Genomic DNA, 57,671 nt, shown 5'->3' on the forward strand with positions numbered 1-57,671 from the left:
GCCGAGTTTCTCGGCCTCCAGCCTTCGCAGCGCAGCCAGCGCACGCACTAAGCCGAGTTTCTCGGCCTACAGCCTTCGTATCGCAGCCAGCGCACACTCTAAGCCGAGTTTCTCGGCCTCCAGCCTTTGTGGCGCACCCAGCGCACGCTCTATGCCAATATTTTTCGGAATTTCAGTAACGACACGTCCGAATGTCACAAAGTGTTCACGGTGCTCCCTCACCTTTGCGAACGAAGAATGTACGTTTAGAGCACTTTTTCGCCCAGAGAACTTTAAAAAATGGTTTAAAAAGGGGGAACAGCAGGATTTAGCAATTCTCTTCAAGAACCCGTCCCGCAGTTCCAATTAAGCTGCCAAAAGAAAAGAGGACCCTTGCGGGCCCTCTTTCTGACGGTGTGTTGGATTGGTCGAGTATCATTTCAAACTCTTATTAGCTTGAAGACGTTGGAGATCAACATTCCTCATCGGAGTTAATCAGCAAGCGCTTCATGAATCCTCATGAGCCCTTTATAAACAAGCTGCGCAGAAGCGCTCCCTTATTTACAGGCTCGAAATGTGTGTGTTACAGACCGTAGTCTTTAGCACAACCCCTCGCTTCTATGCTGAAGTGAATGAAAAGGAATACCTTGATTACCTTGCACCAGTTGGTCCAATGGAACCACACCTCTCTTCCACCGTCGAAATTTAGAATGCCCCTTTACGAAACTTTCATACATGATGGCTCAAAAATTATTTGGGCATCCGGATCCATTTGCGCTCGTGATTCGTGTTTTCGGGGAAACGCTCGCCTTTATGCAGCGTTACCTTCTTCGGATTCTCAATGCCCATGTGGAAGGAGTTGACGCCTGCCTCAATGTACGTGCCGTTGTTGGGAGCCCGGTCCCCTTGGTTAAACATCGTAAATTCGCCCATTGCTCAGCACCTCCAGATCAATGTGGGACGAGCCCAGCAGCATCGTCCATTGTTTAGTATGGATCGGATCATGGCAGCGCATGACTGACAGAATTCGGACGGGAGCATGCCTTGTCATTGCGGGAAGAATTTGATATAGTATAGAGATGCGAGCCTAGGGCTCGTTCCTTGCTCCGCTTAGGCGGGGCCGTTAGTCCAAAAGGAGGTGAAACAATATGCGCAAATATGAAGTGATGTACATCATTCGTCCAGACGTAGAGCAAGAGAACGTTCAAGCTCTCGTTGATAAGTTCAATGGCATCATCTCCAACGGTGGAGAGGTTACGAAAACAGACGTAATCGGCAAACGCCGTCTTGCGTATGAGATCAATAAGCTTCGTGATGGTTACTTTGTTCTGGTACACTTCAACGCTACAACTGAAGTTGTCAATGAGCTTGACCGTATCATGAAGATTACGGATGAAGTTATCCGTACGTTGATCGTCAGAGACGTAGCTTAGTTCCACAGGATTTTGTTCAATGGGGAGGTCATGACATGTTGAACCGTGTAATATTGATTGGCAGATTGACGAGAGACCCTGAGCTCCGTTACACGCCAGCCGGAGTAGCAGTGACGCAATTCACGCTAGCTGTTGACCGACCGTTCACGTCGGGTCAAGGAGAGCGCGAGGCGGATTTCATTCCGGTCGTGACGTGGCGCCAGCTTGCGGAGACCTGTGCCAATTACTTGCGTAAAGGCCGTCTGACGGCTGTAGAGGGACGCATTCAAGTGCGGAACTACGAGAACAATGAGGGCAAGCGTGTGTATGTAACGGAAGTTATTGCAGACAACGTCCGGTTCTTGGAGTCGAGCCGCGAAGGCGGAGCTCCGCGTGAGGAAAGCGGCGGCGGGTACAGCGGCGGTGGCGGCAATACGGGCGGCGGCTATGGCGGAGGAGGCAACAACTCTTCTTATAGCGGCGGGAATAGCGGCAACCGTTCGAATCAATCACGGAACGACAATGATCCGTTCAAGGATGACGGACGCCCGATTGACATTTCCGAAGATGATTTGCCATTCTAACTATTGACGATAAGGAGGATGTATCATGGGCTTCAAGCAAAGAGAAGGCGGCGATGAGCGTCCAGAACGCAAATTCGGCGGCCGTAAAGGCGGACGTAACAAACGTCGTAAAGTTTGTTACTTCACTGTAAACAAAATTTCTCACATTGACTATAAAGACACTGATTTGCTGAAAAAGTTTATTAGCGAGCGCGGCAAAATTTTGCCACGTCGTGTAACTGGCACAAGCGCGAAATACCAACGTTTGCTGACTGTTGCAATTAAACGTTCCCGTCAAATCGCATTGCTGCCATACACGACTGAATAGTCTGTAGATCAGCATAAAGAAAGGGCCCTCTTCGGAGGGCTCTTTTTGCTATGCGCAGCAGCAATAGAATTGGACAGATATAAAGAGCAAATTTCAATGAATGAAGTGAATTGAAAAGCGAAGCTTCGCGGAGTATGGACCAGAAATACGCTTATTAAACCGCTTACATCGCTGGCGAAAAAGATGAACCTTAAAATAACTCTATGTATAATAGTGAACGCCCACCATCGGCCCCGACCTTTCTGAGAGTGGAAGGTCACCCATTTATAGCATAGAGGAGGATTTTTTATTTTACTGTCAAAACTGAAAAACACGTGGTTCTTCAACATTCGAGGCGATGTGCTTGCGGGAATTACAGTAGCGCTGGCTTTGATACCGGAAGCGATCGCGTTCTCGATTATCGCAGGCGTTGACCCGATGGTAGGGCTGCATGCTTCTTTCTGCATCGCAGTCATCATCTCGCTTGTGGGAGGCCGCCCCGGCATGATCTCCGCCGCAACCGGAGCGATGGCGGTCCTTATGGTGACGCTGGTCGCTGATCATGGACTAGAGTATCTGTATGCCGCTACGATTCTTACGGGCATCCTGCAATTCATTATCGGGACGCTTAAGCTGGGGCGATTTATTACGTTTGTGCCGCATTCCGTCGTCACTGGCTTTGTGAACGCGCTGGCGATTCTGATCTTTATGACGCAGCTTGTCCAGTTCGAAGGCGCCACATGGGTTATGTATGCGCTGGTAGCAGGCACGCTGCTGATCATCTATGGGCTGCCCCGCATTACAAAGGCTGTACCATCAGCGCTGGTGGCCATTATTGTCATGACATGTGTCACCGTATTCGGCGGCATCCAGGTCAATACGGTAGGCGATATGGGCGAGATTACGCGCTCGCTGCCGCTCTTCCACGTGCCGGACATTCTGCTGAACTGGGATTCGCTTGCGATTATTTTCCCAGTCTCGATGACGTTGGCGATCGTCGGTCTCCTGGAGTCGCTTATGACAGCGACGATCCTGGATGAAGCCACGAACACGAAAAGCGATAAAAACAAGGAAGTGCGCGGACAAGGCATTGCCAATATCGCAACCGGCTTCTTCGGAGGCATGGCGGGCTGTGCGATGATCGGCCAGTCGGTTATAAATGTGAAGTCTGGCGGCAGGGGGCGGCTATCGACGCTGACCGCAGGCGTGGTGCTGCTGTTCCTCATTATGGTACTGGGCGATGTCGTTAAGGTTATTCCTATGGCAGCACTGGTAGGGGTTATGATCATGGTATCGATCGGCACCTTCGATTGGCGCTCCATTCTGAATGTGAAGAAAATACCGGTTGCTGATACGCTGGTTATGACGACAACCGTTGCTGTGGTTGTGAACACGCATGACCTTGCAAGAGGCGTTCTCGTTGGCGTGATCATGAGCGCGCTGATCTTCGGCTGGAGAATTGCAAGGATACAGGCTGTCTCTGAGCTGGAAGCGGGCGGGCGCAAGGTGTACCGCATTAGCGGGCAAATGTTCTTCGGAACGATGAGCCACTTCGCTGATCTGTTCGACCCGCAAGGCGACCCTGAGCGGATTGCGATTGACTTCTCAGGCTCTCATGTATGGGATCATTCGGCCGTCACAGCCATCTCCAAAGTGGTGAACAAGTATGAGCAGCTCGGCAAGAAGGCAGAGATCATAGGCTTAAATGAGGAAAGCCGCCGCTTGGTGGACAAGGTTGGGTTAACCGCCTCATCAGGCCATTAATGGAACATGCACCATAGAATAAAAGGCCCTGTAGCGATGGAACGCTGCAGGGCCTTTTTCGTTTGTTAGCCGATAAGGATATGATCCTCCGGATAACCGATTTTGGATGTTTGTTTCTTCTGCGACAGGGCAAAGGCGAGCGTGAGCGGCCCAAGCCGGCCGATGAACATCGTAATGGCGATAATCACTTTGCCGACAGGTGACAAGTCGGCTGTGAGTCCCATAGAAAGGCCGGTGGTGCTGAAGGCCGATGTCGCCTCGAATAGCACCTGCAGGAAGTGATCCTCAAGCATGTCCTCCGTAATGGTAAGCAGGAACGTCACGAAGAGGACGCATGTGAGCGAGCTGATGACGACGGCTAGCGCGCGCATGACGGTATCCTGGGAGATCTTGCGCTCGAACGCATGGATTTGTCCGCCGCCGCGGAACGTATTGAACGTTGCCAGCAGCAGGACGACAACGGTATTGATCTTGATACCGCCGCCGGTACCGCCGGAAGCGGCCCCGATGAACATCAGAATAATCAGCAGGAACTGGGACACGGACAGCATGCTGGCGATATCAACCGTATTGAATCCGGCGCTCCTCGGCGTGAAGCTTTGGAAGATGGAAGCCATAATCCGTTCACTGAGCGTCAGATCCCCGTAGGTGGCACTGTTCCAGCTCTCCAGCAGGAACAGAAGCAAGAAGCCCAGCAAGGATAGAATGGCCGTAGCCAGAATGACTATCTTGGAGTGGAGCGACAGCTTGCGCCAGGAGCGCTTGCGGATAATGTCCACAATGACGATATAGCCCAGGCCGCCTACGACGAACAGCGTAATAATAATGAAGTTCACGATCGGATCGCCGACATGCTGGCTCAATCCATCCGACCACAGAGCGAAGCCTGCATTGTTGAAGGCGGATATGGAATGGAACAGCGCGTAATAGGCGGCTCTGCCAAGTCCCATCTCGCTCTCCCAGCGCAACGTCAGGATCAGTGTAGCAATCGATTCGAATAAGAATACGATAAGAACCATGTACAGCGACAGCTTCACCAGCCCTTGCGCGGAGGTGGACTGTGTGGAATGTTGAATAATAAGCCGCTGCTTGAGTCCGATTTTTTTGCCGAGCAGAATCGCGACCATCACGCCCAAGGTCATAAATCCGATGCCGCCGATCTGGATCAGGAGCATGATGACAACTTGTCCGAACATCGAGAAGGCGGAGCCGGTATCGAGTACGACAAGGCCGTTCACGCAGACCGCGGATACAGCGGTGAACAGGGCATTCAAGAACCCGACGGAATCTCCCGAACTGGAGGAGAACGGCATGCTCAGCAGCACGGTGCCGATACAAATTAAGAAAAAGAACACAATTGTAATGAGCTGAGGCGGGCTGATATTGTTCTTCAGCCGAGTGATGGTCCGCTCGACCAGGCTGAGTTCACTGCGCCTCGTTCTAAGGGCGTCCATAATCGCTCTCCAACTCTCTGATATCATCATAGCTGCCTATAATAAGAAGGATATCTCCGGTATGGATCGCATCTTCGGCTTTCGGCGATACGTTAATGTTCTGACCCGTCTTGATCGCCATAATCGTGCAGCCGTAGCGCGCACGAATGTTCAGATCCTTCAGCGACAGGCCGTTCATGGCAGGAGGGGCCAATATCTCGGACAGATTATACTCCGGCGACAACTCGATGTAATCGATCAGGTTGTCGGAGCTGAGCTGATTGCCCAGCCGGATGCCCATGTCCCGCTCAGGATAGATCACATAATCCGCGCCGATCTTATTCAGTACGTTGCCGTGCATTTCGTTGCGGGCTTTGGCCGTTACCTTCGGCACCTTCAGATCCTTCAGCAGCAGCGTCGTCAGAATGCTGGCCTGCAGATCATCGCCGATGGCGACAATGGCATGCGTGAAGTTGCTTGCGCCAAGCTCGCGCAGCACGGACTCGTCCGTACAGTCGGCCTGCAGCGCATGGGTCGCAATGGAGGCCATCTCCTGCACGAGCTGCTCATTCTTATCGACCGCCAGCACTTCATGCCCGTTCTCAATCAGCGTGCGTGTCAGGCTGGAGCCGAAGCGTCCTAGGCCAATGACCAAAAATTGTTTCTTCATCATGAATCACATCCTGGCAATAGTGGGTTCAAGCCGGAGCATAATGCTGGTAATTTAGCTTGATGGATAACATGATAGGAGACAACATTCCTTTTGTCAAAGGCTATTTCGGCCTATTGACGAGGCGCTTTCTTTACAATTCGAATGTATTCGCGCGGATAGTAGGGCAAGTGGATGGCTTCTTGACTATGCCCTTCTTCATCCTGGTAGATTTGATAGCCGCCTTCCGGAATGGGAGCGCGCTTGGCATTAGACTCACGATCAGCTTGAAGCCGGCTGTGAGCAATTGCGCTTGCTCCGATTAACGACAGGGATACAAGGGTGCATATCATTATTTTGGACCTAATCACGGGATTTGACTCACTCCTTTTTCTTATGAGTAATCCCCTTAGGACCTCGCTTTCATTCGGCGTACAGGGCATTTTCTTTTGACAACCCGAGCGGCGGGGGCTATAATTGACATACATTTTGTGCGTATGCATTCATATTGTTTCAAGAGGTGGAGCCTGCCAACAGCGGGCTCTTTTTGCGTTTTTTTGGGGTTATACGCCCCAAATGATGCTGAAACTGGCCGGAATGGCTTGCTTTTCCATCTGATGGGCAATACTGTTGTTGAATTTGGTTATCAAAAATAGGAGGTCGCATCTTGGTTATTCTTCATCTCGCCATTATTTTGCCTTTTCTATTCGCGATTGCTGCGCCAATCCTGCACAAGCTGCTTCCTCGCGTTCATGTGGGCTGGCTGATGCTTCCCGTTCCGGCGGCATTGTTCGCGTATATGCTCAGCCTCATTCCGGTTATACGGGATAAGGGCTTCCAAGAGGGGACGATCGCCTGGATGCCGTCTCTAGGCGTGGACGTACATGTCTACGCAGACGGACTGGCGCTTCTATTCGCGCTCCTCATTACGGGTATCGGATCACTGGTGCTTCTGTATTCGATCTATTACCTCGACAAGAACAGGGAGAAGCTTGTTCGCTTCTATGTCAGCCTTATGCTGTTCATGGGAGCGATGCTGGGACTCGTGCTGTCGGATAATCTGATGGTGCTGTATGGATTCTGGGAATTGACGAGCATCTCGTCGTTCCTGCTCATTGCTTTCTGGCATGAACGGGAGAAGTCGCTGTACGGGGCGATGAAATCACTGGTCATTACGGTCTTCGGCGGTCTGGCGATGTTCTCGGGTTTCCTGCTGCTCTATGTGATGACAGGCACGTTCAGCATCAGGGAGCTGATCGCGGGTGTTCCTGCGATTGCGGGACATGATCTGTTTGTGCCCGCGATGCTGCTCATATTGCTTGGCGCATTCACGAAGTCGGCGCAGTTCCCGTTCCACATCTGGCTGCCGGATGCGATGGAAGCGCCAACACCCGTAAGCGCGTATCTTCATTCGGCGACAATGGTGAAGGCCGGCATCTATCTCGTTGCGCGCATGAGCCCGATTTTCGCAGGAGAGGCGCTGTGGCTATGGCTGGTATCTGGACTAGGCCTGCTGACGCTGGTCTATGGTTCATTCCGTGCGCTGAAGCAGATTGACTTGAAGTCGATGCTCGCCTTCTCGACGATCAGCCAATTAGGACTGGTCATGAGCTTGTTCGGACTTGGTTCGGCAGCAGCGCTGTATACGGGGACACCGCAAGCGGAATTTTTCAGTAAAGCGACGATGGCGGCCCTCTTTCATTTGCTGAACCACGCTATATTCAAGGGTACGCTGTTCATGGTAGTCGGCATTGTCGACCATGAGACGGGCACGCGGGATATTCGCAAGCTAGGCGGCTTAATGGCGGTTATGCCCATCACCTTCACCATAGCGATGATCGGCTCTTTCTCGATGGCGGGCATACCGCCGTTCAATGGCTTCCTTAGCAAAGAAATGTTCTTCACAGCCGTGCTGAACATTCGGAGCATGGACCTGTACGGCATGGACGCATGGGGAACGCTGTTCCCTGTGATCGCATGGGTGGCGAGCGTCTTTACGTTCATCTACAGCATGCTGCTGGTTTTCCGCACGTTCGGCGGGAAGGCCCAGTTCGACAAGTTGGAGAAAAAGCCCCATGAAGCGCCGCTTGGCTTGCTGCTCTCGCCGGTGGTGCTGGCTACGCTTGCGATCGTATTCGGGTTATTCCCGAACCTGGCTTCGTATTCCCTGATTGAGCCGGCTATGGCGGCGGTTCATCCGGGGCTGCTTGGTCCGGGAGAGCAATTCATGGTCTCGATCAGCCTATGGCACGGGTTCACGACGGAGCTGTTCATGACAGCCGGAGTTGTAGCGTTAGGCATTGTCTTGTTCCTGCTGCATAAGCGTTCTGCTGTGCTGAATCAGCCGTTATTCGTCAAGGCGACTTTGAACAAGAGCTATGACGGGGGCTTAAGCATGATGGACCGCGTGTCCCATGCCATCACGAGAGTATATATGACGGGTTCGATCCGCCATTATATGATCTATATCTTTGCATTCCTGATCTTGGCGCTGGGGCTTACCCTATTCGGGCAAAATGCCTTCAGCATCGATACAAGCGGCTTTGCAGAGATGAGCTTCTATGAAGGGGCGATTATGCTCGCGCTTGTCCTGGCGTCAATCGCCGTACTGTTCGTGAATTCGCGGCTGATGGCGATTATTTTGACAGGGGCGGTAGGGTATCTGGTCTCGCTGTTCTTCGTCATATTCCGGGCGCCGGATCTCGCGTTAACTCAGCTCAGCGTGGAGACGGTATCGGTCGCCTTGTTCCTGCTTTGCTTCTACCACTTGCCGAAGCTGAAGAAAGAGCTTGTATCGCTCCGTTTCAAGCTGGGAAATCTCATAATTGCGCTTGGCGTAGGCGCGACGATGACGCTGGTAGCGTTGAGCGCGAGCAGGACGAAGCCGTTCGAGTCCATCTCCCATTATTTCCTGGAAAATAGTTATAAGCTCGCAGGCGGCAAAAACGTAGTCAATGTCATTCTGGTAGACTTCCGGGGCTTTGATACGATGCTGGAGATTGTCGTCTTGGGCATTGCGTCCTTCGGCATCTATGCGCTTATTAAGGTGAAGCTGAAGGAAGATGGCCTAGAGAGTGCTCCAGGCCAGTCTCGTGCAGCATTGCCGCTTGAAGCATATAAGAGCAACGATGTGATCTTGAAGACTTTGGCGAAGCTGACGATCGTCATTATCCTAGGATTCTCTCTCTACATGTTCTACATGGGGCATAACCATCCGGGCGGAGGGTTCATTGGGGCGCTCATGGCTTCGGCGGCGCTGCTGCTTATGGGCATGTCCTTCGGGATGAAGAAGGTAGACCGGTTCATGCCTCTGAACTTTCAGAAGCTGACCGCGCTTGGCATTCTGATAGCTTTGCTGACTGGGATTGGCTCCTTCGTCTTCGATGCGCCGTTCCTCAGCCATGCCTTCGATTATTTCGATGTGCCGATTATAGGCGAGCTGGAGCTGGCAACGGCAACGTTATTCGATCTTGGCGTGTATCTGACCGTTATAGGGGTCGCGATGACGATTATTTTCACCATTGGGAGGGATCAATAGATGGAACTGTATATGTCCTTGACGATAGGAGTGCTGTTCACGGTCGGCGTCTATCTGATTCTGTCCAAAAGCTTGCTGCGCATCATTCTGGGCACATCCTTTCTGACGCATGGCGTGCATCTGCTGCTGCTGACGATGTCGCGCCTCAAGACGGGGGCGGCTCCGCTGCTTGGGGAGAAAGCGGATTCTTATGTGGACCCGCTGCCGCAGGCGCTTATTCTGACCTCCATTGTAATCAGCTTTGGCGTAACATCGTTCTTCATCGTGCTGGCTTACAAGGCCTATCGAAAGCTCGGCACAGACGATATGGAGCAGCTAAGGGGGGAGCAGCATGAATAATACGCTGGTTCTCCCGCTCATCATTCCGCTGCTGACGGCAGTCATCCTTGTCTTCCTGAAAGGGCGGATCGCCCTGCAGCGCTGGATTAGCGGGTTAAGCGGACTTGTGAATGTCGCAGTCGCTGCTTACATCCTCTATCAAGTGAAGACGGATGGGATTCAGACCTTATATATGAGCGGCTGGGTGCCGCCTTACGGCATTGTCTTTGTGGCGGATATGCTCGCAACTCTGCTTGTGCTCACGACAACGATTATCGGGCTGTTCTGCTTGCTGTATTCCTTCCGCAGCATCGGAGAGGAGCGAGAGCGGCATTACTATTATCCGCTATTCCAATTCCTTCTGGTGGGTGTAAGCGGCTCGTTCCTGACTGGCGATATCTTCAACTTGTTTGTCTGCTTCGAGGTCATGCTGATCTCTTCTTATGCGCTAATTGTGCATGGCGGCACGAAGCTTCAATTAAGAGAATCGCTGAAGTATATGCTGGTGAATATCCTGTCCTCGGCATTATTCGTAGCGGCAGTCGCTTATCTCTATGGGGTGACGGGGGCGCTGAACATGGCCGATCTGTCCGTTCGAGTCGCTGAAGCGGGGCAAGGCGGCATTCTGAACGTCATTGCGGTGCTGTTTATGATTGTGTTCGCGCTTAAGGCGGGGTTGCTCCTGTTCTTCTGGCTGCCGGGCTCTTACGGTGCTCCGCCCGCTGCGATACGCACGATCTTCGCGGCGTTGCTCACCAAAGTAGGTTTGTACGCGCTGCTGCGCACGTTCACCTTGATCTTCTATCATGATCCGTCCGTTACGCATAGCTGGATGGGCTGGATGGCGGGGGCGACGATGGTGCTGGGAGCGATCGGCGCAGTGGCATATCGGGATATTCCGCGCATTCTGAATTACAATGTGGTCATTAGCGTCGGCTTTATCGCCTTCGGGCTTGTCTCCGCCAATCAAGACGCGCTGGATGGCGCGGTGTTCTACCTGATCCATGACATGATCGGCAAAGCGCTCCTCTTCCTGCTGGGCGGCATGATTATCACGGCAGCGGGAACGAAGAAGCTGGATGAGATGGGCGGACTGATCAAGCGCCATCCGTATCTGGGCTGGATGTTCTTCGTGACGGCGCTGGCGATTGCCGGCATTCCGCCGCTAAGCGGCTTTGCGGGCAAGCTGATGATTATACGCGGCGGCTTCGCCGAGGAGCATTATGTGCTTGCAGCAGTGTCTGTCGCCTCCAGCTTCATCGTGCTGTACTCGTTGATCCGCATCTTCATGGCGGCGTTCTGGGGCAAGGAGAGACTGGCGGCAGCTGAGACCACGCCGGCAAGGGCTTCGGATTACCGGATGAAGCTGCTGTCCGGCGCAGGCCTCTTCATAATTGTCATAGCGATGGGGCTTGGCGCAGAGTGGGTATACGGCTTCGTAGCGGAAGCGGGCCAGACCTTGGTGCAGCCGGCAATCTATATCGACGCGGTGCTAAAGGAGTAGAGGATCATGATCATACTGAAGCGGGCATGGGCCGTCATTAAGCTGTTTGTTCTATTTAATAAAGAGCTGTTCGTCTCAAGCTATGCGGTATTGCTGCAAATTCTAAAGCCCAAGCTGTCGATCCGGCCTGGCATCTTCGCCATGAAGACGGAGCTAAAGTCGAATTGGGAAATAACGCTGCTCTCCTGCCTCATCTGCCTGACTCCAGGCACGCTAACGCTGGATGTATCGGGAGACGGAGAGACGCTGTATATTCATGCGATGGATATTGAGGATGCGGAGCAGCTCTCGCAACAAATCAAGAATACGTTCGAGAAAGCCATTATGGAGGTGACTCGCGCATGATGAACGGAATGCTGATTGCTGCTCTTATCTTGTTATCGCTGGCTATTCTCGGGGCGTTGTACCGGTTGCTCAAAGGGCCATCCATCCCGGACCGGATCGCAGCGCTCGACACGATAGGGATTCTGCTGCTGGCGACCATTGCTGTATTAGGCATGCTGCTGCGCACGACAGCCTACTTCGATATTATTCTGCTGCTCGGCATATTGACGTTCATCGGAACGACAGCATTCGCGAGATATATAGAGAGGGGTGTAGTCCTTGAACCTGGAGATGATCGGTGAGTGGCTGATTGGCATACTCATCGTGCTTGGAGCGGTCGTCTGCGTAATCAGCGTCTTCGGTCTCATCCGGCTGCCGGATGTGTATCTTCGCTCCCATGCCGCGACGAAAAGCGCAACAATGGGCGTGCTCTTCATCTTATTCGGCGGATTTCTGTACTTCTGGCTATTCGAGAACCATATCAGCATCAAGCTGCTGCTTGGCATCGTCTTCGTCTTCATTACGTCACCGGTAGCGGGACATCTGAACGGGCGGGCGGCTTATCGCTCCGGCGTGTCGCTGTGGAAGGGCAGCGTACAGGATGATCTGAAGGCAGAACGAAAGCGAGTGAAGGGGCAGGCCGGCGAGAAGAGCGGAAGCGTGTAGGGGATACCCCTATATATAGAAGAAAAAGAAGAGAAACCCGCCATCATGGCGGGTTTCTCTTCTTTTTGCAGGCTAATTATCGTCTGTATCTTGTCTTAGAACTTGCCGATCTGCTGCTCCGACCATTCGCCGATATACGGCAGCTTGAACTGCTTGCCCTGCAGCGCGAGCAGCATGAGCGCGATCCAGAGAATGAAGGTAAGCGGAGTCAGAATGAATGCCACTAGCAGGCCGATGATTGGAATCGCACCCAGGATTAGGTTGACGGCTACCAGGATGACAAAGACAGCTGTAGACTGCATGGCATGAAATTTGACGAATCGGCTCTGCTTCTCAATTACCAAGAAAATAATGCCAGTCACAAATCCGGCCAAGTAACAAAGCAATCCGGCTACTTTCGGGTCCAGTCCGGTCGACGACGGGTCTGGATTGACTTGAATGGGCTGCATGGAGATTTGTTCATCCCTTTCTGATCATCATCGTTATATACAATATATTCCTTGTGGACTAGCGATAGACCTCTCTACTATAGCAAAACTTTGGCAATATTGGAACGAATGAATTGTAACGGGTTTGTAACCTGCTTGAGCTTTGCTTCGTCTAAAATAAAAAGGGGTATATATGACTAAATCGACAAAAAGAGATATCGGAATGGAGAGAATGGTAGGATATGAAGAAATATAAACGGGCCTATATCATTAGTGCAGTTGCTCTCGTCATTTTATCGCTGGCCTATTTCAACCGCGGAGCGCTTGCCATGATGGGGTTTGACTGGTTCCTGCAGGGCGAGGTCGAGAAGCGGCTGGAGCACACCTACAAGCCGATCGAGGGCCGCGAGCCGAAGCCGGTCAATGTCGACAAGACGAAGCAGGATCCATTCGCCTTGCTGCTGATGGGTGTTGACCAGCGCGGCAAGGAAATTGGACGGTCGGATACGCTGATCTACACCGTTGTGCGTCCAAGCGACGGCAATATGCTGCTCGTGTCGATTCCGCGGGACATGTATGTGGAGATTGTCGGCAGGGACCGCGAGGACAAGATTAACCACGCATACGCCTTCGGCGGTCCGGGCATGTCGATGGACACGGTGGAGAAGTTCCTGGATGCGCCAGTCAACTATTATGCATCTATCAACTTTGAGGGCTTCCAGGCTGCGATTGACGCGCTTGGCGGCATTGCGCTTCCGATCGACAAGGATATCGTGAACAAGGATCCGTACCATGACAAATTCACGATCAAGGGCGGCCAAGACTTGTACAACGGCAAAGATGCGCTGAATTTCGTGCGTTACCGCGAGGATGCCGGCGGTGATATGAGCCGTACGGAGAGACATCAGCAGTTCCTTCATGCTATGATAGAGAAGGCGTCCGCAATGAAGCAATGGAGCAAGATTCCTGAGCTTCTGGACATCATGGGCGAGAACTTCAGCACGGATATGCAGCCGGGCAAGCTGATTGACATGGCTCAAAGCATGGTGCAATCCAAGAACGGCAATATGTACAGCCAGACGATTCTGGGCGAAGGCCACAGGCTGGAGGCCGGAGGCGCCTGGTACTACTTTGCGAATGAAGAGGATCTGGCCCAGGTCCAGCTGATGATCAAAAACTGGTTGAATCCCGACACGAAGGCGGGCAGCTTAATTCTTCCTCCGAAGTATCAAGACAGCAAGAAAGAGGTAGAGGTGCTCTCCAGTGCGTCGTCGGTGCACGAAACGGAGTGAATGGAAGGATGAATATTGCCTTTTTCCTGCTGCCCAAGCATGAGGTCGTATGTCTGCCGCATGACGCGACGCTCAGGCAGGCGCTGGAGCGCATGGAATATCACCGCTATTCTGCCGTTCCCATCATCAATGAAGATGGCGGATATATCGGCACGGTAACAGAGGGAGATCTGCTGTGGTTCATGAAGAACCGCCCGGATCTGACGTTCGACAGCTCCTACAAGGTGAAGCTGATTGACGTACCGCTGCGGATTAACAATAAGACGGTGAATATTGATGCCAATATGGACGATCTGATCTCGCTGGCCAAAGTACAGAACTTTGTGCCGGTAGTAGACGACCGCGATCATTTTATCGGTATTGTACGCAGAAGCGAAATTATTGATTATTGCCAGAAGGGACTGTCCCAACGGATCTGACGGATTCAGCGGGGGAGTCCCTTCCCTTTATTGCCGGAATACCCAGGTAACACTGGCTCAGGCAATGCGTGCGCAAACGGGCTTTTGTGCTATAATGAGGGATGAATGTCTCCTTGATACAAGAACTTAGAATTGGCTTAAGAGGTGAACGGATTGAAGACTGGGTTGAAACCCTTGCTGTGGAGCGGGGCGGCATTCCTGCTATTAGTGCTGCTGGCAGTGCCTTTGCTCAATTTGGCAGCTTTACTGTTTATGATGGTTCCTTATGTAGTGCTCTATACGACGCTGTCCAGAGGATCGTTCCTGCTGCATTTGCTGCCGGTATGGCTGCTGGCGGGCTTGATTGCCGGACCTGCCGTTCTTATCATCGGATTGTTCTTCCTCGTTCCGGCAGTTGTCATCGGGCATTTGTATAAGAGCGGAGCGCCTGCGTCCAAAGTCATACGGACGGGGACAATCGTCATTCTGGCTTTGCTCATGCTGGAGCTGATGCTCTTCCAAATGGTATTTGATATTTCGCTGTTGAACGAGATGAGCCACACGATACGCGCGACATTCGACTCCATGCAGGAGCAGAATCTCATGGCGCCGGGCTGGGACTCGGAATTTATCGATTTGCTGATCCAAAGGGTCATCCATATGATTCCGCTGACCTTTATTGTCCTCGCGTTTGTGTACACGGTATTCTCGCATTATGTATCGCGCAGAGCGGTGATTCGCGGCGGGCTGGACGTTCCGGCTTTCCCGCAGGCGAAGGACTGGCGTCTGCCGCGTATCATGGTTATTTATTATCTGATTGCCTATGTGATCGATCTCTTCATCAAGCCGGGCGATGATTCGTTCCTCGCGGTGGCTCTGATGAATCTGGTGCCGCTGCTCGGGTACGTATTCGCTATTCAAGCGATCGGCTTCTTCTTCTTTATCGCTCATGAGAGAAAGTGGAACAAAGCCGTTCCGATCTTAATCGCCATACCAGTGCTGCTTTTGCCGCCGCTCAGCTTGATTGGCGTCCTGGATACCGCCTTTCCGATCCGGAAGTCGTTTACCAAACAACAATAGCACGGGAGCGAATGGGAAATGCCAAAGTTTCTAATTAACAGATGGCACGGCATGCATCATGCGGCGGCGCTTGGCGCCATGGTGCTGATGTCTGCCGTGCTGGCCTGGTTCCAGTGGATCGTCGGCTTGGCCGCTTTTATCGTGACAATCGGAATAGCCGTCTACACGTTTTTTGCGGAGCGCGCGTTCCGCAAGGACATGAAGACGTATCTCGGCACGCTCTCGTACCGGGTGAAGAAGGGCGGCAACGACGTGATCAGCGAGTTGCCGTTCGGCATTATTCTATATAATGAAGAACGCACGGTAGAGTGGCATAATCCGTATATCTCGCAGCTGATGGAGAAGGACTCCCTGATTGGCGTGCCGCTCACGGAGCTGTTCCCGACGCTCCAGCATGCGAAGGATCGCGAGGGCATAGTCGAAGCGGCGGTCGGTACGCATATGTACCAGCTGATCTTTCGGCCCAAGGAGCGCATTCTCTATGTGAAGAACATTACGGACCTCTGGCAGCTCGGCCGCAAGTATGAGGATGAGAAGCTGTCCATTGGCGTCGTCATGATCGATAACCTGGAGGAAGTGACGCAGGGACTGGACGATCATCAGCGCGGCACGCTGCTCTCCAAGGTGACGACGGAGATTACGGAGTGGGCGCAGAAGTACAAGATCTATCTGAAGCGGGTCACATCGGACCGTTTTATTCTGATTACCGACCAGAAGACTCTGCGCCAGCTGGAGCATTCGCGTTTTGTCATTCTGGATGAAGTGCGGGAGATGACCGGCGAGCAGAAGATTCCGGTCACGCTCAGCATCGGCTTCGCCGCAGGCGCGGAGCAGATCGTCGAGCTTGGCCAATGGGCGCATATGAGCCTTGATATTGCGCTTGGACGCGGCGGGGATCAGGCGGCGGTCAAGGTAGGCAGCCGCCAGTCGTTCTACGGCGGCAAGTCCAATGCGGTCGAGAAGCGGACGCGCGTCAGAGCAAGGGTTGTCGCCCATGCGCTGCGCGACTTGATCCGCGAGAGCCATAATGTGGTCATTATGGGCCATAAGCTGCCGGATATGGACGCGGTCGGCGCTGCGATCGGCGTGCTGAAGGCGGCTCAGCTGTTCGGCAAGGAAGCCTATATCGTACTGGAGGGAGTCAACTCCTCCATCGACAAGATGATGGAGCTGATCCGCGAGGACGAGAAGCTCTCGAAGCGCTTTGTCTCTCCAGAGCAAGCGATGGCGCTGATTACGCCGCAGTCGCTCGCCATCGTGGTCGATACGCATAAGGCATCGATGGTGAAGGAGCCGAAGCTGCTGACGCTGACGGACCGCATTGTCGTTATCGACCATCATCGCCGCGGCGAGGAGTTCATCTCCAACGCCATTCTGGTCTACATGGAGCCGTATGCTTCCTCTACATGCGAGCTGGTAACGGAGCTGCTTCAATATATCCACGACCGTGTCGTGCTTGATATCCGCGAGGCGACATCGCTGCTCGCGGGCATTACGGTCGACACGAAGAGCTTCTCGCTCCGTACGGGAGCCAGAACGTTCGAAGCGGCATCCTTCCTGCGCCGCAACGGCGCGGACACGATGATGATCCAGCGCATGCTGCAGGAGGATCTCGAAGGCTATGTGAACAAAGCGGAGATTATCAAGCATGCGCAGGTGCTGTACGATCATGTCGCCATAGCAGTAGTGGAGGGCGGCAAGGTCAACTCGCAGCTATTGATTGCGCAATCGGCCGATACGCTGCTGAATATGACTGATATACTGGCTTCGTTCGTGATAGGCGAGAGGCCGGACGGACTGATCGGCATTAGCGCACGCTCGCTTGGCGGCATGAACGTACAGGTCGTCATGGAACGCATGGGCGGCGGCGGTCATCTGACCAATGCGGCAGCCCAGCTCGAAGGGACTGTCGCAGAGGTAGCGGCCAAGCTGAAGGCCGTGCTTGAACAAATTGAATCGGAAGAGGGGTTATTCGAATGAAAGTAATCTTCTTGCAAGACGTGAAGGGCCAAGGGAAAAAGGGCCAAGTAAAGGATCTGTCCGAGGGCTACGTGCGCAACTTCCTGCTGCCGAAAGGCCTGGCGAAGCTGGCTTCGGACGGCAACCTGAAGACGCTTGAGGTTCAGACGGCTTCCGAAGAGAAGCGCAAGCAGAAAGAAAAGGAAGATGCGCAAGCGCTCGGCAAGCGCCTGGAAGAGATGACGGTTGTCGTGAAGGCGAAAGCCGGAGAAGGCGGCCGCTTGTTCGGCGCCATCACCAGCAAGCAGATCGCCGAAGCATTGGCGGCCAAAGGCATCAAGATCGATAAGCGCAAAATCGAGCTGGATGAGCCGATCCGTACGCTGGGCGTAACCCAAGTTCCGGTGAAGCTGCATCCTGACGTGAAAGCGAAGCTGAACGTACAGACGGCTGAGGAATAATGCTGGGTTTATATATTCATGTTTAATTGAAAGCCATCGGCTATGAATGGCTTGCATGCATAAAAAGGCTCGGCGCGCGGGCACGTGCGGAGAGAGGGGATTGTTCCGGAGAAACGAAGTGTTCGCCTTTGTAGACGGATTCTAACCGCTTAGCGGTTTAGGGGAATGGGAGAATCCGTCTACAACAGCGATCGGAGGAATGATCCCCTCTCGCAGCGTTTACGCCAAGCTATTTGATTTTGCCTATTTTAGCGATGTATATAAATGAAAGGAGAGGCGCACGATGAGTATGGAGCCGATGTTCGACCGGGTTCCGCCGCAAAACATGGAAGCGGAGCAAGCGGTCATCGGTGCGATTCTGCTTCAGCCGGAAGCGTTGATTACGGCGATGGAGCGGGTTCGGAGCGAGGATTTCTACAGCAGCGGACATCAACAAATATATGAAGCCATGATTGAGCTGGGCGAGAACAGCCAGCCGGTCGATCTAGTCACCCTTACCGCGCATCTCCAGGATCAAGGGCTGCTGGAGGAGATCGGCGGCGTAAGCTACTTAGCGAAGCTGGCTAATGCCGTTCCTACAGCGGCGAACGTCGATTATTACGCCCAGATCGTTGAAGAGAAGTCGATGCTGCGGCGCCTCATACGCACAGCAACCAATATTGTTACCGATGGTTATGCCAATGCTGAGGATGTCGGCACTTTGCTGGGCGATGCGGAGAAGAAGATTCTCGAAATCTCCAACCGCCGGTCCAGCAGCGGGTTTATCTCCATCCGGGACGTATTGATGGAAGTATTCGAGAAGGTCGAGTTCCTCTATGCCAACAAAGGCGGCACGTCAGGCATTCCGTCGGGCTTCGTCGATCTCGACCGCATGACGGCGGGCTTCCAGCGAAGCGACTTGATTATTGTCGCGGCGCGTCCTTCCGTAGGCAAGACCGCCTTCGCGCTGAATGTGGCCCAGAACGTGGGCGTCAGGGCGAAGGAGACCGTCGCGATCTTCTCTCTGGAGATGTCCGCGGCGCAGCTGGTGCAGCGGATGATCTGCGCAGAGGCCAACGTCGATGCGACGCGCATGCGGACAGGCAGCCTCGAAGGAGACGATTGGGAGAAGCTGACCATGGCGATTGGCGCCTTGTCGGAAGCGCAGGTCTACATTGACGATACTCCTGGCATCACCGTCGCCGATATTCGCGCGAAGTGCCGGAGACTGAAGAAGGAACGCGGACTTGGCATGATTCTGATCGACTACTTGCAGCTCATTCAGGGACGCGGCAAGGCGGGCGAGAACCGCCAGCAGGAAGTATCCGAGATTTCCCGTACGCTGAAGCAGATTGCGCGTGAGCTGGAAGTTCCCGTGATCGCGCTGTCGCAGCTCAGCCGGGGCGTTGAGCAGCGGCAGGACAAGCGTCCGATGATGTCCGACCTCCGGGAATCCGGCTCGATCGAGCAGGATGCCGATATCGTAGCGTTCCTGTACCGGGACGACTACTATGACAAGGAATCGGAGAAGAAGAATATCATCGAGATTATTATTGCCAAGCAGCGTAACGGACCTGTAGGCACCGTCGAGCTGGTCTTCCTCAAAAACTACAATAAATTCGTAAGCTTGGACCGAACCCATCAGGATCCGTCACAAGCCTCGTAATATCCGAACAATTGCATGGGGCACTGTGCAATTGTTCGTTTTTCGTTTGACTTCTGCGGGTGAGACTGCTACACTAATAATGCTGTCTTCTGGCGAGCGCCGCGTTAAAGGAGCTGCAGGGACGGTAATTTTCGATGTTCGAAAACATCGGACGGGGGTATGATTATGTCTACGGTAGTTGTAGTCGGTACGCAGTGGGGAGACGAAGGGAAAGGCAAAATCACCGACTTCCTAGCAGAGGGAGCTGACGTTGTTGCTCGTTACCAAGGAGGAAACAACGCCGGACACACCATTCTCATCGATAACAAAAAGTATAAGCTGACGATGATTCCATCGGGCATCTTTAACCATGATAAAACTTGCGTCATCGGCAACGGAATGGTTATCAATCCGGCTGCGCTGATCGACGAAATTAACTATATTCATGAAAACGGCTTTTCGACAACCAATCTCAAAATCAGCGACCGCGCGCATGTCATCATGCCGTATCACCTGGTGCTTGATGCATTGGAAGAAGACCGCAAAGGCGACAACAAAATCGGTACGACACGCAAAGGCATCGGCCCTTGCTATATGGACAAAGCAGCACGCAACGGCATCCGCATCAGCGATCTGATGGACGCGGAAGAGTTCGAAGCGCGCGTACGCAGCGTCATCATAGAGAAGAACAACCTGATCCAGCAAGTGTACGGCGGCGAGCCGCTGGACGCTGACGGAATCGTTAGCGACTACCTGGGCTATGCAGAGATTCTGCGTCCATACGTGACAGACACATCCGTTGTCTTGAACGACGCGATTGATGAAGGCAAGAAAGTATTGTTCGAAGGCGCGCAAGGCGTCATGCTGGACATCGACCAAGGCACTTATCCGTTCGTTACATCGTCGAACCCGTCCGCAGGCGGCGTCTGCATCGGTTCCGGCGTAGGCCCGTCCAAGATTCAACAGGTGATCGGCGTAGCGAAGGCTTACACGACGCGTGTAGGCGACGGTCCGTTCCCGACGGAGCAAGACAATGAAATCGGCCAAATCATCCGTGACAAAGGCCATGAATACGGCACAGTAACAGGCCGTCCGCGCCGTGTAGGCTGGTTTGACACGGTTGTCGTCCGCCACGCGCGCCGCGTCAGCGGCATTACGGGCCTGTCCCTGAACTCGCTGGACGTACTCACAGGTCTGGACACTGTGAAAATTTGCACGGGCTACAAGTACCGCGGCGAAGTGATTGAGCATTATCCGGCAAGCCTGAAGATGCTGTCGGAGTGCGAAGCGGTGTATGAGGAGTATCCGGGCTGGTCGGAGGACATCTCCGGCGCGAAGAAGCTGGAGGACCTTCCTCAGAACACGCTGAACTACTTGAACCGCGTCTCCGAGCTTACAGGCATTCCAATCGCCATCTTCTCGGTCGGCCGCAACCGCGAGCAGACGAATCCGGTTCGTCCAATCTACGAATAGAATATCTGGCAATCAAGCGCTTCGGAGCGATCCGGGGCGCTATTTTTTTGCCTGGCCCAGCCTTAGCAGGAATGCCTCTCTCAATCCTTGACCATAATGATAGATAACGGATAGGAGTTGAGGGAGAATGGTGTGGAAGAGTTTGGCGTGGATCGGCAAGATCGTGGCGGCGGGGTTGATCCTCAGCTTTCTGTCGATCTGGACGACGGGGTATATTGTGACCAGCTATGTCGAATCGGTGCTGAAGCAGTTCGAGCTGCCGGTGGAGGTTCCGCCTATGGCTATGTCAGGCGTATGGGGCAAGCTGTGGGGCAGCGATCCCCTGCTGGCATCGGATGTAGAGCCGGAGCAAGAAACCGGCAGCGCGAATAACGGACAGGATCCGGATACGAAGGAAGTGTTCGGCGGAATCGAGGAGGGACCAGGCGCTGGAAGCGGCGAGAATGGCGAACCGTCAAGCGGAGTGCCGGAAGGAACGGGCCAGACGGATGAGGAGAAAGGAACAGGCGCGGGAGCTGAGGTGTCCACTGACGATATCGAGTCGGCGAAGGATGATATGAGTGAAGAGGATAAGTCGCTATTGTTCGAATTATTAATGACGAAGCTGCCTCCGGAGTCCTGGCTGCAAATCTCTGAATATATGGAGGGAGGACTTACGGATCAGGAGCTGACGAGCATTCAACAGATTATGGCACAGCATCTCGACAAGCCGGAATATGAGCAAATGATGGAGATTCTGAAAAAATATTAATATTACGTTATCATGGCAAAGGTTGCCCCTATTGTTAAGGCTGTGATAAAGTATTAGGCGAGTGATCCGACGGGAGAATTCGTCTTTTTTCTGTTTGGAACTCGCAAATCTCTCAGCAGAAGTGCGAAAAGGAGACTATCATGACCGGTTTCAGGGACATGAGTCGTATAAAGAAAGTATGGGAGCGGACAACTCAGTACTTTCGTCGTACAGACTCGCAAGACTTGATAGGGAAGACCGAGCAACAAGCGGCTGACGTGATCGTATCTACCCCACTTTGGCGGAAGAAGTCGACGCAGCTGATCGGAGGGGCGGCAGTTCTGCTCACGGTTGCTGGTATTATCGGCTATCAACAATATACGCAGTACGTTGAACGCAATACATTCGAATTCTATCATGTATATATGAATGGCGAAGCAGTAGGCACGATAGAGAACCCTGGCGCGGTAGATCAATTGATCAGCGCGGCCACAACGAAAGTGCAGCAAGCGAATCCGGACGTTACGATGGTCCTGGATGCAGGTGATATTACATACGAAAGCGACAGTGCCTTTAAGGCGGTTCCAGAGACGGAGTCGACGCTCGCTAAGCTGGAGAGTATGTTCACATCCCATGCAGTAGGCGTAGAAGTGAAGATTGACGGCAAGGTGATCGGTGTCGTGAAGGATCAAGCGACAGCGGACAGCATCCTGAAGCGCGTTCAGAGCAAGTTCGCTCCAGAGCTCGCTGCAGCGGCCAAGGGCTCGAAGACGGTAACGACGCTATCCTACAACAAGGACGGCAAAGTCGAAGCGGCGGAGACCGAGGATGCCAAGGAGCATACGGAGCCGGGCAGAGTGGTAACGGAAGTATCGTTCGTAGAGGAAGTGCAGGTAGCTAGCGTCGATATCGCCCCGACAGAAATTGCCGAAGGCGAGGACATCTACAAGAAGATTATCGACGGCAGCACGAAGCCTACCAAATATATCGTGCAAGCAGGCGATTGCATCGGCTGTATCGCACAGAAATTCGATATTTCCCCTCAAGTGATCTACGAGAACAACCCGTGGATCCAGGATGATCGTATTACCGTCGGCGACGAGCTTGATCTGACTGTGCTCCAGCCGGAATTGACGGTTCGAACAGTCGAGAGCGTGGTTGAGCTGGAGAAGATTGCCGCTCCTGTAGAGGTTCGCAAGAACGATAAGATCAGAGTCGGCGAATCGAAGATCATCAGACAAGGTGTCGAAGGCACCCAGCGTCTGACCTATGAGATTGTGAAGCAGAACGGTTATGTACTAACCGAAGAGTTGATGAATAAAGAAGTAATTGTAGAGCCAATCTCGGAGATTGTGGAGAAAGGCACGATGGTTGTACTCGGCGAAGGGACAGGCAAGTTCTCCATCCCGGTCAAGAACTACCGCATTACGAGCACGTATGGCCAGCGTTGGGGCCGATTGCATTCCGGCATCGACTTCATTGGCAATAAGCGCATTCTGGCTTCCGACTCCGGCGTCGTCGAATATGTCGGATCGAGAACAGGCACAGGCAAGACGATTATCATTAACCATCAGAATGGCTTCAAGACGCTGTACGGACATCTTAACTCGTACAACGTTAAGAAGGGCGAGAAAGTACAGAAGGGCGACCAGATCGGCGTAATGGGCAACACGGGCAATTCCACTGGCACGCATCTGCACTTCGAAATCCACAAGAACGGCGTACCTCAGAATCCGATGAAGTACTTATAATATACCTTTTAAGCATGGCATAACAATGGCAAAGAAGCATGGCTTGGACGAGAGGTCCGGGCTGTGCTTTTTTTTTCGATATTAGATAAACGTACGAACTCCCTTTATAGTTGCTTCATAAATCATAATTTCGGCCGAAAAATGCAATCCAATTTATGGGCGCGCGATTGCCTCTGCAATCGGAAGTTTAGATTGTGTAGGCTGCGCCCCGGTATGTTAGAATAGAGTCATAACTAGGACTAGCGACAGGCGGTGTAACGATGCACGGAAAAATATTAGTGGTCGATGACGAGCAGCCGATAGCGGATATATTGAAATTTAATTTGGAGAAGGAAGGCCATCAGGTCATCTGCGCCTTCGATGGCGGAGAAGCGGTGCGCCTTGCCTTCGAGGAACAGCCGGATCTGATCCTGCTGGACCTGATGCTGCCGGTGAAGGATGGCATGGATGTGTGCCGCGAGGTGCGCACGAAGCTGCATATGCCGATTATTATGCTGACGGCCAAGGATACGGAAATTGATAAGGTGCTCGGCCTTGAGCTGGGCGCGGACGATTATGTGACGAAGCCGTTCAGCACGCGGGAGCTGCTGGCGCGGGTGAAGGCGCATCTTCGCCGCCAGAACAAGAGCGGACAAGCTTCTGATGGCGCGGCGGACAACCAGGACGGGCAGTCGGAGCAATCCGGCCTGAAGCTGTTCAATCTGTTCATTGATACGGACATGTATGTCGTATACAAGAACGGCGAGCCGCTGGACCTGACGCACCGGGAGTTCGAGCTTGTCTACTATATGGCGCGCAATAGCGGCAAAGTCATGACGCGCGAGCATCTGCTGCAAGCGGTATGGGGCTTCGAATACTTCGGCGACGTACGGACGGTGGACGTGACGATCCGTCGTCTGCGGGAGAAGATCGAGGATGACCCTAGCCGTCCGGAATACATTATGACCAGACGCGGCTTAGGCTACATGATGCGCAACGCGAAGTCGGGAGGCTTCGGTTACGGATGAAGGCGCGGAGCTTCTTCCGCACGATCCAGGTTAAGCTGGTTATCATCTACCTGCTGCTCATTCTTGTCGCGATGCAGCTGATTGGCGTTTATTTTATCAGCACGGTCAAGAACTCGCTGATTACGAGCTTCACGAACAACTTGAAGGAGCAGGCCGATATTCTGTCCAAGTTCGCGGCGCCAAGCTTGCTGCCGAATCTGGAGTCTGAGGGCGATTCTACGGACAACACGACGGAGGATCTTAATCTGGTTGTCCGCAACCTGTTCAGCATCAGCGGCGCCGAGGTTCAAGTGCTCGATGCGAACGGCAAGGTAGTCGCGACCTCGCTGCAGGTTCATCAGTCGTATATCGGGCAGAAGAACAAATCGCTTGCGGTCAGCCGCGCGCTGCAAAACATTCCGGATAATGAAGAAGAGATTATCGACGAGGACAATACGCGCAAGAAGATGATCGCGCTGCCTGTCACGTACAACGATAAGGTTGTGGGAGCTGTCTATGTCGTCGCCTCGATGACGGAGCTGTATGAGACGGTGAACCGGGTCAATCAAATCTTCTTCTCCGGCACGCTGATCGCGCTTGGCCTTACAGGCGTGCTGGGCATTCTATTGGCCCACACGATCACGAATCCGATACAGGGCTTAACGCGCCAAGCGGAGGCGGTCGCCGACGGGCGATTCGATCTGAAGGCGCCTGTCCTCGGGGATGACGAGATCGGGCGGCTTAGCATGGCTTTTAACGAAATGACGATTCGATTAAAGGAAGCGCTCTCGGCGAATGAAGAGGAGAACGAGAAGCTGGTGTCCGTTCTCTCCAATATGAGCGACGGGGTTGTCGCCGCCGATGAGCGGGGACGGATCATCGTCTGGAATCGCCGCGCGCTGGAGCTGCTGGATGTGGAGACATTCCAGGGCGTGGAGCTTGCCGATCTGCTGGGGCTCTCGCCGGAGAAGCTGTCGGAGCTCCAGTCGGGACGCGGACGCACGCTGCTTATTAATCGCGAGCATGCGGAGACGGAGAGCCATGACGATAGTCTTCTGAAGCTGACGGTGACGCCGATTCACCGCCGGGACAAGGGCATTACGGGCACGATTGCCGTCCTGCAGGATGTCACGGAGCAGGAGAAGCTGGAGCAGTCGCGCCGCCAATTCGTAGCGAATGTATCCCATGAGCTGCGGACGCCGCTGACGACCATCAAGAGTTATGCGGAGGCGCTTGGCGACGGGGCTCTGGAGGAGCGTGAGCTGTCCGAGCGGTTCGTGGGCGTAATCAGCAATGAGACGGAGCGGATGATCCGGCTCGTGACCGACCTGCTGCATCTGTCCAGACTGGACTCCAATCAGGCTCCGCTTAGGCGGAGACAGACGAATATTCATGAGATGCTGGATGAAGTGGCGGACCGCTTCTCCTTCCAGCTGCGCCAGAAGTCGATTACGGCGAATGTCTATGTGGAGCGCGGGCTGAAGAAAGCTTGGCTGGACCGTGACCAGATCGACCAGGTGCTGGACAATCTGATCTCCAATGCTATCAAATATACGCTCGATGGCGGATCTATACAGATTACCGCTCGCAAGCAGGAGGATACCGGCTTGCTGGAGATCGGCGTCAAGGATACCGGCATTGGCATTCCGAAGAAGGATTTGACGCGTATCTTCGACCGATTCTACCGGGTAGACAAGGCGCGATCCCGCAATATGGGCGGCACGGGGCTCGGTCTATCGATTGCCCGGGAAATCGTAAAGGCGCATGGCGGCACGATCTCGCTGGCCTCTGAGCTGAATGAAGGCACGACGGTATCGTTCACGCTGCCGCTCTTGCAGGAAGGGGGCGAGGCGGAATGATGGAGAAAGCGAAGACGGCTACCCTTATTGTTCTCGTTGTGCTCAGCCTTCTGCAAAGCTATTTGCTGGCCTATAGCATGCCTGGGCTTGGCGCTACGGTAAGAAGCGATCAAGATTATGTGAATGCGGAGCCGCTGGGCAAGACGACAAGCGTAGAGAGCGTCATCTTCCCGGAGGAGCTGATTCTCCATATGGGCGAGGACAAGCATACGGTCATCTATCCCGGCACGCAGTTCTATGAGATGATTCTGAACCAGCGGATCGTCGGCAGGGAGTTCAAGGGCTTCCAGCGCAGCTCGGCCAGCATTCTGAACTGGGATGAGGTGCGCAAGGACTCGATCGGGATCGAGCTTCGCTTCACGGATGGCATCTCGGTCGAGCTGCTGCAGAAGCTGCTGAAGATGGAAGGCGATATCTTGTTCCTCCGGGATAAGATCGACAAGATCTGGATCTTCAAGACAACGGATACGGAAGAGATTCGCACGTTCTTCTTCAGCAGCGAGGAGCATGTCGTCTATGAATCGGTCAGAGCCGATCTGACGGTGAGAGACGTGCAGGATTATGTCGGCTTCGGCACGTATCTCCCGCAATACCGCATGACGGCTGACGGTCTCTATATCCCGGTTGAGCCGATCATGGCGACAGAGCTGATCTACCCGTATGAGACTTACTCGCCGGAGCAGATGCAGCGCAGCCTGTTCTTCGATTCCAGCACCACAAGGTCATTCGAAGACCGCAGCGGTTCGCAAATCTTCACGGACGGGAAGAGAGGGCTTAAGGTCGAGCAAGACGGCATGTGGATCAACTATACGAATCCGGCCGCTACGACCAGCAGCAACACGCCGCTTAGCGAGAATGTCTATGCGTCGGTCGACTTTATCAACCAGCATGGCGGGTGGGACGGCACGCATCGGCTGATAAGCTCGACGCCGGAGCAAGAGAAGAAATATGTGACGTTCAGACAATATATCGATCAATATCCGGTCATCGACAGCTTCGCGTTCCGGTACGGGCATATTCGCCTGACGCTGCAGCAGGGCGTCGTGACGGAATATGGAAGATCGTTGATTACGCTCAGCTCGCAGACGGAGTCGCGCAAGCCGCGCTGGCTGCAGGGCGGCACCAGACTGGAGGAGACGCTGGAGCGCTACCCTCGCCGCGGCGAGGTGACGGCCTTATTCCCAGCGTTGAAAGCTGTATTGCTGGAAGAGAACCGGCTGCAGTTCATCCCTGTCTGGGTCGTGAGGCTGACCGACGGCGCAGAGGTTATTCTGCTGGAAGCGATAGAAGGGGAGCAGCCGCCTGAGCCGCATACGGAGGATGGCGCTGCGAATACGAATTCGGACCACGACCAGACTGAACACGCCGAGGGAGCTGGCGAGCCGCAAGGACAAGCCGGCACTGGAGCGGGACAGGGTACCTCTCCAAGCAAGGGCGCGGGCACGGGTTCCGCTGTGCTTCCTCCCAAGGAGCCGGGGAATCATGAAGAGCCTGTCGATACGGGTGAGCCTGAGCTGCCGCCAGATGATTCGGACGGAGGCGGGGGCGAAGAGCTGGCAGAGCTGCCGGAGGAGAATGTGCCGGATGCGGAGGAGCAGGAAACGCCGGAATTGTCTCGGGCCAAATCATAAGGGTAGAGGAGGTGAAGGCAAGTGGATTGGAGCAGGGCGAAGACCGTATTGATCATATCGTTCCTCATGCTGAATATCCTTCTCGGCTATCAGCTGTGGGTGGATATCAGCGAGCAGTTGAATGCCAATGTGAATTCAGCGGAGCTGCCGGCAGACAAGGTGCAGCTGATGGGACAGAAGCGCATCTCGCTGGCTGCCAATCTGCCTGCCGGAACGCCGAAGCTGAGCGATCTGACGTATCTGCTTCGATCGGATAAGAGGTCGTCGCCGAAGAAGCTGGAGAAGCCGGTCGACAGCGCCCTCATATTCGACAAGGCTGCGCTTGTGAAAGCATTGGGCGGTCAAATTCCGGATATCGAGAACTATGAGTATGATCTGCACAGCGACCGCGATGGCGTATTTGTCATGCATCGTATGGTCGACGGGCGCCCGATGTTCAATGTGAAGCTGGAGCTGCAATACACCAGCAACCGGAAAATTACCAGCTTCCAGCAAGACCGGGTAGAGGAGATTAGCCACGGCGAAGAGAAGCAAGTGATCGGATCGGCGAAGGTTGTCGTTTCCTTGATTGAGACCTACCTGGACGAAGGCTCTGTGATTGCCGACATTCAGCTTGGCTATCATGGCCAGATCTTCGACTCCGAGAAGCAAGTGTCGGCTCCGACTTGGCGAGTCATGCTGGGGGATGGCAAGGTGTATTATGTCCATGCGATCAGCGGCGAAGTTGCGACAGAAGGCGCAGATGAAGAATCGGGTTCTGAGTCGCCGGCGGCATAGCTGTCGGCGCTAAGCCGTGTTATGCTTAATATATCGATTGATAGAGAAGCGATTGCTGGTTGTTTATAAGAGATGATAGATTTAATCGAATCTGGCGTTGCGGGATTGCCGGAAGAGGGTATAGAGTAAGTAGGGTCTGTAAGACTTTGTGACCTGTGCGATGGGAAAAGGAAACAGGGAATAGGAAACAAGAAACAAGAAACAGTCACGCCTCAGGTTGAGGAGGCTTCTTGAGCACTCTAAGGGATATTGAATAGAGTCAGGCTCTTGATAGAGTAGAGCTGCAGGTTGATTGATAGAAGGCGGCTCTAAGGCAGATAGCCAGAAAACAACAGCGGAAATTGGACGCGATCGAGGTTACAATGTAGGTAGCTTCGGTAGAGGCAATGGGAGAGGACTGGACGTTTTGGGACTTCGATTTACAGTATTGGCCAGCGGTTCGACCGGCAACGCGACGATCGTGCAGAGCAGCGAGAAGACGGTGCTGGTAGATGCGGGCCTCAGTATGAAAAAGCTGGACGAGCTGATGCGGGAGCGGGGCATTGCCGGACATGATCTGGACGCTCTGTTCGTCACGCATGAGCATTCCGACCATATTAAGGGACTCGGCGCTTTCGCGCGCAAGTACGAGCTTCCTATCTATGCCAACGAATTGACATGGGGCGCAATGGAGCGCCATGTCGGCACGATCGCGGTGGAGAAGCGGGTTATTATGGAGACGGGCGAGGCGCTGGACTTTGGGTCCTTGCGCGTTCAGTCGTATCCGATCTCGCATGATGCTGCTGAACCTGTCGGCTATTGCTTCGAAGAGAATGGCGAGAAGCTGAGCCTCGCGACGGATCTTGGCTATGTGAGCGAGAAGGTCAGGACGCAGATCATCGATTCCGATGTGCTCGTGCTAGAGTCCAACCATGACACCGAGATGCTGCGCATGGGCCGTTATCCTTGGAACATTAAGCGGCGCATTCTAAGCGACGTAGGGCATCTGTCCAACGTAGCGGCAGGCGAAGCGCTGATTGAGCTCATGACGGACCGGACCAAACGCGTCTATCTGGCGCATCTTAGCCTGGATCATAACCAAATGGACCTGGCTATGCTAACGGTCAATTCTATATTGGAGAACCACGGAATATTTTATAAACAGGATGAATTTCCTCTGCGCAAGACGTATCACGACAGACCTACCCCATGGGACGAAGTGAAGCGGAAATAAGCGATTCCAGCTGGGTATCCAGCGCTTCGGCTTTGCTCTCCAGCTCTTCGCGGCTAAGAATGCCCTTCTCTATGAAAAGCTCCAGCATAGCGCTTAACGTGAGAATGGTGCGGTAATGATCCTCTTTCAGATCGGCTAGCTTGGCGGCAAGCTGTACGTGCTCCCATGCCTGGGACGGCTTTGTTTTCATCGTGAATCTCTCCTTTATACCGGAATTTGCGCATTAGCGGTCTCTTCTGAAAAAAAGTAAGGCATCAGGCTTTGAATCTATTATTATTTTAGTCATTTCTTCCGAAAACATTCCTAGATTATGAAATTCGCTGCAAGGTTCGAAAGAGAGAGGAGAGATTCCGATGAGCATATTCGACGACGATTTTTATTCGACCAAGGTGTCCAGGAGAACGGTTCGCAAGAGCCAGCAGGACACTCATCGGTTATCTTTCGGCGGGACCGCGGAGCGCAAGTGGTCTAATCTGCGCATTGCGTTCATCTCGTCCTTCACAAGCGCCGTAGCTGCGGCACTCTTGTTCGGACTGATCTTCGGCGGATTCGGCGGCGGCGGCTCGACGCCCGTTCATCTGACGTCATCCGGCGATCCATCGGAGCGCACGATAGTGGCTACGGCGAAGGTGAAGCCGGCGGTGGTCAGCGTCATCAATGAGCAGATGTTCGGACTCGGCATTGGCGGCAAGCGCTTAGAGAATGGAGAAGAAGGCTCGGGCGTCCTGCGCGAGGCAGGCGTCGGCTCGGGCGTCATTATAGAGAAGAAGGCCGGAAGGGCGTTCATCGTGACGAACTACCATGTGGTGGCGAGCGCGGAGAAGGTGAAGGTGGTACTGACGACAGGCGAGGTGCGCGAGGCTCGCGTCGTCGGTATGGATCAGATCACCGACCTGGCTGTATTGGAGATTGACGCCAAGGGCATCAATACGGTTGCGGAAATCGGCGACTCCTCGGCGCTGCGCGCTGCGGAATTCGTCATGGCGATCGGCAATCCGCTTGGCATGGGCGAGTCGATCACGATGGGCGTGGTCAGCGTCATTAAGGAAGTGATTCCGGTATCGCTGAATCAGAACGGCGTCATTGACTGGGAGCAGGAAGTGATCCGGGTGGATGCGGCGATCAACCAAGGCAATAGCGGCGGTCCGCTGATCGATCTGAACGGCCGTGTGGTCGGCATCAACAGCATGAAGATCTCCGACTTCGGCGTCGAGAGCATCGGCTATGCGATTCCGATCAACAATGCGATGCCGATCGTGGAGAGCCTCATCAGCAAAGGCTATGTGCCGCGTCCTTATCTCGGCGTCTATACGATGGATCTGGAGCAATATTGGGAGCAGCAGGATCTGGAGAAGCTGTTCGGGGAAGAGGAAGAAGGCGGAGGCTCGGAGAACGGCGAGTCAAGCGGCTCGGGTACGATCCAGTTGCCTGATGAGGTGCTGTCGGGCGTCATTGTGCTGGAGGCGGTCGGCCCGTCCAAGAAAGCGGGGCTGACGTTCAACGACGTGATCGTGAAGCTGGATGATCATAAGGTGAGCAGCACGATGGAGCTGCGCAAGTACTTATACAGCAAGAAGAAGATTGGCGAAGACATTACGGTGTCCTTCTACCGGGACGGCGAGCTGAAGTCTGTGAAGATGAAGCTGGAGGAGCAGAGTCCAGAGGATGAGTGACACCTATAGGGAAAAAGCCGGAAGGCGCGTCTTGTGACGGGCCTTCCGGCTTTGTTATGAGCTGGAACTATGCGATGAGTCTCCGCATTAGCGCAGCAATGGATTCATTAGTAGGCCGTCCAGCCAGCGTCAGCTGTGACAACAGTGCCATTCACGAAGCTGGAGTCGTCGGAGGCAAGGAACAGCGCGACCTTGGCGATTTCTTCAGGCTCGCCTGTGCGAGGGTTGATGCCCATGCCCTTCATCGCTTGCTCCATGCCGTACGGGTTCGGAGCATTGATTGTCGTGCTGATGTTCGTCGCTACGCCGCCTGGAGCAATCGCGTTGCAACGGATGCCTTGCGTGGCGTATTGGAAGCCGACGTTCTTGGTCAGGCCGACGACCGCATGCTTGGCTGCTGTATAAGCAGCGCCGGCTCTGGAGCCATATAGGCCGCCAGCGGATGCGACATTGACGATGACGCCGCTTTGCTTCGCGGTGAAGATCGGAAGCGCCTTGCGGATCGCGCGCATCGGTCCTGTCGTATTGACGGCGAAGACACGCTCCCACAGCTCGTCCGTCAGATCGGCAGCGGGCACGAAGTTGTCCATAATGCCGGCGTTGTTCACCAGGATGTCGAGCGTGCCGTACGTGTCTACGGCTGTATCGATGAGCTGTTGCACGTCATCTTCTTTGGCTACATTGGCAGCAACGGCGATGGCTGTGCCGCCCTTCGCTTCAATCTCTTGCACGACGACTGCGGCGTTGTCGGCGGACAGGTCGGATACGACGACCTTCGCGCCTTCGGCTGCGAAGAGCAGGGCAGTCGCTTTGCCCATGCCGGATGCCGCGCCTGTGATGACGGCTACTTTGCCATTAAGTTTCATGTGAGTGTCCTCCTCTAAAGGAATAGTATGGTTCATGATGCACTGCGGCTATGCGCCTGTGAGGCGGAATTGAACACTTGTATAATAGCAAACAGGTGTTAAGATCAATATATACAATAAGGCGAACTGCCACAATATATAAAACGCTTTCATTTGTACGTTAACAGACAAAACACGTTCGAGTGTTGAATACTTTTTTGTGGAAGGAAGAATTAGAAATGGCGGATAGGCGTATAGCGCGCAGCAAAGTAGCGCTCAGGGACGCGCTTCTGACTCTCATGTCGGAGAAGAGCTTCTCGGCCATCACGATTACGGAGATCGTGGAGCGGGCCAATTATAACCGGGGGACGTTCTACACCCATTATGAAAACAAGGAGGGGCTGCTTGACGAGGTCATCTCGGAGCTGCTCGACGAGCTGATCGAGTCGTTCCGGGCGCCGTATGGCGACCTGGATGTGTTCCGGGTCGATGAGCTGACGGCTAATTCGGTGAAGATCTTCGAGCATATTCACGAACGCGCTGCGGTCTATACGGTTCTCTTCCATAGCGATGTGCTGCCGGTTATTAAGGAGAAGATGTTCGGCGTAATCAAGAAGCTGTCCAGCGAGGAGCTAGAGCAGGAGACGGAGTCCATTAACCGCGAGCTGATGATGGTCTACAGCATCCATGCGCTGATGGGCCTGGTGTTCCACTGGATCGAAGGCGGCTTCCAATATACGCCTGCCTACATGCAGGACCAGCTGATCAAGATGATCAACTGGCGGCCGACGGCGGCTAAGACGCATGTGAAGAAGTAGCGGAAAAGTGATTGAGCGCCGCCACGCACCGCTAAATCGCGGTGCTGCTTTTAGTAGCGAATAGGTGAAGACTTGTGTTCCGGGTTGTTGGAATAGGCTTTGCCTGGTTACATAGACTAAGGGTTGGGGTATGCAAGGATAGATGTGAGCGGGAGTGCTGGGACGAGCGTTGCGTGTTGCTCCTTGTATGCGGGGGAGCGGTCGGATATCGCAGCTCGCTTTCTTCACGTCACTTGCTTACGAAATGTTTTCTTCACAGAAAAGGGCCTGTTCTGCTATTCTGGAATAAGTCGAATAAGCACTTATACTCTCGAAGAATAGGAAGCGAATCAGCTATGTATTGTGTATGTAAACCGTGTATTGAGAAGGCATTGGAGCGTTTTGTAGATGAATACGAGGATGCGCCGGATGTGGTCGATCTGAAGGAGACGCAATTCGCGGATTGGGATCCCCCGCGCAAGTGCGACTTCTGCGAGGATGCTGCAGCGTTCCTGGTGGTATAGCGTGACGGTAAAGATGAAGACAGCTGGAGTGTTGGAGCAGACGAGCTGCCTGTAAAGGTGAGAGAGATCGTTTGCCCACTTCTGTTCGAGTACAAAAAATAGATAGAGGGATGGGCCTCATATGCATATTCAGATAGCGTCCGTCGGGAAGCTGAAGGAGAAGTACTTGACGCTTGGCATCGCGGAATATGCCAAGCGGCTTGGGCCTTACGTGAAGCTGACGCTCACGGAAGTGCCCGATGAGAAGGCGCCGGAGACGATGAGTCCGGCGGAGGAGCTGCAGGTGCGAGAGCGTGAGGGGGAGCGGCTTCTGGCGCAGCTGAAGCCGGACGCCCACGTCATCGCGCTCGCGCTCGATGGGGAGCTCTGGTCCAGCGAAGACCTCGCGGACCAGCTCGATAAGTTAGCCACGTATGGGCGCAGCCACGTGGCTTTTGTTATTGGAGGGAGCAATGGGCTTGCTCCCTCTGTACTCAAGCGCGCCCAACAGAAGCTTAGCTTTGGGCGGATGACTTTGCCGCACCAGCTGATGCGGTTGGTGCTGGTGGAGCAGGTTTATCGGGCGGTGAAGATTAATCGGGGGGAACCTTATCATAAGTGAGGGCGAAAAATGTTGGTTGTTAGTGAAGTTCGCAATCAAGAAGTCGTGTGAAAAATAACGAAAAAATGACTGAAGATACAACTCTACAAAAAAATAGAAGCGACTTGATAAATTTCTTAATGAGATGGCATTGCATATCATCCACAAGGGTTATCGGATGTACAGACGGAATCCTTCCGTTCTGCGCTTCAAGCAATATATCCCCAGTTGAAAAATAATGATGTTAGGGAATCAATCGAAAAAGCGTTGCGCCAGCTGGATTGAGAGCGTGGCATAACAAAAGGAGCACCACATGAGCTTTATTGACGAAGTTTTGGGCAATATTAGCGTCATGAGTACGGACGATGTGATACAGTCTATGTCCCGGATTTACGATGAACCGGTTGACCGTGACGCGCTGTCCGCCTATCCACAATTCATACAGGATATTATTTGGATCATCGACATGGACACCGAGTTGGCGATGAATGGGATTGGCGGTCTGTTGGAAAACAGCACCGGGCGCTATGCTGACAAAATGATCGACGCGTTGCGCCATATTTCAGCGGATAAAGAAGCTGAAACCCTGGCTCAAATATACCAAATCTATCAAAGTGACCTTGACAGTGAGAGAATAGACGAACTGGCTGGCAGTCTATACCTTTATATCGATTTTGATATATGGCCGCTATTGGAGGCTTATGTCGAAGCGGAGAAAGGAAGATACGAGGCAAGCAAATGATTGACACTTCAAAAACTATGCCAACACTTTAGACCGAATCGATGATATAAATGAGATGCTGGCAGATAAAGAGTTGATGAAACGCTTTTTTAGCAATTCTGGTTTTCATATGAATCAGGCTAGAGGCGGGTCGGAGATCACCCTTTCAAGTATATTTGTTCAAATTGCTGAGGAACTAAAAAGACGTAGCTAAGTTATATAGCCCAGCACAAGCTCAACAGAGAGGAGAACATCCATCACAGGCGTTCTCCTTTTACGTCACGCATGATCTTCCATTGCCTCCCTCGCTAACTGTTGGGCATATGCTTCGCCCAAGCCGATTGACTCGTAATACTCCCGCGTCACCATTTCCATACGCTGGATCATTGCCGATAAAATACACCCATCCTACAATTAAGGTATGGTGACTTTAACACCACATGCGCCATACAAGCAGTGCGGGCAATCTATTATTTCTCCATCCACCATCTACAATAGTCCTTTAATATTTAAGGTTCCCTCACTTTAACAGTCAGCGCGTCATACGGGCAGTGTGGAAGCCGCAGTACTTTCTATGCGCTGTCCCCATAAAAGAAAAGCTCGCCCTATAGTCGTTAAGGTGAGCAGTAATGAAAGTGTTCTATCGCTTGTCTTGTTAAACCAGCATCGTCTGCCTGTGTGCCATAGAGTCTATCGAAGCCACTCCGTAATTCATCCCATTCCATTAGCCCATCCTCCCATATTGTACAAGTTCTGATTCGATAAAAGCATAAGGGGGGAGCGGGACTAATTACAAACTTGACTTCGGTGAATGATTAGGAAGGGATTATGGAGAACTTGCCCCTCTGCTTTCGCTCTCGTGGTTTTTGGCAGTAGTTCGGTAAGCTCTACGTTGCAGAGCTTAAACTGCAAAAACGCAAGTTACTTTGAAGCTCGGAATGCCGCCGCGGCGGTGGAAAGGCGTTTGTTACGCTAACGGGCAGGATAGTAAGTGACAGTATTTTCGAGATGCCGAGGAACGGGCAAAAAGTTGAGATACAGTATCCATCGGTAACTTCAACTCGTTAGAGTAGTAATAAATTGAAAGAATGTTTAAAAATAAGTGTTGCATGTATCTGAGTAGAAGGATAGAATTGGAAAAAATATTCAGAAAGACTTTATCATCACATAATGGATGGGAGAGTATTATGTATCCAATTAAATTGGTTTTGTTTGATCTAGATGATACACTTTTACACTTTGCCGACTATTGGGAAAATAGTGTTAAGGACGCATTCAGAAATCATTTTTTCACCAGTGAAATGAATAGTAACGATTTATTTGATGTCTTTAGTAATGTAGAACAATTCTTAGTAAAGAAATTAGATAGCAAACAAATTTCTTTTGACGAATATCGGACTAAACGTTTTCTCTATTCTATGGATCAAATGGGGAAAACAACGGATGTAGAAACGGCAATTAACTTTGAAATGTTCTACCAATCAATAAGTAAAAAACATATGAAGCCTAATGTGATGATAAACAAAATTATTAAGGATCTTAGTAATTATTATCAAATAGGAGTATTGACGAATGGAAGCAAAGGGTGGCAGAATGACAAATTGGAGGCAATCGGATTAGATGGTATCATTCCAAAAGAGTATGTGTTCATATCTGAAGTTATCGGCTATGAAAAACCAAGCCCAGAAATTTATCATCATGTCCTAAGTATGACTTCTTTACCACCAGAACAGGTACTTGTCGTGGGCGACTCTTGGACAAATGATGTTGCGGCTCCAATACAAGAAGGGTTGAAAGCAATATGGTTAAATAAGAAGAATTATCAAGTACCTCAAGAGCCCCGCCCTCTAGCAGTGATTACCGAAATAGAGGAGTTACGTGCGATTTTATTGTCACACATAGATGACAGCCCCCTTGATTGAGTACCTTATTCGCGCTATTCCGCTAACGGATACTATAGTTGAATTATCAATAATAAGGCCGCCGATTACCTCGGCGGCTCTCTGTGCTTATTAAGCACAATTGATCAAAACCGCAGGTGGGGTAAATCGCACCGCGGTGCATTTTTCGCCGATAGACCCGTTAAGCTGAACCTTACCACAAATAGTGTAAAGCGGAAATCGAATTAAAGGTTGAGGCTGCGATGCTAAATTTGCAAAAGGGAGCGTAAATAATAGGTATTCCAATAATGATGCCATTGTTGTCTTGTGAATGCAGAAATGTCTGCGCCGCGGGAATCGGGTTGTCACTCATAATGGCATACAGAATGGGGTAATACCACCGTAGCTGACACCACCCGCAAACGCATGGATAAAAACGAGAGCTCTCCATGTCTGGAGAGTTCTCGTTTTATAAAGCAGTAATAAATGTTAAAATTGTAGCCTCCGATACAAATCCGTTTCTTCCGTAAAAGACAATGACATCATAGGAAGACCAAATCAATCCATAAGCGACACTGCACTTCCTTTGCGGTTTGATCAACTTAGTGATCAGAGTCCGTTATCAAATATTCAATGTTTACTATACCCTTAATTCGCTGACTGCACCGCCGAATACCGTGATGACATGCTGGACAATACAAACGCGGCAATGATGGCGATGAGTACGCCGAGTATCCCGAACCAAGTAATGGATGCAAGAGAAACATGGTTTACGATCAACCCGCCGATTCCTGCGCCGAATGCCATGGCAAGCTGCATCATGGAACTGTTCAAGCTCAGCATGACGCCTGAGGATTCAGGAACGAGTGTAACCAGGTTGAATTGCTGTGCCGGAGCAGATGACCAGGCGGCAAAAGACCAGAGGATCAAAATGGCGAATACGGCAATGACCGACTGTCCGACGAAGGATAGCAAAATCAACGAAATGACGTGAAGTACCATCCCTGAAACGAGCGTGAATATAATGCCACGTTTATCCGCGCTGTAGCCGCCGACTTTCGACCCTATCAAGCTAGCAATGCCGAACGCGAGCAGGGCTGTGCTAATCAATGATTCATTTAAATGAGTCACCTCTAGCAGAAATGGGGAGATGTAGGTATAAGCGAGAGAATATCCTCCTAACCAGAAAAAAGTAATCGCCAATGCAACCAAAACTTGAGGCTTTTTTAACAAAGCTAATTGCTTGATTAAACGAACAGGCTTGTCACCCTCAATACGTGGAAAAACTGCAGCAATGACAAACATGGCCATACCCCCGACAATTGCGATGGCCAGAAATACAGCTTTCCAGCCAAAAGACGAGGCTATCATTCTGCCGAGCGGGACTCCGATGATGAGCGATGCGGTTAAGCCCATGGTGACGTTGGCGATGGCGCTGGCCTGCTTGCCTGGCGGAGCGATTTTGGCGGAGATGCTGAGTGCGTTAACAGTAACCACCCCGGCGCCTAATGCCGTAATGATTCTCGCCGCAATGAAGAAACCAAAGCCGGACAATATAAATGTCAGCAGATTTGCAGCAATAAAGAAGCCCAGCGAATAAAGGAGGAGCTTACGACGGTCCATTTTAGCCGTTAACGCCATTAGAATAGGCGTGCCGACGGCATAGGCCAGCGAATAGACCGTAATGAGCTGGCCTGCTGCCGCAACGCTTGTTCCTAATGCCTCTGCGATCCGGTCCAAAATCCCGGAGATGACATAATTAGATGTTCCTACCAAAAAAGTGATCAAGACTAGAACGTAAACTTTCCAGGTGCTCTTCATAATTCACACTCCTGATGTGTTTAAAAAAAATTATATTTTAGTCGATAACGAGAAACCGCCACGCCTTTATGCTAGCGGCTGAAGGAGGCAGCGCGGGGCTGCCGAAATGTTTTGGTCAATTCCTTCCGAGAAATCTTAATCTCGGGAACATCGCTACTAACCGACAGACGTTCTGGAATAATAACAAAAAAAGTCGGTGCTCCCTCGTTTGAGACTGTTATGAAACCGAAATGGTTTTCTCCCCCTTTTGTAAAAAATGGCGCTAAGTATTATTCAATACAACATTAGTCGCTTGAACAACACTTGTTGTATTTGTATGTTATAATAGCAATCGAATGATACGCAATCATCAATATCCATGAACCGTTGTATTAACAACAGCTTTTCTATAATGTCGTTTTACTGGGGAGATTTTAACTATGACAATAAAAAAAAGTGAAGCTGATCCTCGTGTGATACGTACACGGAGACTTCTTCAAGACGCTTTTGCTTCATTAATTCAAGAAAAAGACTTTGAATTGATAACCGTTAGGGATATTGCAGAGCGGGCTACTGTTAACAGGGCGACTTTTTATGCGCACTTTGTAGATAAGTTCGAAATTCTTGAGGTTAGACTAATGGAATCATTTATGACAATCATGAATCCTAGAATAAACGGTCATGAAGTGTTAAATGAAGAAACAATCAAAAGTATTTTTCTGGGGATATGCGAATTTCACAAGAGTCTAAACACAATATGCAAAAGAAGAAGTACATCACTTGTACCTGTATTCGAAATTCAAATAAAGGAAAAAATTCAAACGATCCTTCTTTCCTTTATAGACAAAGACAAGATGCTATCGAATTCAAACGCGCAATTTTTAATAAATACAGCATCTATCATGTTAAGTTGGGGGATGTATGGGGCGGCTTACACTTGGAACAAAGAGGGGTGTCTAATAAGTGCGGAATCATTCGTTAAACAGTCTTTGCCCTTAGTGATGAAAGGAGCCAAAGAACTGCTGGGATAGGTTCTTTCGCTATTGCTCTGCCCTTGAACGGTTAGCCGAGAAAGAGTCTGCATCAGGTGAGAGGTACACAGGTGATTTGCTTTTGTCTAGAAGTATTGAAACCATACGCTTACTGGAAGAAGCATTAGGAATTGCTGAGCGTGGCGGGGTTGATCACACCGCAGCGGTCAATATGCTTATGAGCAAACTGTTTACCGCCCCCATCTATCAAAGCTATGGCAAAATGATTGCCGAAAATTCAGCATCTATATCGCAAAGCAAAATTCCGCAGAAAGATGTAGGCCTCTTGCTGTCGGCGTCGCAAATGCACAAGTTCCAGCCCCGCTTTCCAGCCTGCTGCTTGATATGCTAGAGGACGGAGATCGGAGCAGAACATAAGGCTAGAGTCGATGTTATTCGTACTCTTGTATAACCGGTCTGCCTGGTTGCGGTTATAAGTGACATTCGGCTCTCAATTCAATACGCTCAAGCGAACCGCTATAAAGCTATGCCATTTGGTTTTCGCAACAGACGGGAAGTCGTTTGCTCTACAAAGCGTCCATTGGATGGAGGAAGTGGAAATGGAAATAGAAAACAAGAACAAGCAGCGACATACCGCTGTTTGTTCTTGTAATTTTACGTATGGTTTCATTCTTTGCTTGTGACGGATTGTATGCCATTCGCAGACTGACTTCGCATCGAGAACGATAATATAGCCGGAAGGAGTGCGATTGCAACACCAATTGCGCCAGCCACGCCGATTGACTGTAAGGAGAAGCTTTCCACCACGATACCGCCAATGGCAGCTCCGACAGCAATTCCCAACTGGATGAAGGATGTATTCAAGCTCAGAAGGATTCCCGCTGCGCTTGGTGCCAAGCTAATCATATAAACTTGTTGAATGGGACCCGTAGACCAAGCAAAAAACGACCATAACAGCAGCAACGGAAAGACAGCTATTGATGTATGGGCAAAGAGGGACATAAGGATCAAAATAGCAGCGTGGATCATTAAGCTTCCATTCAGCGTACGCGGAATACCTAATTTATCCGCACCATAACCTCCAGCCTGGGCGCCCAGCAAACTTGCTATACCGAATGAAAATAGCGCGATGCTCACCATCCCATTGCTCATACCCGTAATGTTCATCAGAAATGGTGTAATAAACGTGTAAACAATCGTATAACCGACCATCCAAAAGAAGCTAATCGACAAGGTTAATAATAGCTGCGGCCTTTTCAACAGGGCGAGTTGTTCTTTAAGAGGCACATTTGCCTCTCCTTGCGACTTTGGCAACGCCATTAAAATGACCAGCATCGCGATAAAACTAAGAAGGCCGATTCCATAAAAAATCATTTTCCAGTCGTAGGTGCTGGCAATGACTCTTCCCACAGGAACGCCTAAAATAAGCGATAGATTAAATCCCATCATGATAGTTGCTATGGCGGTGCCTTGTTTTCCAGGTCCGGCAATTTGAGCAGAAACAGTTAAGGCAACCACGGTAAAGACACCTGTACTAAGAGCTAAGATCACTCTTGCACCAACAAGCATCGGATAGCCCGTCGAGACCACCGTAATTAAATTCCCTATAAAAAAGAGCGCCAAAGCAGCCAGCATAAGTGTTCTCCGGCTTAGTTTAGAGGTAGCCGCAATAAGAATCGGAGTACCTACCGCGTAAGATATGGAATAAACCGAAATGAGTTGGCCGGCAGCAGCAATGGTTACGCCTACATCTTTGGAAACCAGATCCAATATCCCGGCAATTACAAATTCCGAAGTTCCCACTAGAAAACTTATAATCGCTAAAATATAAACTTTCCACGATTTAATCATTTGATTATTCTCCTTTATAATTCTATATATCTAAAAATATAGAAATGATAACAATGAAGGATTGCAATTTCTTAACATCTTACTTTCTTTAATGCCTAGCTAGCTCCTTGCGGACAAGGGGGGCGACATCCGTTCCAAATCGTTCGATCGTTCTTAACAAATCACGATGCGGAAGCGTACTAAAGTCAACGTACAAAAGAAAACGAGTCAAGCCCAGTTGTTTGGTTACACGCACGATCTTTTCTGCTACATATTCTGAATCTCCAACATAAAGAGCGCCGCGAGGGCTCAGTGCTTCCTCATATACACTTCGTGTATAAGTCGCCCAACCGCGTTCCCTTCCAATTTGATTCATTTGTTCGGCCATAATGGGATAATACTTTTCTCTGGCTGCTGCAAACGAGTTGGCAATAAAACCATGCGAATGACAGGCGATTTGCAATTGATTAGGATCGTGCCCTGCTTGTTGGGCTGCTTTAAGATATAACTGCACTAAGGGAGCGAAACGCTCCGGCATGCCGCCTATAATGGAGAAAATGACAGGAAGACCAAGCTGACCGGCACGAATGGCCGACCCCGGACTGCCGCCAGTAGCAATCCATACAGGAAGCGGGAATTGTTGCGCTCGCGGGTATACGCCCATATTGTGCAGCGGTGCACGGTGCTTGCCATTCCATGTTACGTTCTCTGAAGATCGTATTTTGAGTAAAAGCTCCAATTTCTCATCGAATATTTCCTCATAATTTTGCAGGTTATACCCGAAAAGAGGAAAAGATTCGACAAAAGAACCGCGTCCGGCCATGATCTCGGCCCGCCCATTTGTTAAGTTATCCAGGGTGGCGAAATCCTGATAAACACGGACTGGATCCGACGAAGACAATACCGTAACGGCACTGGATAGCCGAATATGGTTTGTAGTAGCTGCAGCCGAAGCCAAAATCATTGCCGGCGATGAGCTCGTGTAGTCCATGCGATGATGTTCACCAATCGCATAGACATCAAGACCGGCCTGATCAGCCAGCTGAATTTCTTCCATCGCTTGTCGCAGTCGTTCGCCTGGCGGAACGCCCCCGCCTTTGGGGTTGGTGTGAAGAAATGTAGAGATTCCAAGTTCCAATCGCACGCGATTTTCCAAAATGGTTTCCCTCCTTTATCTTTTCTATATTTCTAAATATATAGAAATGATGCTTAAAAAATTTACGCCAGTAAATATGGCGCAAACTTCATTGCCACTTCTTGATCAACACTGTAGTGAATAAACGAACCGTTCTTTTGCGACTGGATTAAACCCGATTCCGTCAGCTGCTTGAGATGATGGGATAACGTTGAACCGGCTACGTGTCCAAGCTGTTCACCGATCGCGGTAACGCATTGATTCTCTTGCTTTATTAGCATTAAGGCAATTTTTAGTCGTGTAGGCTCACCTAGAGCCTTGTATACTTTGACAGCTTGCACTAGATCGTGATCGACATCAGCCATTAAATTCTCCTTTCCGCCATCATTTCTATATTTATGGAATTATAGAAATGATATTACCACCTAATGACTGCGGTGTAAAGTAAAAATTTGATTTGGCTGCCAAAGTGAGTAGGCATAGCGAAGTCTGGCTTCCACAGGGCCGCCATTGTTTTCGCCGAAAGACCCGTTAAGCTGAACCATATCATAAGTAGGGCGAAATTTTATATCCACCCAAGCCTGATTTAGTAGCCTCAATAAAAACGCAAAAGGAACGGACTATAGCAGTTATGGTGGAACATCATCATTTCTCTTCCCACCATTTCTTATCTTTTACATCAGGATGTTTGTCGTAGCCCTCCTGAAAGCCGGAACAAAGTGGATGAGATCGTCAACACAGCGGCATCGTTAGGGCGATAAGATAATTTTGCAGCATACTACTTTAGTATGACTACAAACTCCTATAACTCGCTCTATGATGTCAAGATAGAGTTGAATTGTAGGAGTTTTTGCATGCCGGTTTACTGAAAGCGGAACTCAGTTCGACATTAATAACATCGGCAATCCGTTTATTCAAGTACCATTCTTTTGTAAGAAATGTTTCCGCCAAAGTACTTTACTTTAGTGCTTCTATTCTAATTGGTTGGGGTGTTTTGTTGCATGAAAAAAACAAGAGCATTTTCTCTTTCATTACTATTAACTTTTTCATTGTTTCCAGTAGCTACGTCTGCTACAGCTACTGAACTTAGTATTCAGACGAAGGACGTGGCGCTAGATACTTTTAGGTACCCTATTGATGTGAGCAGTCTGAAGATTTCTGGCAACCTTGGTGCAGATGGCATTGTGATTTTTCCAGTTTCTAGCGATTTGATATATGACGCAACGATTTTTGAACCAAGGCTTGAAATCGAATACTCTGCTGCGAATACAGCACCCGTACTTGCTGCAATCGGTAACAAAACGGTAAATGAAGAAAGCTTGCTGACCTTTACAGCAAGTGCATCAGATGCGCAGGGAGATCCTCTAACGTACAGCTTGGTAGGTGCACCATTAGGAGCAACTATCAACGCAACGACAGGTGTGTTCACATGGGCGCCAATGGAAGCACAAGGTCCTGGCAGCTACACGTTTTCTGTACGAGTAAGTGATGGAGCGTTAAGTGATGAAGAGGAAATTACCGTAACGGTCAACGAAGTGAATGTAGCACCAGTACTTGCTGCAATCGGCAATAAAACGGTAGATGAAGAAAACCTGCTAACCTTTACAGCAGTTGCAACGGATGTCGATATCCCTGCGAATACGCTAACGTACAGCTTGGTAGGTGCACCATTAGGAGCAACTATCAACGCAACGACAGGTGTGTTCACATGGGCGCCAATGGAAGCACAAGGTCCTGGCAGCTACACGTTTTCTGTACGAGTAAGTGATGGAGCGTTAAGTGATGAAGAGGAAATCACCATAACGGTCAACGAAGTGAATGTAGCACCAGTACTTGCTGCAATCGGTAATAAAACGGTAGATGAAGCAAACTTACTAACCTTTACAGCAGTTGCAACGGATGTCGATATCCCTGCGAATACGCTAACGTACAGCTTGGTAGGTGCACCAGTAGGAGCAACTATCAACGCAACGACAGGTGTGTTCACATGGGGGCCAACGGAAGCACAAGGTCCGGGCATCTACACGTTTACTGTACGAGTAAGCGATGGGATGGCAAGTGATCAAGAAACCATCACGGTTACAGTCAATGAAGTAAACTCGGCGCCAGTATTGGCTCCAATCGGTAATAAGACTGTGGACGAGGAAATGCTGCTTACATTTATTGCAACAGCAATAGATTCAGATTCGGTTGTACTGACATATAGCTTGGTGGGTGCACCGGCAGGGGCAACGATCAATGCGGCAACGGGTGAATTCACATGGACGCCAACTGAAGCACAAGGTTCTGGTAGCTACACATTTACAGTACGAGTTAGTGATGGAATGTTAAGTGATGAAGAGGAAATTACCGTAACGGTCAACGAAGTGAATGTAGCACCAGTACTTGCTGCAATCGGCAATAAAACGGTAGATGAAGCAAACTTACTAACCTTTACAGCAGTTGCAACGGATATCGATATCCCTGCGAATACGCTAACGTACAGCTTGGTAGGTGCACCAGTAGGAGCAAGTATCCATGCATCAACAGGTGTGTTCGTATGGACGCCAACGAAAGCACAAGGTCCTGGCAGCTACAACTTCACAGTTCAAGTGAGTGATGGCTCATTAACGGATGAGGAAGTAATTACGGTTACTGTAAAAGCAGTGCATGGGAATCCGGGAACAGTCCCGGGTTACGGTGAAGGAACGAATCCAGCGCCAGAACCGACTCCGGAGCCGACAACTCCTCCGACTTCGATCTTCAACACGAATCTGATCCAGTGGGAACAGCTGCAGCAGTTGATTCGGGAACGATTGAAGTCGGTGGATGCGAACGAGGATTGGTTCACGGATACTAGGACGCATTGGGCGCGGCAGACCATCGATAAGCTGGCAAGTCTACGCGTTATCACGGGTTATGTCGATGGCAGCTTCAACCCCAATAATTCAATTACGAGGGCAGAGTTTGCTGCAGTGCTTGCCAGACTGTTTATCTTCGCGCCTGCGCAGACAAGTCCAGCACCATTTACCGACATGCAGGGGCACTGGGCTCAAGGAGCGGTTACTGAATTGGCTAACCACGGGATCATTACAGGTCACAGCGATGGCAGCTTCAGACCGAACGCGACGATAACGAAGGAAGAAATGGTTGTCATGATGATGAGGCTGGTGAATACAGCAGCGTTGCCGCAGACGGGACATGCGGACTTCGAGGATATGGCCACTGCCGGAAAGTACGCACAGGAGGAGATTGACGCAGCGGCAAAGGCCGGACTGATTCAAGGCTATAACGATAAGCTTCAACCGAAGGGTAAAGCCACTCGTGCGGAAGCCGTCACGATGCTGTGGAAGCTGCTGATGCTGGATCCGGAATTAAAGGCTATACTGGATGATAGTTTGGTGGGATAAGCAACATTAGCTATCATTTATAGCCGTTCATGCACCTACAGTGTGTGAACGGCCTTTTTTCTATTCAGTAGAATTCGCTACATATTCAGGAATGCATTGAAGTATTTGACCTATAGATGACATGGTGAACCTTATCATAAGTGATGACGAAAAATTGGGGTTGATATCGGTGGTTCGCTCAAGATAAGAAAAATTTCAAAAAATATTAAGTAGGTTTGGGGTAGTGATGATGAATAACTTAGAGTTAAACCTTGAGCAATTAATAAAGGAGAAATTTCCTGAGCGATTTAGAAAAGAAGTATAATAGCCTGTGGAGTAAATCGAATTAATGAAAAACAAATTAACACCCATCTGAATGACAATTTAGGAAAAGCTGATGCTGATTTTGTACGCGGACACACAGGATTTGTTATTGGAGGCGTACCACCTTTAGGACATGTAGAGTCAATCATCACTCTTATTGATGAAGATTTGTTACAATTTAGAGAGATATGGGCTGCTGCCGGACATCCAAGAGCAGTGTTTCAATTAATACCAGAAGAATTAGTGCAAATGACAAAAGGACGAGTAATTTGTGTAAAATAAATTTGTGTTTCCTTTCTGTTATTTCGCTAAAGGGTGACGATAATTGAATCATCATTAATAAGGCCGCCGATTACTTCGGCGCTTTCTGTGTATATTTATGAAGGCAGAAATAAGGCGAAATATTTGGGCTTTAACCGTTATTGGTAGTAGAGCGAGAGGGCGTTCAGCTAATGGGAAGATAATGCAACTATTTGATTAATTATTACGTTTAACATATGGAAAATTACACAGTTTTGCAATCGGATTTAAAGATGCTTGCGAGGATGACACTGTCATCAGGGATCTATTCTCTTGCGCCGAATTGGATTGATCATAGAATTAATATTTGGGAGGTAAGTGCGGAATTTCTTCGTATGACGGGAGTATATGAATTGAGTAACACAGGGAGGATAACTGGGATGAGAATGCCAAGCGACAGCGAGATGACATTCCTATTCGATGGAGATGGGAGACAGCTTCAACAATTTATTGAGAAGCATCATGAAAAACTCAAGCGCTATCAATTGATGGATGATGAGACTGAATTGGCGGACGAGCTCGCGATCAAGGAGCAAATTCCGATTGTGTTTGCTTTTGTATACAGCGTCACTGTAGATTGGGGAGAGGATGACGAGGAGATCGTCCGATTGTTTGGTAAACGGCTTCCCGATGAAACGGTCGAGGTGATGTCTACGGACAAAGGACTTGACATTACCTACAATGGACAACTGCATTCGATTGCGCTTACCTTTACCGGAAATGATCGCTATATCACGATTCGCGGCTTTCAGGAGCTGATCCGGGACAAATACGAAATTCGACTATTTGAGGCCTCGTATCTTTCCGATACGCACGATTTTTTGGTTTTACCGAAGCGGCAGTGGGAGGAACTGGATGCCCGGTATCCGGTGCGGAATAGGGAGATATTCCGTGTCATCGATGATGAGCTGGATTTTCCGTAACCAGGATGTCTCTCGCGCCGAATTGGATTGATTACAAGGGAGCTGGCCGCGACAGCTCCCTTGCGCATTTTTCGCCGATAGACCCGTTAAGCTTTGCAATAATGAAATATTCCTGAGAGCTTATCTTCAAGCAATCCGATTTGACAATTGAAAAACTCCCTTTCACATATTCGGCAATTTCATTTGCTATCAACCTACCTTCTTTTCTAGAGCATACGCCCGGTTGAATCCTTTAAGGATTAGCCATATAGCCAAAACCAATTGTTGAGAGGCTATTGGAACGTTCAACGTCATGTAGGTTGCATCGAGACCGATGAAGCGAATCATAAATAATAAGCTCGCCAATATGGACAATATAGATCCAATAAGACCCGAAACGGACAACCAGCGCGGGACGAATTTTGTTTGGTAAAATATGCAGTTAAACAAGAACATCGCCAAAACAAATGTCAGTGTCGTGGCCACATGATTTACCAAATCACGTCCTTCCCGTAACAATCCACCCAAGGTCTGAAAATACGAGTCATTCAGAGCTCCAACTTTTGCAAATTCGTGGCTTAATGTCAATAGCAACAGAAGAATGATTACACCAATAATAATGAACACACCCGCAATGATGCCGAAAGCAGCAGACCCAAGAGCTAAACCTTTATTATGCTTGCTTAAAATCGGATACATCGCAATAGGAATACCCACATATGCAACAACCATTAACAACTGGGAAAACGCTCCTATCAGTACCTGATTTTCATTTGTATAAGCCTGAATAAGGTAGTCTGCTCCATCTATAACTGGAACAACACTAAATATACCTGTAACCAACCCGGCTAATAATAACACCCCAGTAATTACTGCAGACCTTCTTCTTGAATTTGTATTCTTCCTCATTATCCATGAGCCTCCTCATCCTTACCTGCCCTTATCATTAGGAACAAAGAAAGACGCCGATTCGCTCAGCGTCTTCCCAGGGCATTTCCTATTCCACTTAATTCTTACCTCCATAGCTCTTATATGTTGCGTAAACTGAATCTGCGTATTGATTTGCCAGAATAGGACGGCCATAAGAATCTGTTGCTCCCGGGTACCAGTTATCTCCTCCGTTATAGCGTAATAAGCCGTTATAGATGTTGCCGAATCTAACAATTTTTTCGTTTAGAATCAGTGCACCCAAGTACACCTGATCTTGTTCACTGCTGTGATTATAAGCACGGCCAAATGTGGAGCTGAATTGAGATAAATAAGCATTACGTGTATTTGGTTCTACCTGCATCAATCCGTCGCCGGCTGATGGACTACCTGGTAAACCCGCTCCAAAGCTGCTTTCTTTTTTGATAACAGCACTCAGCAATAAAGCAAAATCTCCGCCTTTACCAAATTTATTGTCTGCATTCATTGCATATGTCCATATGTGGCTTGGAACTTCGGAAGGCTTTGATACTGATGGATTTGGTGAACCCGTATAGATCTTAACAGATGACATTTTGTCATTGACAGCATTGCCAACCCAGGAGGAATCTGAAGTATAGGTCCATTTTGTTCCTCCAAAATTATCATTCTCATATACTTCAACAGTCCAACCGCTTGGTACCTTGAGAGAGGACATCCAGTCATTCGGAATTCCTCTTGCGTTCAACTGAGACAATGTATAATTGCCTACTCCAAGTGTTACTGCTTTTCCGCCATAGTTTATATCTGCATAGAATGTCACTCCATTTGTTGCTGGTGGTGGTGTAGTTCCACCGCTGCCGCCCTTCTGCCATAAAGCAGGAACATTGGATGGTTCCCAACCTACGAGGGAAGTATGCGCCTGAAGACAGGTGTAAGTGCTTCCATTATATGTAACAGTATCATTTGCTGCATATGCAGTATTTGGAGCCCATGCTCCTCTAGCGGCTGCATTTACCGGCGATACCGCGTAAAATGTAGATATGATAAATGCAAAAACTAACATAAGTGATAGGGCTTTAGAAGAAAACTTTTTATAAGTCATTTTAAAACCTCCATATTTGATTTAGCCTACCCCGAGACATGCCATACTTAAAGTAAAGCTTGAACAGAATCTTGCAGTAATATCTTCATTGCTGCAATCAGATTTACTGTTAAGCATTCATGAAATATCCCCCCTTATTCTAATTTGTTCAAAGGGAAAAGCGTAGTGGTCTGTTATATCAGGAATATAAAATTAGTACTAACTTATTCAACAGATTATTTTTTATTCCCCTTTAAAAATTCGCTTAAGCGCATTTGTCACCGTTTTGTTAGCATTATAGCCCTATCGAGTTATGCCGCAAAAAGAATACAGTCCAAGGTCTAGTGGCCACCCAAACTTTAGGAGGGCCCCTCTACCGAACCACAGACAGAGGAGATGTTCATCTTGTTTTGTTAAACTTTACGGGTAAGCAATCTAGCTGGAAGGAGCGCAGCAAGTGAAAACTTTATTACGCATCATTATCTATCTCATCGTTTTTGTCGTCGTCGTAGGGGGGACAGGCGCCATCGGGTACGTCAATACAATGAATGCCGGAATGTCGGTTTACGATAAGGTCGCCCCTTCATTGACGGATGTGAAGGTACCAAAATATGACGCGAACAAACCCACAGTGGCCGTGCTGCTGGCGAACGAAGTGACGGAAGTGTTCGACTTTCTCGTCCCGTACGAGATGTTTGCGATGACTGAAGCTTACAATGTATACGGCGTTGCCCCCGATCGCGAAATTAAATCACTGACTGGCGGACTCGATGTCCTCCCGCATTATTCATTTGACGAGATGGATGCGATGCTCGGCAAAAGCCCGGACATTATCGTCATTCCGTATATGCCAATCTTGGACGAGAAAAAATATGCGCCCGTCCGTGAATGGATTCGGGAGCACTCGGGCGCCAAGACGACATTGATCTCCATTTGCAATGGAGCTGAAAACCTGGCGGATACCGGCTTGCTGAACGGCAAATCGGCTGCGACGCACTGGGGAGACATCAACCGGCTCATTAAAAAATATCCGGAAATCCAGTGGGTGAAAGATCAGCGCTACGTCCCGCAAGGCAATCTCGTATCTTCTGCCGGTCTGACTTCGGGGATCGACGCTGTGCTATACGTCATCTCCCAGCAGTTGGGTGAGGCGGCGGCGAAGACAGTGGCGGGAGAGATGAACTATCCCTCTTACGATTATGTGACAAACCCGCAAATGAAACCGTTCATTGCCGGGCTGAGCGATATTACGTACGTACTGAATAACGCTTTTCAATGGAACAAAGTAAAGGCGGGTGTGCTGCTATATAACGGCGCCGATGAACTGGATTTGTCCGCCGCATTCGATACGTACGCCGCTTCCGGTACGACGACGACGTTGACCGTCTCCAGCGCGAACGAACCGATCGTAACGAAGCACGGCCTGAACCTAGTCGCGCGTTATCAGATAAAAGACGTACCGAAATTTTCGAAAATGATTGTTGTCGGTGCCGATGCCGAGTCTACAGCTGCCGAAGATATCCACCAATGGAAGAGCAGTGGCAACAGCGCGAAACTGCTGTTCCTGCACCGCGATGCGGCGGATCGGTTTGCAATGGATCCCGCATTCGAGGATTTGGCCAAGCAGGAGGATATCCAGACGGCGAAATTTGCCGCCAAGCGGCTCGAATATCGCGCCACCGACCACCTGAAGCTGGAGGGCAGCTCCTTCTCTTTTGAAGCGTTTGGCGTACCGGTTTTGCTCGGCGTCCTGTCCTTGCTCATCGCTTTTTTCATCGATCGGCGCTTCATCCGTAGGAAAAAGGGATCATCTGCAGATATAAAAGCTTCGAGGTAACCCTTGCTAGCAGGGGATGTAAGAGCAGAAAACTGGATTTTTATCTCATGAGAAAGGCCATCCGTTGAGGGTGGCCTTTAAACTTGCCATTATAGGCAGAAATTTTAATACATTCTACTTTAGTAGCACTACAATCTCCTATAATTGGCTTTAAAATGTCTAATGGGATTGTGTTAGGCGATAATGGGAAATTCCGGCCAGATGAGCCAGTGACACGAGCAGAGATTGTCGCCATGTTGTACAGAGCTTTGACTGCGGATCAAGAACTTCGTCATCTTGAACTGTTGCCAGTATCCCAGTACTCAGGTCAACTGCTCCTTCGTAATCGAGACGTTTCCCTAATAGACAAAAGAGCCAGAAATTATTTACAATGTTCCTAATAGAATGGTAGGAAGGATATAGGGCTGTTATCATGAATATCCTCGAAGACTTATTGTTGCAAGTAGCGTTCGTCGTTACGTTGATTTTCGCCTTCCAGCTCATTTATTTGATCGGCTTCGGGAGATTTAAGTATTTCAGGCTGATTCAGGCTGTTTTATTCGGAGCAGCGCTTGTGTTGTGCATGAGCTTTCCCGTCCAAGTTACCGACCAATTAAGCATCGACATCCGTATCGTTCCGCTGCTTCTGGGGACGTTCTACGGCGGGTTCGAGACGACGATGTTTCTATCCTTGCTTATTCTGATTTACCGCTCCTACCTTGGGATAGATGACGGTTTCTATGCGACGACGCTGGCGGTGTTCATGTGCATCCCCATATTCATATTCTTCCAGTCCCGATTCCTGCAAGGCAACAAGAACCGGAGGCTGTGGATAGCGACAGGTCTTACGGTTAGCTATTGCGTTTGCAGCTTTCTGTCTATGGCTATCTTCATCGGCTTATCCGAAACATTCTTAGGCGCTATGCTTCTGTATACCTCGGTCATGATAGCCGTCGTGCTGATCTTCGTTGCGATGAATGAGGTCATTAAGGAGACGTTAGTGAAAAATCAGCAGCGAGTGGCCGAAGCCAAAGATGCAGAGATCGCTTTTTTACGTTCGCAGATTCAGCCTCATTTTCTATACAATGCTTTGAATTCGATAGCCGCCCTCTGCGTGGAGGACTCCAGGCAGGCAGAGAAGCTTACGCTAGACCTGGCTCAATATTTCAGAATCGGGCTCAACTTCAAGCAAATGGACGCTTTCACGACATTGGAGAACGAATTAGAATTGACCAAGGCTTACCTTAATATCGAAAAGGTACGCTTCGGCGACCGATTAGCCATCGAGTACAATATTGATGCCAATCCGAATCACCTCATTCCTCCGCTCGTCTTGCAACCGTTGGTCGAGAATGCGATCAAGCACGGTCTGATGTCTAACGAAAAAGGCGGTACCGTCACCATCTCGATTCTGGAGCACGGCGGTAAGCTTCAGTTCGCTGTCGAGGATAACGGGTGCGGAATGAGTGTGGCAAAGCGGCAAAAAGTCCTTGGTTCAGGTTCGGAGCATAGAGGGATAGGGCTAAGGAATATATCGCGACGAATCAAGCTGCTGTACGACGCAAGCTTGCAAGTCAACAGCACGGTCGGGGTCGGAACGAAAGTGTCTTTCGAGCTTCCCTATCTGTCAGACAGGAGGAAGATGGATGATAAGAGCCATAATCGTGGACGATGAACCTTTGTCGGTGCGACGGCTGAAGTCTATGCTTGCTGAATTCGAGGAACTCGAGATATGCGGCGCATTCTTAACCCCACGCGAGGCGTATGAGTATGCGCGAGCCAACCCCTTTCAGGTGGCGTTCCTCGATATCTCCATGCCGGATGTTGACGGGATGTCTTTGTCCCGATTATTGCTAGAGCGCGATCCCTTCCTATCCGTCATATTCGTTACGGGCTATGACGATTATGCGGTACAAGCCTTTGAAGTGAATGCATTAGATTACTTAATGAAGCCGGTAACGGAACAACGACTTGCCCGAACGTGGGAGAAGATTAAGGAAAAGTATCGCGATTATGCTTCCGCGGAGGAGCCTGGCGCAACCGGTCTGCTGACCGGACAGGAGACTCGCATCGTTCAATATATGGCCGAAGGGTTATCCAATAGGCAAATTGCGGAGAATTTGCACATCACTTCGGAGACGGTTAAGTATCACTTGAAGAACGTCTTCCGGAAGTTGGACGTCAATAACCGCGTAAGGGCGCTGCAGCGCGCCAAGGAATTGAAGATCATTCCATAGCCGACAAGCACTCAAAAATCCCCCCCAATCGGGGGATTTTTTAATATATCCGATTATTTTACAATCATATACAATGAATCACTCACTATCGGAGAGAAGAATGATGCGCCGGATCTTATCCTTGTTGATGCTGTGCGCTCTGCTTGGCGGCAGCTTGCCTGTACCGGCTGCACATGCGGAGGCCATCCAGGACAGCGATTTTACTTATTTGCTGCTATCAGACAACACTTTCATGATTACGAATTACTCGGGAACGAGCACGGACGTCGTGATTCCGAGCGAGTTCGACGGCAAGCCGGTCACTGTCATCGGCTCGAATGCATTTGATCAACTTAATAATCCTGATCAACCTAAACTAACAAGCGTAAAGCTCCCGTCTAGCGTTACGATGATTTCTAGTTATGCATTCGCCCACAATGAATTAACCGCAATCGAGATTCCAAGCGTCACGCACATCGGAAGAGGGGCCTTTCAATACAACCGGCTGCAAAGCATTGTGTTTGGAAAAGTTACCTTTCTTGATGAGTATGCGTTCGCGGACAATCAGCTCGAAAGCGTGACGATTCCGGACAGTCTGGCTACCATCGGAAGGTATGCTTTTCAGAATAATCGCTTGTCAAGCGTGACCCTTCCGGAAGGGCTAGAGCTAATTGATTCTTATGCGTTTAATGGCAATCAATTAAAGACGCTCCAGATTCCGAAGTCGGTAATTGCCATTTACCCCGGGGCGTTCATGAACAATTCATTGGGAAATGTCGCGATTCCGCCGGAAGTCACTCTGGGCGGAGTGGAATCGAATCCTGTATTTGATTCAAAAGCAATCCTTTATTTCCCGAAGACCAGTGTAAAAGTATTTAACTACGCTACGAAATACGGACTGCAGGTCATACCCTGCAATTATATTATTGCCTATGACGGAAATGGCAACACAGGGGGGAGCGCTCCATCGAATACTCCATATGTTTGCTATAATCGGGTATTTCAGGTGCCGATACCGGATCCGGATCAGGATCCAAGCGCGTTGACGAAGACTGGTTACACCTTCAAAGGATGGAACACGGAGCCGGATGGAAGCGGGATGAATTATTCGGACGGAAACTATCCGATTATATATGGCATCCGGGACGTAGGCTTTACCTTATATGCCAACTGGGAGGCGAATTCCTATCAAGTGTCTTTCGACACGAGAGGGGGAACGCAAATCCCGGCCCAATCGGTTGCCTACGGAGGACTAGCTCCCAAGCCTGAGGAGCCTGCGAGGGCGGAATATGCCTTTGTCGGATGGTATACGGATCCGGAATATACCGATACATGGGATTATGACAACGACACGGTCACCGAAGATATGACGTTGTATGCGAAGTGGAAGTGGAACGGAGCAGCAGCAATCGGGTCCATAACGTTAGAGAAGGATGGAGATCATGTAACTGGCGGCGATAGCCTTACGGTCACCGGCGTAGTGAGGGACGATACCGGCTTGCCTGTCGAGAACGCCGTCGTGAATTTGCGCAGCACCCTGGGCAAATGGAAGCTTACCGATAACAGCGACGTGTCGGCGACAACGGATGCAAGCGGCGGGTTTGCGGTGGAATGGACGGCTCCTTCGGTAGCGAACCCAGGATCAGCAACGATTTTTGCAAGCGTAGACGGTACGATCGGGATGGCGGACAGCCACACGTTACAGGTCGTTCCGCCAGATGAGTCCAATGCCGAGTTAAGCGGTTTGTCGCTAGGGACCCTCGCTCTCGTACCGGAATTCTCGGGCGACACGTACAGCTATACCGTGGCGGACGTCAGCAATGTCGTAACAAGTGTCGACGTAACGGCAACAACCGCCAGCGATCAGTCCACTCTGATGATCGGCAATATGTCTGCCACCGGCGTTACCGGCAGTGTACCCGCCGTCAGCGGTTCACCCGTCAGCGTACCGCTGCATACCGGAATAAATATCATTAGAATCGATGTAACCCCGGGAGATGGGATCCATGCTCGAACGTTCTTGATATTCGTGCGCAGAGCCGATACCGTGACCAGCTTTTCCGTTTCGTATGAGACGAACGGGGGAACGGCGATTCCTGCAACAACCGCCAATGCGGGGGCTCTTCTTGACGAGCCGACGCCGGCACCGAACAAAGACGGGTACCGATTTGCTGGGTGGTACAAGGACCCGAGCTATGCGGCTCAATGGAATTTCGAACAGAACACCGTTACCGGGGACATGACCTTGTATGCCAAGTGGGAGCGCAAGCCGCTCGCGGTCAGTCTAGTCACGAGTAGCACTGTGGCGTTAAGCGGACGTGAAATCTTGGTTACCGGTACGGTATATGATGAAGGCGCTACGCCTCAAGCCAATATCTCCGTTCACCTAAGCAGCTCGAACCTAGGCAAGTGGAGCCAAACGGAGAGCGACAAGGCAACGGTGACGACCGATAAGAATGGCACTTTCCAAGTCTATTGGAAGGCCCCTTATGTCTTCGAGCCTGCATCGGTCGAGCTGTCGGCAACCCTCGATGGATCGAGTGCGGAGCCTGCCACGGTATCGATTCAGGTAAGTCCGCTGCCTGGCCCGAATCCGAGTTCGGATGCCGACTTAGCCGGCTTGACGTTAAGCGAAGGTGATTTGAAGCCTCGGTTCCAAGCCGGGATTACCAGCTATACCGCCGACGTCGGATATGCGACAAGCAGCGTGGCGATCGTACCTGAAGTATCCGATCAGGCGTCAACCGTTACCGTCAATGGAGATGTAGCGGAGTCAGGTCAGCCCGTACAGGTCAATCTGAATGTCGGTTCCAACCGCGTAGCGATAATGGCCACGGCGGAAGATGGTACAACCAAAACTTATCATGTTACTATCACGAGGGCCCCGGCACCGGTCAATACGATCCCGGTTGCCAGCATCAAGGTGACAAGCGCCACATCCTCCGTTTATGAAGGCGGCACGCTGCAAATGACCGTCAGCGTGAGTCCGGACGATGCCACCAACAAGCAGGTGTCTTGGTCGATACAAAGGGGTACCGGCAGGGCCGTCATTGATGAGACGGGATTGTTGAAAGCAGAGCATGCCGGCCTCGTAACGGTTCTGGCGACGGCCCAGGATGGTTCCGGGAGTGTCGGAAGCCAAGAGATCACGATCTACAAGCGTCAACCAGGCGGTGGTGGTATCCCGACAACGCCGTCAGATCCGACGACACCGTCGGACCCTAAGGCACCGGCAGTCCCGACAACGCAGCCGTCAGAGAAGCCCCCAATACTCAACGTCGTTCCCGGCCGGCCGCCGATCGACGTGAATGACGCGGGAGCGATCCATACGATGCTGGACGCACTTAACGCCAAATTGGGCGATCCGCGCAATGCGAACGTTCCTGTCTTTGCGGATGTGGAAGATCACTGGGCGGCTCATAGTATCCGCTTGTTCGCAAGACTCGGGATTGTTCAAGGATATGGCGACGGGACGTTCAAGCCGGATGCAAGCATCACGCGAGGAGAATTCGCTTTAATGCTGGCGAAGCTGTTCCCGCTTGCCAAAGGCACCGCGGCAACGCCCGGTTTTACCGATCTTGAAGATAGTTGGGCCAGGGACGCAGTCCTTGCGTTGGCTAGCAACGGCATCATTAGCGGCTATGAGGACGGTACTTTCCGGGCCGATCGAAATATTACGCGTGCCGAGATGATTGCGATCCTCGCAAGAATCGTGAATCTGACTACGGTGAAGCAAGTGAAGACGGTGAATTTTCGGGATATCGATCGTACGTGGGCTAAGGATCAGATTCAGCAAGCCGCGAATGCCGGCATTATCAGCGGAAGAAGCAAGAATGTTTTTGACCCGGATAAGAGCGCT

Annotated in this window: 53 protein-coding genes and 1 pseudogene (1 of these 54 running past the window's edge); 40 read left to right on the plus strand and 14 right to left on the minus strand. The window is 50.7% G+C overall.

What is annotated here, in order from left to right:
* Positions 1-66: 66 nt before the first annotated feature.
* Positions 67-198, minus strand: coding sequence for a hypothetical protein (locus D3P09_RS28380; RefSeq protein ID WP_279387146.1), 132 nt, complete (start codon positions 196-198; stop codon positions 67-69).
* A 531-nt stretch (positions 199-729) separates the two neighbouring features.
* Positions 730-912 (minus strand): YjzC family protein, encoded by a 183-nt coding sequence (locus D3P09_RS24125; RefSeq protein ID WP_120114004.1) that lies wholly within the window; start codon positions 910-912, stop codon positions 730-732.
* A gap of 215 nt (positions 913-1,127) precedes the next feature.
* Between D3P09_RS24125 and rpsF the strand changes: the two genes are divergently transcribed.
* The 4 genes from rpsF to D3P09_RS24145 all read left to right on the plus strand — a co-directional run bounded on the left by rpsF (position 1,128) and on the right by D3P09_RS24145 (position 4,025).
* Entirely contained in the window at positions 1,128-1,412 is a 285-nt protein-coding gene (gene rpsF, locus D3P09_RS24130) for a 30S ribosomal protein S6 (protein WP_120114005.1), read from the plus strand.
* Between the two features lie 35 nt (positions 1,413-1,447).
* Positions 1,448-1,975, plus strand: a complete 528-nt coding sequence (ssb, locus tag D3P09_RS24135) for a single-stranded DNA-binding protein (RefSeq protein WP_120114006.1) — start codon at positions 1,448-1,450, stop codon at positions 1,973-1,975.
* A 25-nt stretch (positions 1,976-2,000) separates the two neighbouring features.
* On the plus strand, positions 2,001-2,282 hold the full coding sequence (gene rpsR, locus D3P09_RS24140) for a 30S ribosomal protein S18 (protein WP_116048423.1): 282 nt from the start codon (positions 2,001-2,003) through the stop codon (positions 2,280-2,282).
* Positions 2,283-2,570: 288 nt separating this feature from the next.
* Positions 2,571-4,025 carry a SulP family inorganic anion transporter gene (locus D3P09_RS24145; protein WP_120114007.1) on the plus strand — a complete coding sequence of 485 codons (1,455 nt, stop codon included), beginning with the start codon at positions 2,571-2,573 and terminating at the stop codon, positions 4,023-4,025.
* 65 nt (positions 4,026-4,090) lie between these two features.
* On the opposite strand, the gene D3P09_RS24150 is transcribed toward D3P09_RS24145, so the two are convergent.
* The 3 genes from D3P09_RS24150 to D3P09_RS27435 form a co-directional block, all read right to left on the minus strand.
* On the minus strand, positions 4,091-5,479 hold the full coding sequence (locus D3P09_RS24150) for a TrkH family potassium uptake protein (RefSeq protein WP_120114008.1): 1,389 nt from the start codon (positions 5,477-5,479) through the stop codon (positions 4,091-4,093).
* Entirely contained in the window at positions 5,466-6,131 is a 666-nt protein-coding gene (locus D3P09_RS24155; RefSeq protein WP_120114009.1) for a potassium channel family protein, read from the minus strand. The genes D3P09_RS24150 and D3P09_RS24155 overlap by 14 nt, the downstream gene beginning before the upstream one ends.
* Positions 6,132-6,241: 110 nt before the next feature.
* Positions 6,242-6,478, minus strand: coding sequence for a hypothetical protein (locus D3P09_RS27435; protein WP_133305052.1), 237 nt, complete (start codon positions 6,476-6,478; stop codon positions 6,242-6,244).
* Positions 6,479-6,774: 296 nt separating this feature from the next.
* On the opposite strand from D3P09_RS27435, the gene D3P09_RS24165 reads away from it, so the two are divergent.
* The 6 genes and pseudogenes from D3P09_RS24165 (at position 6,775) to mnhG (ending at position 12,457) form a co-directional block, all read left to right on the plus strand.
* Positions 6,775-9,645, plus strand: a complete 2,871-nt coding sequence (locus tag D3P09_RS24165; protein ID WP_120114011.1) for a Na+/H+ antiporter subunit A — start codon at positions 6,775-6,777, stop codon at positions 9,643-9,645.
* A complete protein-coding gene (locus D3P09_RS24170; protein WP_120114012.1) occupies positions 9,646-9,984 on the plus strand; it encodes a Na(+)/H(+) antiporter subunit C in 339 nt (112 codons plus the stop codon).
* Positions 9,977-11,467 carry a Na+/H+ antiporter subunit D gene (locus D3P09_RS24175; protein ID WP_120114013.1) on the plus strand — a complete coding sequence of 497 codons (1,491 nt, stop codon included), beginning with the start codon at positions 9,977-9,979 and terminating at the stop codon, positions 11,465-11,467. Before D3P09_RS24170 ends, D3P09_RS24175 begins: the two co-directional genes overlap by 8 nt.
* A gap of 21 nt (positions 11,468-11,488) precedes the next feature.
* A pseudogene (locus D3P09_RS24180) lies at positions 11,489-11,812 on the plus strand (Na+/H+ antiporter subunit E); the annotation flags it as partial.
* Positions 11,809-12,093, plus strand: a complete 285-nt coding sequence (locus tag D3P09_RS24185; protein ID WP_120114015.1) for a Na(+)/H(+) antiporter subunit F1 — start codon at positions 11,809-11,811, stop codon at positions 12,091-12,093. The pseudogene D3P09_RS24180 and the gene D3P09_RS24185, both read left to right, overlap by 4 nt.
* Positions 12,083-12,457, plus strand: coding sequence for a monovalent cation/H(+) antiporter subunit G (gene mnhG / locus D3P09_RS24190; protein ID WP_120114188.1), 375 nt, complete (start codon positions 12,083-12,085; stop codon positions 12,455-12,457). The genes D3P09_RS24185 and mnhG overlap by 11 nt, the downstream gene beginning before the upstream one ends.
* A gap of 95 nt (positions 12,458-12,552) precedes the next feature.
* Here mnhG and D3P09_RS24195 read toward each other — a convergent pair whose 3' ends face one another.
* On the minus strand, positions 12,553-12,906 hold the full coding sequence (locus D3P09_RS24195) for a DUF4870 domain-containing protein (RefSeq protein WP_120114016.1): 354 nt from the start codon (positions 12,904-12,906) through the stop codon (positions 12,553-12,555).
* A gap of 221 nt (positions 12,907-13,127) precedes the next feature.
* Here D3P09_RS24195 and D3P09_RS24200 point away from each other — a divergent pair, with 221 nt between their 5' ends.
* The 14 genes from D3P09_RS24200 (at position 13,128) to D3P09_RS24265 (ending at position 30,119) form a co-directional block, all read left to right on the plus strand.
* Positions 13,128-14,177: an LCP family protein gene (locus D3P09_RS24200; protein ID WP_120114017.1), complete on the plus strand. Its 1,050-nt coding sequence runs from the start codon at positions 13,128-13,130 to the stop codon at positions 14,175-14,177.
* A gap of 8 nt (positions 14,178-14,185) precedes the next feature.
* Entirely contained in the window at positions 14,186-14,596 is a 411-nt protein-coding gene (locus D3P09_RS24205) for a CBS domain-containing protein (protein WP_119803595.1), read from the plus strand.
* Between the two features lie 153 nt (positions 14,597-14,749).
* Entirely contained in the window at positions 14,750-15,655 is a 906-nt protein-coding gene (locus D3P09_RS24210) for a DUF2232 domain-containing protein (protein WP_424452590.1), read from the plus strand.
* Positions 15,656-15,673: 18 nt separating this feature from the next.
* Positions 15,674-17,635, plus strand: a complete 1,962-nt coding sequence (locus D3P09_RS24215; RefSeq protein ID WP_120114019.1) for a DHH family phosphoesterase — start codon at positions 15,674-15,676, stop codon at positions 17,633-17,635.
* A complete protein-coding gene (gene rplI, locus D3P09_RS24220; RefSeq protein WP_120114020.1) occupies positions 17,632-18,075 on the plus strand; it encodes a 50S ribosomal protein L9 in 444 nt (147 codons plus the stop codon). The genes D3P09_RS24215 and rplI overlap by 4 nt, the downstream gene beginning before the upstream one ends.
* A gap of 283 nt (positions 18,076-18,358) precedes the next feature.
* Complete coding sequence (dnaB, locus tag D3P09_RS24225; RefSeq protein ID WP_120114021.1) at positions 18,359-19,720, plus strand: replicative DNA helicase; 1,362 nt, start codon at positions 18,359-18,361, stop codon at positions 19,718-19,720.
* Positions 19,721-19,885: 165 nt separating this feature from the next.
* Positions 19,886-21,172: an adenylosuccinate synthase gene (locus D3P09_RS24230; protein ID WP_120114022.1), complete on the plus strand. Its 1,287-nt coding sequence runs from the start codon at positions 19,886-19,888 to the stop codon at positions 21,170-21,172.
* Positions 21,173-21,299: 127 nt separating this feature from the next.
* Positions 21,300-21,923 (plus strand): hypothetical protein, encoded by a 624-nt coding sequence (locus tag D3P09_RS24235; RefSeq protein ID WP_120114023.1) that lies wholly within the window; start codon positions 21,300-21,302, stop codon positions 21,921-21,923.
* Positions 21,924-22,063: 140 nt separating this feature from the next.
* Positions 22,064-23,653: a M23 family metallopeptidase gene (locus D3P09_RS28385; RefSeq protein ID WP_120114024.1), complete on the plus strand. Its 1,590-nt coding sequence runs from the start codon at positions 22,064-22,066 to the stop codon at positions 23,651-23,653.
* 260 nt (positions 23,654-23,913) lie between these two features.
* Entirely contained in the window at positions 23,914-24,660 is a 747-nt protein-coding gene (gene yycF, locus D3P09_RS24245; protein ID WP_120114025.1) for a response regulator YycF, read from the plus strand.
* Entirely contained in the window at positions 24,657-26,498 is a 1,842-nt protein-coding gene (walK, locus tag D3P09_RS24250; protein WP_120114026.1) for a cell wall metabolism sensor histidine kinase WalK, read from the plus strand. Before yycF ends, walK begins: the two co-directional genes overlap by 4 nt.
* Positions 26,495-28,129, plus strand: a complete 1,635-nt coding sequence (locus tag D3P09_RS24255) for a two-component system activity regulator YycH (RefSeq protein WP_120114027.1) — start codon at positions 26,495-26,497, stop codon at positions 28,127-28,129. The genes walK and D3P09_RS24255 overlap by 4 nt, the downstream gene beginning before the upstream one ends.
* A 21-nt stretch (positions 28,130-28,150) precedes the next feature.
* Positions 28,151-28,906 carry a two-component system regulatory protein YycI gene (gene yycI, locus D3P09_RS24260; RefSeq protein ID WP_120114028.1) on the plus strand — a complete coding sequence of 252 codons (756 nt, stop codon included), beginning with the start codon at positions 28,151-28,153 and terminating at the stop codon, positions 28,904-28,906.
* A 406-nt stretch (positions 28,907-29,312) separates the two neighbouring features.
* A complete protein-coding gene (locus D3P09_RS24265; protein WP_120114029.1) occupies positions 29,313-30,119 on the plus strand; it encodes an MBL fold metallo-hydrolase in 807 nt (268 codons plus the stop codon).
* Here the strand turns inward: D3P09_RS24265 and D3P09_RS24270 are convergent.
* Positions 30,088-30,309, minus strand: coding sequence for a hypothetical protein (locus D3P09_RS24270; RefSeq protein WP_120114030.1), 222 nt, complete (start codon positions 30,307-30,309; stop codon positions 30,088-30,090). The two genes, D3P09_RS24265 and D3P09_RS24270, sit on opposite strands and share 32 nt — an antisense overlap.
* A 163-nt stretch (positions 30,310-30,472) precedes the next feature.
* On the opposite strand from D3P09_RS24270, the gene D3P09_RS24275 reads away from it, so the two are divergent.
* Positions 30,473-31,792 (plus strand): S1C family serine protease, encoded by a 1,320-nt coding sequence (locus tag D3P09_RS24275; protein WP_120114031.1) that lies wholly within the window; start codon positions 30,473-30,475, stop codon positions 31,790-31,792.
* A gap of 107 nt (positions 31,793-31,899) precedes the next feature.
* Here the strand turns inward: D3P09_RS24275 and D3P09_RS24280 are convergent, their stop codons facing one another.
* Positions 31,900-32,658 (minus strand): SDR family oxidoreductase, encoded by a 759-nt coding sequence (locus D3P09_RS24280; RefSeq protein ID WP_120114032.1) that lies wholly within the window; start codon positions 32,656-32,658, stop codon positions 31,900-31,902.
* A 218-nt stretch (positions 32,659-32,876) separates the two neighbouring features.
* Here D3P09_RS24280 and D3P09_RS24285 point away from each other — a divergent pair, with 218 nt between their 5' ends.
* The 5 genes from D3P09_RS24285 (at position 32,877) to D3P09_RS24305 (ending at position 37,181) form a co-directional block, all read left to right on the plus strand.
* Positions 32,877-33,455 (plus strand): TetR/AcrR family transcriptional regulator, encoded by a 579-nt coding sequence (locus D3P09_RS24285; protein WP_120114033.1) that lies wholly within the window; start codon positions 32,877-32,879, stop codon positions 33,453-33,455.
* Between the two features lie 335 nt (positions 33,456-33,790).
* Positions 33,791-33,958, plus strand: a complete 168-nt coding sequence (locus D3P09_RS24290; RefSeq protein WP_119803563.1) for a CxxH/CxxC protein — start codon at positions 33,791-33,793, stop codon at positions 33,956-33,958.
* Positions 33,959-34,079: 121 nt separating this feature from the next.
* Positions 34,080-34,559, plus strand: a complete 480-nt coding sequence (gene rlmH / locus D3P09_RS24295) for a 23S rRNA (pseudouridine(1915)-N(3))-methyltransferase RlmH (protein WP_116048373.1) — start codon at positions 34,080-34,082, stop codon at positions 34,557-34,559.
* A gap of 292 nt (positions 34,560-34,851) precedes the next feature.
* Positions 34,852-35,280 carry a DMP19 family protein gene (locus D3P09_RS24300; RefSeq protein WP_120114034.1) on the plus strand — a complete coding sequence of 143 codons (429 nt, stop codon included), beginning with the start codon at positions 34,852-34,854 and terminating at the stop codon, positions 35,278-35,280.
* A gap of 1,166 nt (positions 35,281-36,446) precedes the next feature.
* A complete protein-coding gene (locus D3P09_RS24305; protein WP_165867570.1) occupies positions 36,447-37,181 on the plus strand; it encodes an HAD family hydrolase in 735 nt (244 codons plus the stop codon).
* Positions 37,182-37,787: 606 nt separating this feature from the next.
* On the opposite strand, the gene D3P09_RS24310 is transcribed toward D3P09_RS24305, so the two are convergent.
* Positions 37,788-38,960: an MFS transporter gene (locus D3P09_RS24310; protein WP_120114036.1), complete on the minus strand. Its 1,173-nt coding sequence runs from the start codon at positions 38,958-38,960 to the stop codon at positions 37,788-37,790.
* 419 nt (positions 38,961-39,379) lie between these two features.
* On the opposite strand from D3P09_RS24310, the gene D3P09_RS24315 reads away from it, so the two are divergent.
* On the plus strand, positions 39,380-39,970 hold the full coding sequence (locus D3P09_RS24315) for a TetR/AcrR family transcriptional regulator (protein WP_120114037.1): 591 nt from the start codon (positions 39,380-39,382) through the stop codon (positions 39,968-39,970).
* An 82-nt stretch (positions 39,971-40,052) separates the two neighbouring features.
* The gene (locus tag D3P09_RS24320; RefSeq protein ID WP_243644451.1) at positions 40,053-40,322 is read left to right on the plus strand and encodes an NAD(P)-binding domain-containing protein; all 270 of its coding nucleotides are present in this window, start codon (positions 40,053-40,055) and stop codon (positions 40,320-40,322) included.
* 275 nt (positions 40,323-40,597) lie between these two features.
* Here D3P09_RS24320 and D3P09_RS24325 read toward each other — a convergent pair whose 3' ends face one another.
* The 3 genes from D3P09_RS24325 to D3P09_RS24335 form a co-directional block, all read right to left on the minus strand.
* Positions 40,598-41,782: an MFS transporter gene (locus D3P09_RS24325; RefSeq protein ID WP_120114038.1), complete on the minus strand. Its 1,185-nt coding sequence runs from the start codon at positions 41,780-41,782 to the stop codon at positions 40,598-40,600.
* An 88-nt stretch (positions 41,783-41,870) separates the two neighbouring features.
* Positions 41,871-42,920, minus strand: a complete 1,050-nt coding sequence (locus D3P09_RS24330; protein WP_424452643.1) for an LLM class flavin-dependent oxidoreductase — start codon at positions 42,918-42,920, stop codon at positions 41,871-41,873.
* A gap of 59 nt (positions 42,921-42,979) precedes the next feature.
* The gene (locus D3P09_RS24335; RefSeq protein ID WP_120114039.1) at positions 42,980-43,261 is read right to left on the minus strand and encodes an ArsR/SmtB family transcription factor; all 282 of its coding nucleotides are present in this window, start codon (positions 43,259-43,261) and stop codon (positions 42,980-42,982) included.
* A gap of 636 nt (positions 43,262-43,897) precedes the next feature.
* Between D3P09_RS24335 and D3P09_RS24340 the strand changes: the two genes are divergently transcribed.
* The 3 genes from D3P09_RS24340 to D3P09_RS24350 all read left to right on the plus strand — a co-directional run bounded on the left by D3P09_RS24340 (position 43,898) and on the right by D3P09_RS24350 (position 47,811).
* Positions 43,898-46,285 (plus strand): putative Ig domain-containing protein, encoded by a 2,388-nt coding sequence (locus tag D3P09_RS24340; protein ID WP_120114040.1) that lies wholly within the window; start codon positions 43,898-43,900, stop codon positions 46,283-46,285.
* A gap of 303 nt (positions 46,286-46,588) precedes the next feature.
* Positions 46,589-46,870: a YbaK/EbsC family protein gene (locus D3P09_RS24345; protein ID WP_341538306.1), complete on the plus strand. Its 282-nt coding sequence runs from the start codon at positions 46,589-46,591 to the stop codon at positions 46,868-46,870.
* Positions 46,871-47,268: 398 nt separating this feature from the next.
* Positions 47,269-47,811, plus strand: coding sequence for a hypothetical protein (locus D3P09_RS24350; RefSeq protein WP_120114042.1), 543 nt, complete (start codon positions 47,269-47,271; stop codon positions 47,809-47,811).
* A 189-nt stretch (positions 47,812-48,000) separates the two neighbouring features.
* Here the strand turns inward: D3P09_RS24350 and D3P09_RS24355 are convergent, their stop codons facing one another.
* Both D3P09_RS24355 and D3P09_RS24360 read right to left on the minus strand, forming a co-directional pair.
* Positions 48,001-48,702, minus strand: a complete 702-nt coding sequence (locus D3P09_RS24355; protein WP_120114043.1) for a DUF4386 domain-containing protein — start codon at positions 48,700-48,702, stop codon at positions 48,001-48,003.
* A gap of 94 nt (positions 48,703-48,796) precedes the next feature.
* On the minus strand, positions 48,797-49,801 hold the full coding sequence (locus D3P09_RS24360) for a carbohydrate-binding protein (RefSeq protein WP_120114044.1): 1,005 nt from the start codon (positions 49,799-49,801) through the stop codon (positions 48,797-48,799).
* A 436-nt stretch (positions 49,802-50,237) separates the two neighbouring features.
* Between D3P09_RS24360 and D3P09_RS24365 the strand changes: the two genes are divergently transcribed.
* The 5 genes from D3P09_RS24365 to D3P09_RS24385 form a co-directional block, all read left to right on the plus strand.
* Positions 50,238-51,617, plus strand: a complete 1,380-nt coding sequence (locus tag D3P09_RS24365) for a DJ-1/PfpI family protein (RefSeq protein ID WP_120114045.1) — start codon at positions 50,238-50,240, stop codon at positions 51,615-51,617.
* Between the two features lie 155 nt (positions 51,618-51,772).
* Positions 51,773-51,997 carry an S-layer homology domain-containing protein gene (locus D3P09_RS28530; RefSeq protein WP_120114046.1) on the plus strand — a complete coding sequence of 75 codons (225 nt, stop codon included), beginning with the start codon at positions 51,773-51,775 and terminating at the stop codon, positions 51,995-51,997.
* A 32-nt stretch (positions 51,998-52,029) separates the two neighbouring features.
* Positions 52,030-53,271, plus strand: a complete 1,242-nt coding sequence (locus D3P09_RS24375) for a sensor histidine kinase (protein ID WP_120114047.1) — start codon at positions 52,030-52,032, stop codon at positions 53,269-53,271.
* Positions 53,243-53,833, plus strand: coding sequence for a response regulator transcription factor (locus D3P09_RS24380; protein WP_120114048.1), 591 nt, complete (start codon positions 53,243-53,245; stop codon positions 53,831-53,833). Before D3P09_RS24375 ends, D3P09_RS24380 begins: the two co-directional genes overlap by 29 nt.
* A 100-nt stretch (positions 53,834-53,933) precedes the next feature.
* Positions 53,934-57,671, plus strand: the 5' portion of a protein-coding gene (locus D3P09_RS24385; protein WP_165867571.1) for an InlB B-repeat-containing protein. It continues 84 nt past the right edge of the window; 3,738 of the gene's 3,822 nt are visible here — the first part of the coding sequence; the start codon lies at positions 53,934-53,936; its stop codon lies beyond the right edge, outside the window.

The sequence above is a fragment of the Paenibacillus pinisoli genome, from assembly GCF_003605435.1.
GTDB classification, from domain to species: Bacteria; Bacillota; Bacilli; order Paenibacillales; family Paenibacillaceae; genus Pristimantibacillus; species Pristimantibacillus pinisoli.

What these genes read in the sequence shown, in the direction of transcription:
- D3P09_RS28385 (WP_120114024.1), top strand. Translation starts at nt 22,064, where the DNA reads ATGACCGGTTTCAGGGACATGAGTCGTATAAAGAAAGTATGGGAGCGG.
- D3P09_RS24170 (WP_120114012.1), top strand. Translation starts at nt 9,646, where the DNA reads ATGGAACTGTATATGTCCTTGACGATAGGAGTGCTGTTCACGGTCGGC.
- ssb (WP_120114006.1), top strand. Translation starts at nt 1,448, where the DNA reads ATGTTGAACCGTGTAATATTGATTGGCAGATTGACGAGAGACCCTGAG.
- D3P09_RS24305 (WP_165867570.1), top strand. Translation starts at nt 36,447, where the DNA reads ATGTATCCAATTAAATTGGTTTTGTTTGATCTAGATGATACACTTTTA.
- D3P09_RS24125 (WP_120114004.1), bottom strand. Translation starts at nt 912, where the DNA reads ATGGGCGAATTTACGATGTTTAACCAAGGGGACCGGGCTCCCAACAAC.
- D3P09_RS24315 (WP_120114037.1), top strand. Translation starts at nt 39,380, where the DNA reads ATGACAATAAAAAAAAGTGAAGCTGATCCTCGTGTGATACGTACACGG.
- D3P09_RS24150 (WP_120114008.1), bottom strand. Translation starts at nt 5,479, where the DNA reads ATGGACGCCCTTAGAACGAGGCGCAGTGAACTCAGCCTGGTCGAGCGG.
- D3P09_RS24255 (WP_120114027.1), top strand. Translation starts at nt 26,495, where the DNA reads ATGATGGAGAAAGCGAAGACGGCTACCCTTATTGTTCTCGTTGTGCTC.
- D3P09_RS24285 (WP_120114033.1), top strand. Translation starts at nt 32,877, where the DNA reads ATGGCGGATAGGCGTATAGCGCGCAGCAAAGTAGCGCTCAGGGACGCG.
- D3P09_RS24270 (WP_120114030.1), bottom strand. Translation starts at nt 30,309, where the DNA reads ATGAAAACAAAGCCGTCCCAGGCATGGGAGCACGTACAGCTTGCCGCC.
- rpsR (WP_116048423.1), top strand. Translation starts at nt 2,001, where the DNA reads ATGGGCTTCAAGCAAAGAGAAGGCGGCGATGAGCGTCCAGAACGCAAA.
- mnhG (WP_120114188.1), top strand. Translation starts at nt 12,083, where the DNA reads ATGATCGGTGAGTGGCTGATTGGCATACTCATCGTGCTTGGAGCGGTC.
- D3P09_RS24310 (WP_120114036.1), bottom strand. Translation starts at nt 38,960, where the DNA reads ATGAAGAGCACCTGGAAAGTTTACGTTCTAGTCTTGATCACTTTTTTG.
- D3P09_RS24205 (WP_119803595.1), top strand. Translation starts at nt 14,186, where the DNA reads ATGAATATTGCCTTTTTCCTGCTGCCCAAGCATGAGGTCGTATGTCTG.
- D3P09_RS24275 (WP_120114031.1), top strand. Translation starts at nt 30,473, where the DNA reads ATGAGCATATTCGACGACGATTTTTATTCGACCAAGGTGTCCAGGAGA.
- yycF (WP_120114025.1), top strand. Translation starts at nt 23,914, where the DNA reads ATGCACGGAAAAATATTAGTGGTCGATGACGAGCAGCCGATAGCGGAT.
- dnaB (WP_120114021.1), top strand. Translation starts at nt 18,359, where the DNA reads ATGAGTATGGAGCCGATGTTCGACCGGGTTCCGCCGCAAAACATGGAA.
- D3P09_RS24380 (WP_120114048.1), top strand. Translation starts at nt 53,243, where the DNA reads ATGATAAGAGCCATAATCGTGGACGATGAACCTTTGTCGGTGCGACGG.
- D3P09_RS24235 (WP_120114023.1), top strand. Translation starts at nt 21,300, where the DNA reads ATGGTGTGGAAGAGTTTGGCGTGGATCGGCAAGATCGTGGCGGCGGGG.
- D3P09_RS28530 (WP_120114046.1), top strand. Translation starts at nt 51,773, where the DNA reads ATGTCTAATGGGATTGTGTTAGGCGATAATGGGAAATTCCGGCCAGAT.
- rlmH (WP_116048373.1), top strand. Translation starts at nt 34,080, where the DNA reads ATGCATATTCAGATAGCGTCCGTCGGGAAGCTGAAGGAGAAGTACTTG.
- rplI (WP_120114020.1), top strand. Translation starts at nt 17,632, where the DNA reads ATGAAAGTAATCTTCTTGCAAGACGTGAAGGGCCAAGGGAAAAAGGGC.
- D3P09_RS24325 (WP_120114038.1), bottom strand. Translation starts at nt 41,782, where the DNA reads ATGATTAAATCGTGGAAAGTTTATATTTTAGCGATTATAAGTTTTCTA.
- D3P09_RS24175 (WP_120114013.1), top strand. Translation starts at nt 9,977, where the DNA reads ATGAATAATACGCTGGTTCTCCCGCTCATCATTCCGCTGCTGACGGCA.
- D3P09_RS24335 (WP_120114039.1), bottom strand. Translation starts at nt 43,261, where the DNA reads ATGGCTGATGTCGATCACGATCTAGTGCAAGCTGTCAAAGTATACAAG.
- D3P09_RS24290 (WP_119803563.1), top strand. Translation starts at nt 33,791, where the DNA reads ATGTATTGTGTATGTAAACCGTGTATTGAGAAGGCATTGGAGCGTTTT.
- D3P09_RS24340 (WP_120114040.1), top strand. Translation starts at nt 43,898, where the DNA reads ATGAAAAAAACAAGAGCATTTTCTCTTTCATTACTATTAACTTTTTCA.
- D3P09_RS24375 (WP_120114047.1), top strand. Translation starts at nt 52,030, where the DNA reads ATGAATATCCTCGAAGACTTATTGTTGCAAGTAGCGTTCGTCGTTACG.
- D3P09_RS24280 (WP_120114032.1), bottom strand. Translation starts at nt 32,658, where the DNA reads ATGAAACTTAATGGCAAAGTAGCCGTCATCACAGGCGCGGCATCCGGC.
- D3P09_RS24155 (WP_120114009.1), bottom strand. Translation starts at nt 6,131, where the DNA reads ATGATGAAGAAACAATTTTTGGTCATTGGCCTAGGACGCTTCGGCTCC.
- walK (WP_120114026.1), top strand. Translation starts at nt 24,657, where the DNA reads ATGAAGGCGCGGAGCTTCTTCCGCACGATCCAGGTTAAGCTGGTTATC.
- rpsF (WP_120114005.1), top strand. Translation starts at nt 1,128, where the DNA reads ATGCGCAAATATGAAGTGATGTACATCATTCGTCCAGACGTAGAGCAA.
- D3P09_RS24300 (WP_120114034.1), top strand. Translation starts at nt 34,852, where the DNA reads ATGAGCTTTATTGACGAAGTTTTGGGCAATATTAGCGTCATGAGTACG.
- D3P09_RS24185 (WP_120114015.1), top strand. Translation starts at nt 11,809, where the DNA reads ATGATGAACGGAATGCTGATTGCTGCTCTTATCTTGTTATCGCTGGCT.
- D3P09_RS24195 (WP_120114016.1), bottom strand. Translation starts at nt 12,906, where the DNA reads ATGCAGCCCATTCAAGTCAATCCAGACCCGTCGTCGACCGGACTGGAC.
- D3P09_RS24200 (WP_120114017.1), top strand. Translation starts at nt 13,128, where the DNA reads ATGAAGAAATATAAACGGGCCTATATCATTAGTGCAGTTGCTCTCGTC.
- D3P09_RS24360 (WP_120114044.1), bottom strand. Translation starts at nt 49,801, where the DNA reads ATGACTTATAAAAAGTTTTCTTCTAAAGCCCTATCACTTATGTTAGTT.
- D3P09_RS24350 (WP_120114042.1), top strand. Translation starts at nt 47,269, where the DNA reads ATGAGAATGCCAAGCGACAGCGAGATGACATTCCTATTCGATGGAGAT.
- D3P09_RS24230 (WP_120114022.1), top strand. Translation starts at nt 19,886, where the DNA reads ATGTCTACGGTAGTTGTAGTCGGTACGCAGTGGGGAGACGAAGGGAAA.
- D3P09_RS24215 (WP_120114019.1), top strand. Translation starts at nt 15,674, where the DNA reads ATGCCAAAGTTTCTAATTAACAGATGGCACGGCATGCATCATGCGGCG.